The organism is Psychrobacillus sp. FSL K6-2843 (assembly GCF_038626375.1).
GTDB classification, from domain to species: domain Bacteria; phylum Bacillota; class Bacilli; order Bacillales_A; family Planococcaceae; genus Psychrobacillus; species Psychrobacillus faecigallinarum.
Window position 1 is genome coordinate 2998535 of record NZ_CP152021.1, and the last position, 57671, is coordinate 3056205.

At 37.4% G+C, this 57671-nt stretch carries 54 protein-coding genes, 1 tRNA gene, 1 other RNA gene and 4 pseudogenes (2 of these 60 running past the window's edge); 21 read left to right on the plus strand and 39 right to left on the minus strand.

Annotated features, from left to right (window positions below):
* The 3 genes in view from MKY94_RS15175 to MKY94_RS15185 are tightly spaced (each overlapping or abutting the next) and all read right to left on the minus strand, a layout consistent with a single transcriptional unit that may run on beyond the window.
* Positions 1-19, minus strand: partial view of an AAA family ATPase gene (locus MKY94_RS15175; RefSeq protein ID WP_225321646.1) — the 5' portion only. The gene continues 1112 nt to the left of window position 1, outside the view; only the first 19 of its 1131 coding nucleotides appear in the window; its start codon is at positions 17-19; its stop codon lies off the left edge, out of view.
* Positions 19-2673, minus strand: a complete 2655-nt coding sequence (locus MKY94_RS15180) for a TnsA endonuclease N-terminal domain-containing protein (protein WP_151113196.1) — start codon at positions 2671-2673, stop codon at positions 19-21. Before MKY94_RS15180 ends, MKY94_RS15175 begins: the two co-directional genes overlap by 1 nt.
* Positions 2663-3997 carry a TniQ family protein gene (locus tag MKY94_RS15185; RefSeq protein WP_151113193.1) on the minus strand — a complete coding sequence of 445 codons (1335 nt, stop codon included), beginning with the start codon at positions 3995-3997 and terminating at the stop codon, positions 2663-2665. Before MKY94_RS15185 ends, MKY94_RS15180 begins: the two co-directional genes overlap by 11 nt.
* A gap of 398 nt (positions 3998-4395) precedes the next feature.
* Between MKY94_RS15185 and MKY94_RS15190 the strand changes: the two genes are divergently transcribed.
* Entirely contained in the window at positions 4396-4842 is a 447-nt protein-coding gene (locus MKY94_RS15190; protein WP_151113191.1) for a hypothetical protein, read from the plus strand.
* A gap of 27 nt (positions 4843-4869) precedes the next feature.
* On the opposite strand, the gene MKY94_RS15195 is transcribed toward MKY94_RS15190, so the two are convergent.
* The 4 genes and pseudogenes from MKY94_RS15195 to MKY94_RS15210 form a co-directional block, all read right to left on the minus strand.
* Positions 4870-6081, minus strand: coding sequence for a hypothetical protein (locus MKY94_RS15195; protein WP_151113190.1), 1212 nt, complete (start codon positions 6079-6081; stop codon positions 4870-4872).
* 153 nt (positions 6082-6234) lie between these two features.
* The gene (locus MKY94_RS15200; RefSeq protein WP_151113188.1) at positions 6235-7335 is read right to left on the minus strand and encodes a serine/threonine-protein kinase; all 1101 of its coding nucleotides are present in this window, start codon (positions 7333-7335) and stop codon (positions 6235-6237) included.
* Positions 7336-7842: 507 nt separating this feature from the next.
* Entirely contained in the window at positions 7843-9312 is a 1470-nt protein-coding gene (locus tag MKY94_RS15205) for a tetratricopeptide repeat protein (RefSeq protein WP_342577314.1), read from the minus strand.
* Between the two features lie 41 nt (positions 9313-9353).
* Positions 9354-9491 (minus strand): annotated as a pseudogene (locus MKY94_RS15210) (recombinase family protein); the annotation flags it as partial.
* A gap of 293 nt (positions 9492-9784) precedes the next feature.
* On the opposite strand from MKY94_RS15210, the gene MKY94_RS15215 reads away from it, so the two are divergent.
* From MKY94_RS15215 to MKY94_RS15275, 13 genes and pseudogenes are all read left to right on the plus strand, one after another.
* Positions 9785-10138: a metalloregulator ArsR/SmtB family transcription factor gene (locus tag MKY94_RS15215; protein WP_142540016.1), complete on the plus strand. Its 354-nt coding sequence runs from the start codon at positions 9785-9787 to the stop codon at positions 10136-10138.
* Position 10139: 1 nt separating this feature from the next.
* A pseudogene (locus MKY94_RS15220) lies at positions 10140-10567 on the plus strand (DNA mismatch repair protein).
* Between the two features lie 136 nt (positions 10568-10703).
* Positions 10704-12467 carry a sulfate permease gene (sulP, locus tag MKY94_RS15225; RefSeq protein ID WP_142540015.1) on the plus strand — a complete coding sequence of 588 codons (1764 nt, stop codon included), beginning with the start codon at positions 10704-10706 and terminating at the stop codon, positions 12465-12467.
* A 25-nt stretch (positions 12468-12492) separates the two neighbouring features.
* Positions 12493-12607, plus strand: a pseudogene (locus tag MKY94_RS15230) (D-alanine--poly(phosphoribitol) ligase subunit 2); the annotation flags it as partial.
* Between the two features lie 141 nt (positions 12608-12748).
* Complete coding sequence (locus MKY94_RS15235; RefSeq protein WP_142540014.1) at positions 12749-13090, plus strand: zinc ribbon domain-containing protein YjdM; 342 nt, start codon at positions 12749-12751, stop codon at positions 13088-13090.
* Positions 13091-13292: 202 nt separating this feature from the next.
* Positions 13293-14837 carry an IS21 family transposase gene (gene istA / locus MKY94_RS15240; protein WP_142540013.1) on the plus strand — a complete coding sequence of 515 codons (1545 nt, stop codon included), beginning with the start codon at positions 13293-13295 and terminating at the stop codon, positions 14835-14837.
* On the plus strand, positions 14834-15592 hold the full coding sequence (gene istB / locus MKY94_RS15245; RefSeq protein WP_142540012.1) for an IS21-like element helper ATPase IstB: 759 nt from the start codon (positions 14834-14836) through the stop codon (positions 15590-15592). Before istA ends, istB begins: the two co-directional genes overlap by 4 nt.
* Before the next feature lie 382 nt (positions 15593-15974).
* Positions 15975-16289: a hypothetical protein gene (locus MKY94_RS15250; RefSeq protein WP_142540011.1), complete on the plus strand. Its 315-nt coding sequence runs from the start codon at positions 15975-15977 to the stop codon at positions 16287-16289.
* A gap of 68 nt (positions 16290-16357) precedes the next feature.
* On the plus strand, positions 16358-16513 hold the full coding sequence (locus MKY94_RS15255) for a hypothetical protein (RefSeq protein ID WP_342577316.1): 156 nt from the start codon (positions 16358-16360) through the stop codon (positions 16511-16513).
* Positions 16494-17045 carry a transposase gene (locus MKY94_RS15260; protein ID WP_229677435.1) on the plus strand — a complete coding sequence of 184 codons (552 nt, stop codon included), beginning with the start codon at positions 16494-16496 and terminating at the stop codon, positions 17043-17045. Before MKY94_RS15255 ends, MKY94_RS15260 begins: the two co-directional genes overlap by 20 nt.
* 458 nt (positions 17046-17503) lie before the next feature.
* Complete coding sequence (locus tag MKY94_RS15265) at positions 17504-18592, plus strand: endospore germination permease (protein WP_142540010.1); 1089 nt, start codon at positions 17504-17506, stop codon at positions 18590-18592.
* Entirely contained in the window at positions 18585-20042 is a 1458-nt protein-coding gene (locus tag MKY94_RS15270) for a spore germination protein (RefSeq protein WP_142540009.1), read from the plus strand. Before MKY94_RS15265 ends, MKY94_RS15270 begins: the two co-directional genes overlap by 8 nt.
* Complete coding sequence (locus tag MKY94_RS15275; protein WP_142540008.1) at positions 20039-21166, plus strand: Ger(x)C family spore germination protein; 1128 nt, start codon at positions 20039-20041, stop codon at positions 21164-21166. The genes MKY94_RS15270 and MKY94_RS15275 overlap by 4 nt, the downstream gene beginning before the upstream one ends.
* 308 nt (positions 21167-21474) lie before the next feature.
* On the opposite strand, the gene MKY94_RS15280 is transcribed toward MKY94_RS15275, so the two are convergent.
* The 3 genes from MKY94_RS15280 to ltrA form a co-directional block, all read right to left on the minus strand.
* A complete protein-coding gene (locus MKY94_RS15280) occupies positions 21475-21798 on the minus strand; it encodes an antibiotic biosynthesis monooxygenase (RefSeq protein WP_142540007.1) in 324 nt (107 codons plus the stop codon).
* Between the two features lie 180 nt (positions 21799-21978).
* Positions 21979-22128, minus strand: a complete 150-nt coding sequence (locus MKY94_RS15285) for a hypothetical protein (RefSeq protein WP_170206557.1) — start codon at positions 22126-22128, stop codon at positions 21979-21981.
* 196 nt (positions 22129-22324) lie between these two features.
* Positions 22325-23653 carry a group II intron reverse transcriptase/maturase gene (gene ltrA / locus MKY94_RS15290; protein WP_142540006.1) on the minus strand — a complete coding sequence of 443 codons (1329 nt, stop codon included), beginning with the start codon at positions 23651-23653 and terminating at the stop codon, positions 22325-22327.
* A gap of 772 nt (positions 23654-24425) precedes the next feature.
* Between ltrA and MKY94_RS15295 the strand changes: the two genes are divergently transcribed.
* Positions 24426-25649 (plus strand): IS110 family transposase, encoded by a 1224-nt coding sequence (locus MKY94_RS15295; RefSeq protein WP_340844735.1) that lies wholly within the window; start codon positions 24426-24428, stop codon positions 25647-25649.
* A 338-nt stretch (positions 25650-25987) separates the two neighbouring features.
* On the opposite strand, the pseudogene MKY94_RS15300 reads toward MKY94_RS15295, so the two are convergent.
* From MKY94_RS15300 to secG, 6 genes and pseudogenes are all read right to left on the minus strand, one after another.
* A pseudogene (locus MKY94_RS15300) lies at positions 25988-26983 on the minus strand (IS110 family transposase); the annotation flags it as partial.
* Positions 26984-27119: 136 nt separating this feature from the next.
* Positions 27120-27474: a transfer-messenger RNA gene (gene ssrA, locus MKY94_RS15305) on the minus strand.
* Positions 27475-27747: 273 nt separating this feature from the next.
* Entirely contained in the window at positions 27748-28215 is a 468-nt protein-coding gene (gene smpB / locus MKY94_RS15310) for an SsrA-binding protein SmpB (RefSeq protein WP_342577317.1), read from the minus strand.
* Between the two features lie 51 nt (positions 28216-28266).
* Positions 28267-30579, minus strand: a complete 2313-nt coding sequence (gene rnr, locus MKY94_RS15315; protein ID WP_342577318.1) for a ribonuclease R — start codon at positions 30577-30579, stop codon at positions 28267-28269.
* Positions 30580-30622: 43 nt separating this feature from the next.
* The gene (locus MKY94_RS15320; RefSeq protein WP_342577319.1) at positions 30623-31369 is read right to left on the minus strand and encodes a carboxylesterase; all 747 of its coding nucleotides are present in this window, start codon (positions 31367-31369) and stop codon (positions 30623-30625) included.
* Positions 31370-31516: 147 nt separating this feature from the next.
* Positions 31517-31744, minus strand: a complete 228-nt coding sequence (gene secG, locus MKY94_RS15325; RefSeq protein ID WP_144538782.1) for a preprotein translocase subunit SecG — start codon at positions 31742-31744, stop codon at positions 31517-31519.
* A gap of 196 nt (positions 31745-31940) precedes the next feature.
* On the opposite strand from secG, the gene MKY94_RS15330 reads away from it, so the two are divergent.
* Positions 31941-33455 (plus strand): hypothetical protein, encoded by a 1515-nt coding sequence (locus MKY94_RS15330; protein WP_342577320.1) that lies wholly within the window; start codon positions 31941-31943, stop codon positions 33453-33455.
* Positions 33456-33544: 89 nt separating this feature from the next.
* On the opposite strand, the gene MKY94_RS15335 is transcribed toward MKY94_RS15330, so the two are convergent.
* From MKY94_RS15335 to MKY94_RS15370, 8 genes are all read right to left on the minus strand, one after another.
* Positions 33545-33880, minus strand: a complete 336-nt coding sequence (locus tag MKY94_RS15335; protein WP_342577321.1) for a hypothetical protein — start codon at positions 33878-33880, stop codon at positions 33545-33547.
* A 114-nt stretch (positions 33881-33994) separates the two neighbouring features.
* A complete protein-coding gene (eno, locus tag MKY94_RS15340) occupies positions 33995-35287 on the minus strand; it encodes a phosphopyruvate hydratase (RefSeq protein ID WP_144538786.1) in 1293 nt (430 codons plus the stop codon).
* A 2-nt stretch (positions 35288-35289) separates the two neighbouring features.
* Positions 35290-36828: a 2,3-bisphosphoglycerate-independent phosphoglycerate mutase gene (gene gpmI / locus MKY94_RS15345; RefSeq protein WP_342577322.1), complete on the minus strand. Its 1539-nt coding sequence runs from the start codon at positions 36826-36828 to the stop codon at positions 35290-35292.
* Positions 36821-37582, minus strand: a complete 762-nt coding sequence (gene tpiA, locus MKY94_RS15350; protein ID WP_342577323.1) for a triose-phosphate isomerase — start codon at positions 37580-37582, stop codon at positions 36821-36823. Before tpiA ends, gpmI begins: the two co-directional genes overlap by 8 nt.
* 16 nt (positions 37583-37598) lie before the next feature.
* Positions 37599-38783: a phosphoglycerate kinase gene (locus MKY94_RS15355; protein ID WP_144538792.1), complete on the minus strand. Its 1185-nt coding sequence runs from the start codon at positions 38781-38783 to the stop codon at positions 37599-37601.
* A gap of 161 nt (positions 38784-38944) precedes the next feature.
* Complete coding sequence (gene gap, locus MKY94_RS15360) at positions 38945-39952, minus strand: type I glyceraldehyde-3-phosphate dehydrogenase (protein WP_144538794.1); 1008 nt, start codon at positions 39950-39952, stop codon at positions 38945-38947.
* 12 nt (positions 39953-39964) lie between these two features.
* Positions 39965-41002 (minus strand): sugar-binding domain-containing protein, encoded by a 1038-nt coding sequence (locus MKY94_RS15365; protein WP_144538796.1) that lies wholly within the window; start codon positions 41000-41002, stop codon positions 39965-39967.
* 137 nt (positions 41003-41139) lie between these two features.
* Positions 41140-41373: a glutaredoxin family protein gene (locus tag MKY94_RS15370; RefSeq protein WP_342577324.1), complete on the minus strand. Its 234-nt coding sequence runs from the start codon at positions 41371-41373 to the stop codon at positions 41140-41142.
* A gap of 409 nt (positions 41374-41782) precedes the next feature.
* Here MKY94_RS15370 and MKY94_RS15375 point away from each other — a divergent pair, with 409 nt between their 5' ends.
* The gene (locus MKY94_RS15375; RefSeq protein ID WP_342577325.1) at positions 41783-42304 is read left to right on the plus strand and encodes an RNA polymerase sigma factor; all 522 of its coding nucleotides are present in this window, start codon (positions 41783-41785) and stop codon (positions 42302-42304) included.
* The gene (locus MKY94_RS15380; RefSeq protein ID WP_342577326.1) at positions 42282-43052 is read left to right on the plus strand and encodes a hypothetical protein; all 771 of its coding nucleotides are present in this window, start codon (positions 42282-42284) and stop codon (positions 43050-43052) included. Before MKY94_RS15375 ends, MKY94_RS15380 begins: the two co-directional genes overlap by 23 nt.
* A 401-nt stretch (positions 43053-43453) precedes the next feature.
* Here MKY94_RS15380 and MKY94_RS15385 read toward each other — a convergent pair whose 3' ends face one another.
* Complete coding sequence (locus MKY94_RS15385; protein WP_342577327.1) at positions 43454-43900, minus strand: GNAT family N-acetyltransferase; 447 nt, start codon at positions 43898-43900, stop codon at positions 43454-43456.
* A 66-nt stretch (positions 43901-43966) separates the two neighbouring features.
* On the minus strand, positions 43967-44626 hold the full coding sequence (locus MKY94_RS15390) for a TPM domain-containing protein (RefSeq protein ID WP_342577328.1): 660 nt from the start codon (positions 44624-44626) through the stop codon (positions 43967-43969).
* A 209-nt stretch (positions 44627-44835) separates the two neighbouring features.
* Here MKY94_RS15390 and MKY94_RS15395 point away from each other — a divergent pair, with 209 nt between their 5' ends.
* Complete coding sequence (locus tag MKY94_RS15395; RefSeq protein ID WP_151113134.1) at positions 44836-45777, plus strand: catalase family peroxidase; 942 nt, start codon at positions 44836-44838, stop codon at positions 45775-45777.
* Between the two features lie 98 nt (positions 45778-45875).
* Here MKY94_RS15395 and MKY94_RS15400 read toward each other — a convergent pair.
* Positions 45876-45947 (minus strand) — tRNA-Arg (locus MKY94_RS15400).
* A 175-nt stretch (positions 45948-46122) separates the two neighbouring features.
* Here MKY94_RS15400 and clpP point away from each other — a divergent pair.
* Positions 46123-46719: an ATP-dependent Clp endopeptidase proteolytic subunit ClpP gene (gene clpP / locus MKY94_RS15405; RefSeq protein WP_144538955.1), complete on the plus strand. Its 597-nt coding sequence runs from the start codon at positions 46123-46125 to the stop codon at positions 46717-46719.
* Positions 46720-46790: 71 nt separating this feature from the next.
* Positions 46791-47075 (plus strand): hypothetical protein, encoded by a 285-nt coding sequence (locus tag MKY94_RS15410; RefSeq protein ID WP_342577329.1) that lies wholly within the window; start codon positions 46791-46793, stop codon positions 47073-47075.
* Positions 47076-47831: 756 nt separating this feature from the next.
* On the opposite strand, the gene MKY94_RS15415 is transcribed toward MKY94_RS15410, so the two are convergent.
* The 12 genes from MKY94_RS15415 to hisG form a co-directional block, all read right to left on the minus strand.
* The gene (locus tag MKY94_RS15415) at positions 47832-48089 is read right to left on the minus strand and encodes an HPr family phosphocarrier protein (RefSeq protein ID WP_144538959.1); all 258 of its coding nucleotides are present in this window, start codon (positions 48087-48089) and stop codon (positions 47832-47834) included.
* A gap of 19 nt (positions 48090-48108) precedes the next feature.
* The gene (gene whiA / locus MKY94_RS15420) at positions 48109-49050 is read right to left on the minus strand and encodes a DNA-binding protein WhiA (protein ID WP_144538961.1); all 942 of its coding nucleotides are present in this window, start codon (positions 49048-49050) and stop codon (positions 48109-48111) included.
* A gap of 43 nt (positions 49051-49093) precedes the next feature.
* A complete protein-coding gene (locus tag MKY94_RS15425) occupies positions 49094-50056 on the minus strand; it encodes a YvcK family protein (protein ID WP_144538963.1) in 963 nt (320 codons plus the stop codon).
* Between the two features lie 4 nt (positions 50057-50060).
* On the minus strand, positions 50061-50945 hold the full coding sequence (rapZ, locus tag MKY94_RS15430) for an RNase adapter RapZ (protein WP_144538965.1): 885 nt from the start codon (positions 50943-50945) through the stop codon (positions 50061-50063).
* A 3-nt stretch (positions 50946-50948) separates the two neighbouring features.
* On the minus strand, positions 50949-51419 hold the full coding sequence (locus MKY94_RS15435) for an 8-oxo-dGTP diphosphatase (protein WP_342577330.1): 471 nt from the start codon (positions 51417-51419) through the stop codon (positions 50949-50951).
* A 196-nt stretch (positions 51420-51615) separates the two neighbouring features.
* Positions 51616-52566 (minus strand): thioredoxin-disulfide reductase, encoded by a 951-nt coding sequence (gene trxB, locus MKY94_RS15440; RefSeq protein ID WP_144538969.1) that lies wholly within the window; start codon positions 52564-52566, stop codon positions 51616-51618.
* Between the two features lie 68 nt (positions 52567-52634).
* A complete protein-coding gene (locus MKY94_RS15445; protein WP_229654023.1) occupies positions 52635-54164 on the minus strand; it encodes a tetratricopeptide repeat protein in 1530 nt (509 codons plus the stop codon).
* A gap of 76 nt (positions 54165-54240) precedes the next feature.
* Positions 54241-54867, minus strand: coding sequence for a bifunctional phosphoribosyl-AMP cyclohydrolase/phosphoribosyl-ATP diphosphatase HisIE (hisIE, locus tag MKY94_RS15450; RefSeq protein ID WP_144538971.1), 627 nt, complete (start codon positions 54865-54867; stop codon positions 54241-54243).
* A gap of 29 nt (positions 54868-54896) precedes the next feature.
* Positions 54897-55634: a 1-(5-phosphoribosyl)-5-[(5-phosphoribosylamino)methylideneamino]imidazole-4-carboxamide isomerase gene (gene hisA, locus MKY94_RS15455; protein ID WP_154310102.1), complete on the minus strand. Its 738-nt coding sequence runs from the start codon at positions 55632-55634 to the stop codon at positions 54897-54899.
* A gap of 12 nt (positions 55635-55646) precedes the next feature.
* Entirely contained in the window at positions 55647-56243 is a 597-nt protein-coding gene (gene hisB, locus MKY94_RS15460) for an imidazoleglycerol-phosphate dehydratase HisB (RefSeq protein ID WP_151113122.1), read from the minus strand.
* Complete coding sequence (gene hisD, locus MKY94_RS15465; RefSeq protein WP_154310101.1) at positions 56236-57522, minus strand: histidinol dehydrogenase; 1287 nt, start codon at positions 57520-57522, stop codon at positions 56236-56238. The genes hisB and hisD overlap by 8 nt, the downstream gene beginning before the upstream one ends.
* Positions 57523-57533: 11 nt before the next feature.
* A protein-coding gene (hisG, locus tag MKY94_RS15470; protein WP_154310100.1) for an ATP phosphoribosyltransferase crosses the window boundary here: on the minus strand, positions 57534-57671 show its final stretch. The gene runs 492 nt beyond the window's last position; 138 of the gene's 630 nt are visible here — the last part of the coding sequence; the start codon falls outside the window, past its right edge — the gene reads right to left on this strand; its stop codon occupies positions 57534-57536.

Here is a 57671-nt window from a genome sequence, read left to right on the forward strand (position 1 = left end):
ATCTTTGTTTATTGATCACTACACCAACTCCCCAAAAATCTCAAGTTCATCGTCTTCATCTTTTGCATCTTCTTTTACAAGATCTACATTTTGTTTTGGAACCTGTATATTTTCTAAAACATTTAGATCCTTTTCTAAAGGTTTATACTTTTCTATAGCAAGTATTTCTTCTATTCCTTCTGATTCGAGAATATAACTAGCTATCATTCTTGCTGTTATCGTATTATTTCGAGAATATAATTTTCTCTTTTGCCTAACCTCTTCTGCAATCAATTTTATTTGTTTCTCTGTCTTTCCATTTAAATATTTATATTGTTCAGATAGGCATTTTACCCATTGATTATCTATAAATGCATAAGCTATCCCAATATTAAATGGATCATATTTAACTTCTAAGTTAGTAGCTTCAATTTTAGGATTCCTAAATTCTTCACACCAATAATATGAATAGCTTAGTTTAATACCTTGACCAGGATGGACCTTTCTTGTTTTCCCTTTGGGAGATGGTAAAGTCATTAATATAAAGTTTTCATCGTAAGGAATGTAAGTATTTGAGCGATTACCTGACACAGCTATAGATTCCACAAATGCTTCTTTTGGAGTTTGATTAAGAGATGGATTTTCCTTATTGTCATATATATTACTAAACCATGTATCAAGTCGTTCATTCAAAGTCTCAAGTCTCCACACTGCATGATTTTTTGGATTTCCACTTTTAGTTACTTGCCTTACATTTTTAGTGATTTGAGTATTTCCTCTTAAATTGTGAATAAATAACTCATTTGTAATTCCAAATAACCGCTCAATAACATGACCGTATCGTGCCTTTGCTGCAGGTCTTTGTTTTTTATGAACACTGTATAACGCTAGCAATGATTCAAAATATACACTACTGAATTCCTTTCCTCCATCGACCACTATATAATTTGGTAAACGATTAGTTCTTTTCACACATTCTCTAATCACCATCATACAAGACCGGTAAGACGGTTCTTCAAAGGTTAAATAATATGCAAGAATTCGTCTAGAGTAAGCATCAATCATTAGTGTAAGCCATGGTCGCTTAGAAACCTTTCCATTAATATTTAGCTCAATATCTAGCTCAGTGTGATCAATATGTGCTATCTCAAAAATTCGTTCCCCATGTCTTGGAGTAGTAAATTCAAGTTCAATATAAAACTCTTCATATTTATAAGATGCCCTACTACCTTTCCTAGCTTTTTCAATATCATATAATGCTCGATTATTTATTGTTTCACAAAAGGTGGCATATGATGGTACATACAAATTAGATTCCTCGCACTTTACAAGTAATTCGCGATAAACTTGTTTGGCAGATTTAGATTTTATTGTTTCATAACTTTCAGATATCATCTTATACATCAATTCTATAGTCTCAGCAGGTAACTTCGCATTTCTATTCCCTCTTTTTTTAGTTTGAGGTAGTAGACCTACATACCCATTGCCATAAAGTTCTTCTGCATCTTTATACTTTTTCACCCAGTTGCGGAGTGTTCTGTCTGTTACATCTATAAATTCTATTTTTTCCCCGTTTAAATACTTAACAACAATCTCATACTTTTTGTTTGCTTCTATTAAATCAGTTTCATTCGCCTGCAAAATCATCTTTTTTAGTTCGATACTTTCCTTATTTTCATCCTTATCAGCCCCAAGAATATACCCGTCTAATATATACGATTCAAATAAATTAATAGGTAACTCAATATTTTTATTTTCATCCCTTGAATATAAAAAGACTATTTTACTTTCGTGATCATAATTAAGAATTGTCCAAACTGTATTCCCCCAAACGATATGATTTCCGCTATTCAACTCTATTGTATTAGTATTTCTCTTCCTTCTAGTTGAATTCTCAACTAAAGAAAAAAGTTTATATTGTTCTATATTTAAATAAACTTTTACATTTTCTAAATCAGTTATTAATTCATTATATAAATCAATATATATAATTTCTTTAACTATTAGTGCATATATATCATCAGCATTAAACTGAGTTTCATCACTTAGTAATAATTCTTTTAAAGTTATTCCAGGAGCTTCTTGAATAGATTCCTTTATTCTTTTAATTTTTGTTTCATTTAACACATAATCTTTAACAAAATAGTCCTCTAGAAATTCAAGATTACGTTGAAGATTCCAATTTATTTCTGAAGATGAGTGAATAAGAAAGTCTAGATTATATTCAGCTGCGAAATCTTTTCCAGGAGTAAATATCCATTGCTCATTCTCCCTAAGGTATCTATCTGGATTACTCTGAGATTTTTTAATAAGCTCTTCTTCCGTTTTGCACTCAACCCAATATGCCCTTTCTTTTTCAATCACAAAAAAATCTGGTGTATTCAAATAAGCCATTTTTTTGTTGTTCTTATTACTTTGATAGTAGGTAAGTTTTATTTGTGGTGGCTGATCATAATATTCTAAAACATTATCGTTATATTCCAACATGTAAATAGTAGGTAATTCCACCTTATGACTTTCAAATTGAATAGTAACTCCCATTTTTTTACTACTATACCGACCACTCACGTTATGTTTACCTCCGCCAACTCTCCTTGCTGGCGGTGACTGTCTTACACGTTGTATTTCATTCTTAGCATCGTCTGTTAAGTTGAGTTTAATTGCCCAATCTTCAAACTCACTATTACTCATCATTACTACTCCTCCCCTTTCTCCTGTAAAAATTTTCTTGAGCCAATAGGTCTTTCCAATATTCTTGGAGGATTCTCTCCTTGAGCAGCCCCTTTTTATTAGATTTATTCTGAATTTTCTCACTACTAGGATATATACCCTCATTTACTAAGTAATAAAAGGCTTTTTCAATTTCTTTTTTTAATTCTTCTATTCTCTGTTTTGATTTTTGATTGATATACTCTTTATATCTTTTTGAAATTTGTTTACAATAATCCGGAAAATTGCTATATAAGATTCGTTTATCGTGTTCTATTATTCTAGCAGTAGAAGCCATTGAAATTGGAGGCTCATATATCAGTGCTTCCTTCAGCCTACTTTCAATAGAAGTAAGGTCCAGTTTTCTTCTAATAGCTTTGTCTTTATTAATATTCTTTTTTTCAATCTGATGGTTTAAATCTATATTTTCCCAACTTTTTGTGAGGAAATCGAAAATTGTAGTCTCTAATTTATAACAGATAATTAGTAATCCATCTAAGGTAGGGATATTTTCGGATTTAGCCCAGGCTCTTAAAGTACTTTTAGGAATACTTAAGAATTTAGCAAAACTATTTATATTGTCTGAAAAAAGATTGTTATTGATATCATTTAACTGGTTACTAATATTTTCTTGAGTGAATATCTCACTAGGTTTTAATCCTATTAAGCTTTCTATATTTCGATATACAAATGAATGCCATTGCCATTCCTGCTGGTTAATCTCTTTTCTAAGTTGATCCTGTATTAGCAAGTTAAAACAGTTGGGACAATGACCTGGGATCATTTTTCTACGCAGTATATCAATTTTCTTGGTGCATGATGTGCATTTTTCAATAAGATAACACTTATGCTCAATACAAATCTTTATAGGTTTTAAATACCAAATTAATGGATAGTAAATAATCTTGTGTTCAACGTTCCATTTCTTTATACATTCTGGACACCACGAGAAAGTTTCTTTTAGTAAATTTCTTAATGGAACTAAATCTTTTAATTTTAATAGAGTTAGGTTTAATAGATCTCTTCTGGTTGTTAACCTTTCCAAAACACAAACCAATTCAATTGAGTTATTCGTGTATCCATTTATTGTTTTAGCACCTTCATAAAAACTGTTACCACCGTATATAGAGCTTCTTGCCAAATAATCTTTATGCATTTCAGGAACCACTAACTTATTTACCAAGTGGCCTACTTGGATGTTATGTTCATATGAAATCCTGATTAAGTAACTACTCAGACTTTCTACTAAACCTGTTTCAATTCCAATAGGATCAATGTTATATAAGATACTTCTATGGATTTGGTTCAGTCGTTATCACCTCGAATAGTAGTTTCATCTCAAGAATTTTCTTGAAAGATTACTATTATTATTGGCAATTTTATTATTGATTTATTCATTTTCCCCTAAATTTTTTTACTAAAAGTACTGCCTTGTCGAGTTGACATCAACATTCCAATTTCACAAAATAAAAAGAAGTCAATTTGAATGTTCCAAAATGACTTCTTTTTTTTTATAATAAAGACTTCTATAATAAATAAGTTTATGAATTTAAGTGGTAGAATAATAGAAAACAAAAACCACGAGTAATAATATATAAAAATTTCGGTTACATACGAGTCAGCAGCAAAGAACAAAATAAGGAAGTCAATAAATTCCTTGAAAAATTAGGACTTGATGAGAGAGATATTTTTCTTGTGGTGCAATTCTTGAAACGGAAACAGCTTTTTCCTCAAAAGGATATTGCTGAGCATCAGTTATCGAAAAAACTTCAGAGACAGTACTACAAACAACTACAAACAACTGCAAACAACTGGCTTAAGATCGAAAGTAATCGAAATAAGCCAATAAAAAATACATTGACTTATATCGGCCTACGGAAGGAAGGTCTCTTAACAGAAATTTTTTCCACGTCCACTGAGGGTATAAAAGGAAATTTAAAAGTGTTTATTGCTAAAATTGGCGAGGACTATCAACGTCATCCTGTTATTTATATTGTTGGATACGCAAATACTTTCCTCTTCCAAGATAAAAATAAACTTGATACAAAGATTAAAGCACTCGAAGAAGAAACAGCAAGACTATTATATAATAGAAGAAAATTAGATAAATTTATATTTTTTCTTTCTTTCTTTCTTCTATTGAAGAATCTTTAACGATTCATTAGTTTTAAGAAATTTATGTTAATAGCGCTCGTAATCACTTTCCAACTCTCTTCGTGCTTCCAGTTCCATTTCTGCCAAAATTTCATTTTGATGAGAAAGCATACTATCTACAGCATCTAAGAATGTAAATAATTCATAAAAGCATAGCGAAACATTGGTTACATCAAATCTTACCTTTTTGTCAAAGTGGAATTTCAAAAATTTATTAATTGGATATCTAAATTTGTCGGAAGTAATATCTAAATTGTGTAGTTGTTTAATATAGAGCTCGACATCATTAATAGTTGAACTGTCATCGGGAACATCAGAACTTATAATTATATAATTTTTTATTACATTCCAAAGTCCTTCTATACTATGCTTTTTATTTTTCATTTTATTTGCTGCTGTTTGATTATCGAATTGACAGTCTTCGACTAAAATACGTTTTAAAGCCAATTCTATTCCATTTCTATACATATAACACATTGGTAAGAACAGGTAGACTTTTTGATCATCTTTAATTAATTCATATAAATATTTACCACTTTCCATATATCCCTGAATATAAGGGTAATAATTATTATTATTGAAACCTTTCCAAATCACAGCTTGCTCAAGATAGCTTCCACTAGACATTAAAAATTCGGGTTTGAACTTGATTAAGTCCTTATGATCGATTTCATCCGCCTTATTTGAAATCATAGTTAACAATTTATAAGCAGTATTCATATTAGTACCTAAAACCCTCAAGTTGATATGGGTTTGCTTTTGAAAAAATGCTTTCATTTTTATACTGAATGGGTATCTAAACATATCAGACTGCTCATCACATTCAGATATATTAGTCAAAAAAGTTTTCAACCATTCCCTTTCCCTTTCCTTCAAGCTAAGATCATCTGCTGGTACCAATAAACTTATTTCATCATATGCATATTTTAGATTGTGTCTAACCCTTCCTATAAACTCCACTCTATCATTCTTTATAGTTATATATTTAAAGGCTATAGATTTTAAGATAAGCTCCAAGCTTTGTCTGTATAAATAAGTTAGGCCGAAGAGCCAAAAATCTTTTTTAGTATTTTCATTTGTTTCTAAGACATGGTTCACTAATAAATTTGCCGCTGATATAAAATTTTCAGAGTAAACGTAAAACTCTCGTTCAATATCACCCGTATTTTTTATTTCTAATAAAGGAATGCTCTCTTTATCCACAAATTTAAAGTTCCCCTTTTTTCTTGGCCAATACATCCTACTCCTCCTCCTTTCTTAATTGTTCATTTTAATCTCACCGATTGCAATTTCATATAAAAAGTAATCGGTATATCTAAATTTAAATACGATTTAATTTCTGTATACTTTTCATTTAATTTTAAAAAAATTCGTTAAAAGTACTCTAACTAATTAATCTAGAATGTTCTTCCTATAATTCTGAATGTCATTTAATAGCTCATTTATATTCTGATATCTATCTTCTAGATCATCAAGACATTTTAATATCATATCAGAATATTCCCCCTTCAATCTTGGGATTGATAATAGCTGATCTTTAATTCTACTTCCTGCTGGCGGTCTTCCAGTTAACACAGTAAACCATACAGCTCCTAAAGAATAAATATCCGATCGTGGGTCTAAAAGACTTGGATTCTCTAATAGTTCTGGCGCTGTGTAATGCCCACCTACAATATTTTCTCCAGACCTAGTTATTCTAGAAACTAATTCTTTTTCTAAAAAAACGCCTAAACCAAAGTCAATAAGTCTAAATTGATTAGGGCGTGCGACCATAATGTTACTTGGTCTTATATCTCTGTGAACAATTCCTACTTCGTTATGTGCATAGTTTAAAGCCTCACTTACTTCTTCAATTAATACAAGAGCTTTTTCTGGGGTCAGATTACTATGGTCTTTCAACACTTTGTTCAAGTCTTTACCTTCAAAATGTTCCATTTTAATAAATGGAATTTTCCCTGTTAATCCTACATCATAAACTTTAATAATATTTGGATGATGTAATTTAAATAAGATTCGTGCCTCTCTAAAAAATCTCTCTAGATTTCCTTCACCTCCATTCGCAAACGCAGGATTTAGCACTTTTATAGCAAAACTCATTTTTATTAACTCGTTTTCTACCTTATAAACTTGTCCGAATCCACCTTCACCTATTAATTGATTACGTTCATACTGTGGAATCAAAAGAAAGTTTGACTCTTCTAATCTATCTACCATTGCATTAAATACTTTTGCTAAATACGTACGTCTTTCAGCATAAGAACTATATTCTTCTTTTATAAATCCCCAAAATTCTAATTTACTCCGATATTTCTTTACAAACTCAGGAACTAAATCGTTTATATTTGGGATACCTATTAAAATTTTTCGAATTCGTGCATACTCAGAATCTGAAATATTTGATGAACCACCAGTAGCATAAATAATTAACTCACTCTTAAAATATTCTATTAGCTCAAGCACATCATCTTCTTTTGGAATTTCTATACTCTCCATTTTTTTCCTCCTAGACAATCTGGCTCTTAGCTCTCTTCAAATTATTATCTACCTAATTTTTTTGAAATGTCACTAAAGTAAGCATCATTTCCTCCTTAAAATATTATCTCTATTATACTTGATTTTTATATTACACTTTTCGATAGTTTGACTAGAATTTCAAAATGAAATCGAAGTAAAAAAAGAGAAGCTAGGGGTGCCTTCTTCTCTTTTAATTAAAATCTCATTTCTGAGTCAAAATATTCATTCATTTATTACTGTTTACTATAGTAAACTTCCTGGGAGAGTCAATTCTTAGAAAGGGGACAACTACCATGCTTAATAAAAAGAGAGTATCAGCTCTATAAAAATGGGATTGAGAGGTGCTAGGGTCTATGCTTCCACTTTCTTTGGGAATTTCCTTAAGATATTCTCAAAGAAAAGAACCCCTGTATCCAACCATATGATAGGATGCAGGGGGTTCTTCTGGAGATTTTTGTAGACCAAATTAAACAGTCCACAAGTTTTTTATACTAGTGTAACTTTTTTTGCACAGAGACCTTTTTCAGAACTACCTATTGTAAACTGAACCTTATCCCCTATTGCAAGTTTAGAAAAGTCTCCTTCAAAATCATTCCAATAGAAAAATAAATTGTTAGGTGAAAAGTTTTTAATAAAGCCATATGTAGGCATTAAACTTATAATGAATCCTTGTTCTTTAATTGTATGGTTCACAACATTGGAAGAAAATATTTTAGTAATATCTTCTCTTTGATTTAAGTCTATTTTAGCCAAAAGTGATTCGAAAGGTCGTCTAAAGTTTTTATCTTCAATAACTCTTACTTTTGAATAATATTTTTCTAAGAGTTCAATTAAATATGAGACGTCATTTTTATTCATTTCAATATATATATATGTTAAGGTTTTAATTATCTTAGAAATTGTAATAACAATCTTGGTGTCAAAATGAGCCTCGTCTATTCTTTCAAGTATATTTATTGATTTTTTTATTAGAGATTCAGCTAACTCCCCGTTTTCGTTTCTTGTCATATCAGCCCATCTTTTTAAATTATCAGACGCTTGATCAACTAATTCCTTTTTGGTTCTAATATCTAAGTTTTCTAGATTTTCAAGTACTTCGTTAAATACTTTTTCAGCTTCTGAGTACTCACCCAACTGTTTTAATATTCTACCTTTGTGCATTTTTATTCTATTATTTTTAGGATCTAACTTTTCTGCAAAAGTGATAGCATCATAAGCCTCATCAAAATTCTCAATTGTCATTAATTTAAAACCTGCGTAAAAGAAATATATCGGTGGATAATCTGGTTTACATTCTATAGCGGTCTGATAAGCAAGTTCGGCAGCATAATAATCGTTCTGTAAAACACTGATAAATGCTGATATTTTATATACTTCAAAGAAATCAGGGGTTGCATTTCTAGCTTTCTCGATATATTCTTCAGCACTTTCAAACTCACTTTTATTAGCAAAAGTTAATGCCTTCTTTAAATAAGAAGCGGATATCTCTTCATCAGAATGATTTATAAAGATTGACTCAATTCTATAAGGGTCATTTTCTTCATTTTGCAAATTTTCAGAAAGTCCTTTTAAAGTTCTCATCTTCTTTTGAATCGAAATAAATGATTTATTACTGGGTTTGCAGTGCTTTTTTAGATATTCTCTTGCAAAATCTGTAATAAAGAATAAAGTTCGATTTTCAACTTTTTTATTATCATTTTTCATATTAACCATATTTGTGGCAAACAGATCATTCATTGCTTTACCGTAACGTAAAGAATCTATATTAAACAAATATGTCAATTCAGCATTACTACATTCTTTATTTGAGATAAGCATTATCTCTAATATCTTCTTAGCATCTTCTGAGAGCTTATTATAAACATTAGACATACAATATTCAGTTAAATCATCTTTATGTTTTAGGATAGATTCTATGGATTCCCCTTTTAGCATATTAGCTACAAACCATTTCATAGCTAATGGATTAAAGTATAAATTTGAAGCAATTTCTGAATATCTAACTGTGGTCGTTTTTTTTTCTTACCTGATTCTTTTTCTTCAAAAGTCTGGTCCACTCCGTAGTGAGCCAATGCATCAAGTTGTAACGATAATGACTGATCTTGTGTACTGACACGTGGATATCCAAATTTCAACAAGAATCCCCCCTTATTAATGCCTTAACTATACCAAAAAGGGGGTAGAGATAGATATATTGGTATTTAGATTTTGGTTATATTTTTGGTTATGTATTTAAATAGTTTTTGAGGTTTTTAGAGAAGTTCACTTACCATATCAAAAACGGTCGTTTATGGTTTTTTTTTACGTTTCAAAATTTGTATTGAAAATTGTAAGTTCTATATGTATTATATATATATTCAAAAATTTGAAGATGTATATGATACATATAGATTTCTTAAAATCAAGGATAAGTAATGGAGGCGTTAAAATGGGAGACGAAATGCAAAAATTTAAGGCTGATTTTTTTAAAGCCTTATCACATCCCTTGCGAATACATATTCTCGAATTATTGTCAGAGGGTGAAAAAAGTGTAAATGAAATCCAGAGCATTCTTAATAAGGAAGGCTCTGCTGTTTCTCAACAGTTAAGTGTACTACGTGCTAAAAATATTGTTGTCGGCACCAAAGATGGAAAACGAGTTTTATATTCTCTTCGGGATCCTATGATTATGAATTTACTGGTAATTGCACGGAAAATTTTTAACAACCATTTAATCGACACGATTTCAATGTTAGAAGAACTAAATGAAACAGAAGGTGAATCGATAGTTAAGGAGGGTTAGGTTGAAAATTGAGGTTAAGAAAGAAGATATCATCCAACATGGAATGGAAATATTTCGCTCAATAGGAGCCCATTATGTTTGTAAGGTTTGTATTAAAAGTGGAAATTCCTGTTGTTTTTCATGTCAACATTTACAAGATGGAGTTGGATGTCAAAAAAGAAATACAGCTTGTACAGCTTGGTTATGTGGGATTCAAGGTTTTTTATTTGATCAAGTAGGAGTATTAGATGAATGGAATCGTTTATGGAATGAAATCCCAGGACAAATGTTCCGCAGAGATATTACTCCAGATAAGGTATGGATTACATCGTTTATAGATACGAAGAAGTTAGATAGTCGAGCCGGAGAGCTTCTAGCGGAGGTTAACAAGAAGGTGGAGATATAGGTAAATTAGAGCGGCATTTAAGCAAAACGTATAACCAATATTAGGCTGATACTCTCTTGTAATGAGATAGAGAGCTTTTGTATAAAAGTATGAAAACTGCATTTGTAATTCAAAATTATCAAAAGAAAATATTCTTCAGAAGAAGTAAGATTCAATAAAAATAGAAAAGAAGGGTTTGGAATGAAAGAGTTATTTACGGGAAGATTTGAAGGATATTCATTTGGACATTTTCAAAAGGATCTTCTTTCTGGAATGATTGTTGGAGTTGTCGCGATTCCACTTGCTATGTCTTTTGCTATAGCCTCTGGTGTTAAACCGGAGTATGGGATTTATACAGCCTGTATTGCCGGGATACTTATTTCGCTATTTGGTGGTTCGAAGTATCAAATTGGAGGGCCTACAGGTGCTTTCGTTCCAATTCTTTTAGGAATTGTAATTACCTATGGGTATGAAAATTTACTACTTGCTGGTTTAATGGCTGGAATTATCTTATGCCTTATGGGGATTTTTAAACTAGGGTCTTTAATTAAGTTTATTCCACGTCCTGTAACAATTGGCTTTACGTCAGGTATTGCTGTCATTATCTTTACGGGACAAATTGCTAGTCTTTTAGGTCTAACAGGTATAAAAAAGCATGAGGAATTTATAGCAAACCTAAAGGAAATCTTCACTCATATCGGTACTGTCAATTTTTACAGTGTTATAACTGCTTTGATTTGCTTTTTTGTTATACTTATAACACCAAAAATTTTACCGAAAGTACCAGGTTCATTAGTAGGTGTTGTTATCTCAACTGTAATTGCAACTGTATTCTTCTCAGGGCATGTACCTACTATCGGTACAGCATATGGTACGATTCCAAATACACTTCCTCAGTTTGACATACCGGTAATCACATTAGAGCGCATAAAACAGTTAATTGGTCCTGCATTTGTTATTGCAATGTTGGGTGGTATCGAATCTCTTTTGTCCGCTGTCGTGGCAGATGGTATGACTAATAGTAAACATAACAGTAACAAAGAGCTTATTGGTCAGGGAATTGCTAATATTATTACACCGTTATTTGGAGGGATTCCTGCAACTGGAGCGATTGCTCGAACAGCAACTAATATCAAAAATGGAGCTGTATCTCCGATGTCGGGTGTTATACATGGGGGATTTGTATTATTCACGCTTCTTCTGTTAGCTCCATATGCTTCACATATTCCACTTGCTAGTATGGCTCCCATTTTAATGGTGGTAGCTTGGAATATGAGCGAACAAAAACACTTTGTTCACATACTAAAAATGAAGACAGGGGATTCTCTTGTATTACTTGTAACATTTTTACTCACTGTATTTACAAGCTTGACAACAGCTGTGGAAATCGGTCTTATTTTAGCTATTATTTTGTTTACAAAACGTATGAGTAATATGCTTGTCATATCTAAAGTGCTCCCTGATCATACAAAAAAGAATGAAAAATTGTTACCACATGTGGTAAATAAAGCTCATGATTGCCCACAAATTAGTATTTACACAATAGAAGGTCCATTATTCTTTGGGGCTGCTCAAACATTTGAACAAAATATTTTAGCGACCATTCATTATAAACCCAAAGTTTTAATTTTACGTATGGGAAAAGTTCCTTTTATTGATACGACAGGAGAGTCTTACTTTAGGAATATTGTTCAGTATTACAAAAAACAAGGTGGCATACTTCTCATTTCAGGAATTCAACCTGAGTTAAAAACAACTCTAGACAAGAATGGATTGTACGTTGAAATTGGGGAAGAAAACTTTTTTTCTCATACAGGAGATGCAATTAATTGTGCTTTAGAGCATTTGAATCCGAAAAAATGTATAGGATGTAAGCATTTCGCTTTTCATGAATGTACTCAACTTTCTCAGCAATCCCAGGAAGTAAATACAATAAAGAATAAGGCAAATGCATTAGATTTTTAAAATTTCACTTCACATACAAAGTTTTATATTAGTAGAATTTCAAGAACGGTTTAGACATCGACGTGTCTATTTCTGACTTTGACCGTGATGAATGGGCGACACCAAATATGATTATTAAGAAATTAAAAGATATGAGATAAAAATAGGTGCTTGGGAAACAGATAAGAAACGCTTCCCAAAATTAAAGTTTGTAACTACTAGTCTTATAAATTTGCAAAAAAGTAATTGAAAAATACTGCTATCTATTCAAACGAATGATAACGGGTGGAGGGAATAAAAATATGTCTAATTTACCAAATTGTCCAAAATGTAATTCAGAGTACACATACGAAGACGGAAATCTTTTTGTTTGTCCAGAATGTGCCCATGAGTGGACTTTAGACCCGGAAGCAGAAAATAGTGAAGATACTAAGGTTATCAAAGATGCAAATGGAAATGTCTTAAACGATGGTGATTCTGTAACAGTCATCAAAGATCTTAAAGTAAAAGGAACGTCATCAGTTGTAAAAATCGGTACAAAAGTGAAAGATATCCGTTTAGTTGATGGAGACCATGATATTGATTGTAAAATTGATGGTTTTGGAGCGATGAAATTAAAATCTGAATTTGTTAAAAAGGTTTAAATGTGAGTTTAATGTAACAGAACTAAGTTGATTATTGCGGATGAATAGAGCCACTTATGTGGAGTTTTGAGCCAGTAAGTGCGGATAAAAGAGCCATCAATTGCGGTGCAGGGAGCCACTATGAATAGAATAAAGAATAGCCTCTTGTATACTTAATTTGCATGCGAACTCGCATGACATTAATGTACAGGAGGTTTTTTTTATGATTAACTGTCGCAAGATTTTGGAACTTTATTTTGAAGGAGTCAGTCAAAGAACCATTAGTTCTAGTACTGGCCACTCAAGAAATACAGTTTCGGATGTCGTTCAATGCACCAAGAAGCTTGGTCTAGAGAGTTTGAACGATGAGATGACTAGTCCCTGGTTAGAATCGTTTCTCTTTCCAGAGAAGCAAGCTGTTGAGAAAGGGTACTTCCCGGTTGATTGGGAAAAAGTGCATAAGGAGTTACAAAAAAAGAACGTCACTTTGACTTTATTGCATCATGAGTATGCGACTGAAGCACGTGAAAGTGGAAAGATCCCCTATGCTTATCGGACTTTTTGTGAAAGCTATGGGAAATACGCGAAGAAGTATAAGTTAACGATGCCTATTCGAAGAAAACCAGGTCAAATCATGGAGGTGGACTGGGCTGGATCGACACTGCAGATTATAGATCGTTCAACAGGAGAATCAATTCCGGCTTATGTCTTTATCGCTACCTTGCCCTATAGTCAATACAGCTACGTTGAAGCGTTTTTAGATATGAAATCAGCTAATTGGCTTATCGCTCATATCCATGCATTTGAGTACTTTGAAGGTGTTCCAGAAACCTTGGTTCCGGACAATTTGAAAACAGGTGTTACAAAGGCGCTTCGGGGAGAACCGGTTCTGAATGAGGCTTATCGTGAACTCGCAGATTATTATCATACAGTCATTGTCCCAAGCCGTGTCCGTAAACCCAAAGACAAACCAAGTGTTGAAGGGACTGTTGGGTACATTTCCCGGCAGATTATAGCTGCACTAAGAAACTATCAATGTTTCTATATTGATGATCTGAATAAGCAAATCTTTAAAAGTCTAGAAGAAATCAATACAATCAATTTTCAAAAGCGACCGGGCTCGCGTAAAAAGGTGTATGAGGAAGAAGAGAAATCCCACTTTCAACAGCTTCCTCAAACACGTTATAAACTTGCGGAATGGAAAACAGCAAAAGTTCAACTGAACTACCACATCCAGGTTGAAAGAATGTATTATTCCGTTCCATATGATTACGTCCGGGAGAATGTCGATATAAGACAAACCACGGATTTAATTGAAGTTTACTTCAAAGAAGTCCGAATTGCATCCCACAAACGGTTATATGGTGAAATTGGACAGTTTTCTACAAACACAGACCATATGCCTGATAATCACCGATCATATTTAGAACATAATCCTGAAAACAATCGAAAGTGGGCGGAAACGATTGGACCATCTACACTCCAATTTGTCTCTTCTATCTTGGAAATGAATGTGGAGAAAAAGTCATTAAGTATCCTCAGCACGCTAAGGAATTTAGCTACAAGATATACAAACAGTGAAATGGAAAAAGCAGCAGAAACACTACTTGAAATCTCTACAAACCCAACGGTTTCTGTTTTGAAAAGCATACTAGAAAGAAATAAAAAGCGAAAACAAAATCAGAAAACCGATAGTAAAAATCACACCAACGCTGATGACTATGGATTTGTGCGCGGAGCTAGTTACTTTGGGAGGGATGATAAATGATGAACGAAGAAACTTTACGTAAATTAAATGAAATGAAAATGGGTGCAATGGCAGAATTATATCAGCAACAATGCCAGAATAAAGATTACAAAAGCATGGATTTTGATGATAGATTCAACCTTTTAGTAGACTTTGAGTATGACAGACGTAAATCAAATAGGCTTGAACGATTAATTAAACAAGCAACATTCAACGAACCAACGGCAGCCATTGAAGATATAGAATATCATCCTGATCGTAAGTTAGACAAGAACCTGATATTAGAATTAGCAACGGGAAATTACATCCAAAATCACCATAATATCATTTTAATGGGGGCGTCAGGAAACGGAAAGACGTGGATAGCAAATGCCTTTGGTGTCCATGCATGTCGTCAATCTTATAAAGTGAAATATATTAGACTACCAGAATTACTAGATGAATTAGCTGTGGCAAAGTTTGAAGCAGATGGCAGCTTCCGAAAGATAATTCAAAAATACAAAAAGATTGATTTACTAATCCTAGATGAGTGGTTATTAACCGAGCTTTCAGAGGAAAATATACTTCATGTGCTGGAAATCGTGGAGTCACGGTTAAAGAGGGCGTCGACTATCTTCTGTTCTCAATTTTCGCCAGAAGGATGGCACTCGAAACTAGGACAAGCACAAATAGCTGATGCCATTCTTGATCGAATCGTTCACGATTCATATAAGATTCTAGTTGATGGGGAAGTTTCTATGAGAGAACGTCATGGATTGGTGGGGACATCTGAATAATTCCAACAGAAGTTGAAATTCGTATAGCTAGTTACGTATTTCATAGGTATTTATCTGATGAAATGATGAAAGAGATAGAAGATAGGCTATTACCCGCCTGCATATGGAACGATGAGGAGCATTTAGATCACGATGAATGTAGATTTGTAAAAAAGATTGATTATTTATAATAAAGATCGATTATTTGAAATAAAGTTTGATTAAAATCATTTTTCCTAAATTAGATTTCTTAGAGGTTAGATGAATTTTTATCGGGCATTTCTGTTAATATCACTATAAAAATTGTGAAGAAATGCTCAAATTAACGGGAGGTTAGTTTAAAAAGGAATAATTCTAACTGAACAGGATAAACTAAACTTAAATATAATTTAGGATGATGAAATTGGATAAAAGTAAACTTCTTCTATTGGTTTTATTTAGTATACTAATTTGTGGGGTGGATTATAGAACAGTAAATGCACAACTGAACGATTCTCCTCCCTTTTTTGAGGAAAAATCTACTAAAGTAAGACAATACACCCCTTTAGAACTCCAGTTAGAGTCTTTTATAGGTGGTCTGCGCGTAGGTGAACCGAAACAAGCAGTTGAATTTTGGATATTAGGCGTGAATAATCGAAGTGGGCCATTCAATATACGATGTTGTCCCCTTCGCTTCAAGAAAAAACAAGGAGTAAATTTGAGGAAACTCGCTGGATAACAGGGCAGTCAAGCCCTTCGGTTAATAACTTTCGTTTTACCAACGAAGAAAAGCTTAGCGAATCCAAAATGCGGTATACCGTTAAATACGATGTAGAGACATCTACGCAGAATTTGGTAAGTGGGGAGAAGATTATTATTGTGGAAAAGAATCTAGAACCATTTAGAGAAAATTGGTTTATTTCATCAATAACAACGAAATATAATGAATGGGAAGCAGATTGAACTGTTAAACGAAGAGGTGGCTACTAGATTATCCCCCCACCAAGAAGATATTGAGCGATTGGATTCCATTCCCGGCATCGCCACTCGAATGGCCGAACAAATCTTAGCCGAAGTCGGTACGGATGTCGAGAAGCAATTCCCCAGTTCGGCGCACTTGTGTTCCTGGGCAGGATTAGTACCTGGACATAATGAGAGTGCGGGCAAGAGAAAATCAAGCAACATGAAAAAAGGAAACAAGTACTTGAAATCGGCATTAATTGAAGCAGCTCACTCTGTCAGAGGATCCAAAACCTATTTGGGAGCCCTGTATAGGCGTACTGCATCAAGAAAGGGTAAAAAAAGGGCAGGAATATCTGTCGCTCATGCCATTTTAAGAATCTCCTATTATCTCTTAACTCGCAAAGAGATGTACGTAGATTTAGGAGAGGATTACTTTGACAAGCAAAAAGAACAATCCATTGTACGATATTCTGTTCGAAGACTTGAGAACTTAGGATACAACGTTACAATAACTGAACCAAGTGCCTCCTAATCCAACCCATAATTTGATCCCCATTTAGGCGCTGCATTTTTTAAAAAATAAATGAGCTGCGTCTGATTTAGTATTGCCTTTTTCTCTAAATCGAAGATTTTAATTTTCATGGGAGTTGAGTATGAAGTTTTAGAAAGTATGTTAATCCTGATTCTCCCCTCCAATAAACTAAACATCGTCTGTGAATTCATTCCATTCTAATCTAATGTAATCTCATTCGCTTTAAGTTTAATACTACAAAATTGTTAGATTCACCAATCCGTACCATTCATCTCATATATAAGGTGGTTATCAAATGGCTTTCGATTTATTTTTAATAATTCCATCACAGCAAATGCACTAAATTGATCTTCTCAGCCAACTTTGCTTCAAAATAACCTCGTAGAGTTTACTTTTAGAATAAAGAAAGTTTGGCGATAGTAGTAGCATGATAATATTACCCTACTGGAGGATATCAAATGACAAAGATCACCATTTCACAGCTCTTCACTATCATCCTGTTAGGTACTGGTTTAAGCAATCATGTAATCGTTACTCCTATATTAATTAACGCTTCAGGTCGTGATGCATGGATCAGCGTTATTATTGGTTATGCATTTATCCTTGTCTTTTCACTGTTATTGCTCTACGTAACAAGGCACTTCCAATCGATATCTCTATTTGAATGGTTATCATCCAAGTATTCTCCATTGCTAAGTCGGATTATAGCTATTTTTATAGTAGTTTACCTCCTAATAACAGGTTGGATTACCTTAAAAGAAACAGTTATGTGGACTGAAGAAACATTTTTGTTCAATACACCTACTATTTTTATAGCTCTGTTTTTGTTAGCTTGCTCCCTCTACATTTCATATGAAAAACTAAATGTCATTGCCATTTGTGCAGGTGTCTTACTTCCATTTGTTTTAATATTCGGCATATTTGTAGCAATTGGCACTATTCCTGATAAAAATTACCATCTTGTTACCCCGGTACTTGTGGAGAATGGATGGCAAGAGGTATTTCATGGTGCATTCATTGTCTTTAGTTCAATAATCGAAATTTTTTTAATAATAATTCTTCAGCACCAAGTTACACAAAAATTAAAATTCAAACATTTTATTGTTCTTACTACATTTTTGGCCATATTGACGGTTGGACCACTGCTTGGCACAATTGCAATATTTGGTGTAGAAGAAGCATCAAAACTTAGATATCCCTCTTTCTTTCAATGGAGAATCTTGGGGATTGGAACATATTTTAATCATCTAGATTTTTTATCGATTTATCAATGGACATCTGGTAATTTTATTCATTTAGCAATTATTTTGTATTTAATTACAGAAGTCTTTGACATTAAAAAGAAAAAGCAGCGCGTTAATATACAAGTATTTATTTGTATCATTTACCTACTGGTCATTATAGCTCCTATATCAAATGAGGTTTTTTTAATCTTTTTAAGTCGTTATTATTATATTATCTCCAGTGTAATTGGGGTGTTTATTACTCTCTTTATTGCATTATTAATTAAATTTTCCAAGAACAGGAGGAGTACCCAGGTTGAATAATGAACAAACAAATGAAGAATATTTAACTAGTCTCTTCAATAATTCGTCGGATATAACCATCGAGAAGCAATATCTATTTAGTCCTAAAGAGAAGCAAGCTATGCTAGTTATATACTGCAATGGTTTAATTGATAATAATGTTTTACTAGATAATATCCTCCCAGATATTCAAAATAAGTACTATAACAATGGTCTTAAAGGGATTGCATACTTAAATTCTTCAAAGCAAATGCATTGGTCTAAAAAGGAAGAGAAGGTTGGTGTAACTCTGCTAGAAAAAGTATTTAATGGATTTACAGCAATTGTTATAGAGGAAACCATCTATTTCTTTAATACATCCAATCCACCAAAGCGTTCCCCAGAAGAATCCAATTCAGAAGTATCCGTACGAGGACCAAGGGATGCATTTGTCGAAGACATAGGTACAAACATTGCATTAGTTCGGAAACGAATTAAATCGAAATCCCTTGTTACCACTACCTTTGTTATAGGTGAAAGAAGTCAAACGCAAGTAAAACTAGTCTATCTAACGGATATACAAAATAAAAAAATGATTAAAGAAGTTACTGATCGATTGAATAATATTGATATCGATTTCTTAAATGGCGACAATCAATTATTAGGGATTCTTGGTGACAACAATTATTCACTTTTTCCTTTATTAAAAGCAACATCTCGTCCTGATGGTGTTGTCAGTAGTTTAGCTGTAGGCAGATTTGCTATTTTTATGGATAATTCTCCGAATGTGCTTTTAGGTCCAGCTAATCTCGGATTATTACTTAAAACTGCTGAGGATGAACATACTCCTTATTACTATGGAACCTTTGAATTGATTCTTAGATTGTTTGGACTTATAATAGCTCTTTTTCTTCCATCTTTCTGGGTGGCTTTATCATCTTTTAATGCAGATCAAATTCCATTTCCATTACTAGCTTCAGTAGCTTCATCTAGACTAGGTATCCCGTTTAATGCAACCTTTGAAATGCTATTAATGCTCATATTATTTGAACTGTTTCGTGAAGCGGGTGTTCGACTGCCTAAAGCAGTTGGACAAACTGTTGCGGTTGTTGGTGGGCTGATCGTGGGTAATGCTGCAATTCAAGCTGGAATCACTTCTCCAACCATGTTGGTAATCTCTTCGCTTACGACAGTTGCAACTTTCACCCTTGGGAACCAGGCGATATATGGAACTGTTTCCATTTTGAGATTTTCTTCTATACTTCTTTCATCAGTCTTTGGAATGTTTGGGTTTTTCATAAGCCTTTATGCAGTTCTTGGTTATCTCGCTAAACTCGAATCATTTGGATTGCCTTATTTAAGTCCAGTATCTCCGTTTGTGAAAAGAGATTTCTTTAAATCAGTTCTTAAGCGACCTGTAGTTAAACAGAATGAACGTGCATCAATACTTAACCCTATTGATAAGGACAGACAGGGGGATGGAAAAAAATGAAACAATCAAAAATTTTAATAATATGCTTCATCTTATTATTCCTAACAGGATGTTGGGATGAGAAAGAAATTGGTGAAGTAGATTATATTACTACATTAGGAATTGACTATAAAGATGAAAACTATATTATTTATGTACAAATGCTTGATTTTTCTAATGTAGCTAAGCAAGAAGTCAGTAAAGTCTCACAACCCGCTACTTTGTACATCGGTAAATCATCAGGTAAAAATATAAATGATGCTGTCTATAATTTATATCGAACAACACAACAACAGGTGAACTGGTCACATGTAGGAGCAATTATCTATTCAGAGTCCGTTTTAAAAAAAGGAATAGAGAACGTGGAGCAATCCTTAATAAAACACGGTGATTTTCGTTATACTCCATGGATGTTTGGAACAACGGAATCCATCGAAGAAATACTTAGTACTACAGGTTTCTTTCAATTGCCTCCATTATATACGATTTTGTATAAACCAAACGATATGTATAAAATTTATTCATATATTGAACCGATGCGTATGCATAGGTTTATCTCTGAGTATAAAGAACCAGGGGGAACTGCCTTGCTACCTTCTCTAACTATTAATGAAACAGACTGGAAGCAATCGGTTGAAGAACCAAAATCAAAAAAAGTATTACAAATAAATGGTGCGTTTCCAGTTAGCAATGGAACATATAAGGAGTGGTTATCTTATGAGGAGATTGCTGGCCTCAGATGGACACAAACTCAAACTCAAAGCACACCAGTTGATATTGTCATAGGGGATGAAATAAAAGGTACAGTAAGAATAATGAAACCATCTGCAAAAGTTGATTTGATTAGAAAAGGAAATGATTTTCACTTTAATATAAATGTTGAAGCTGAAGGTACTTTAATAGATTTGGAAGACCAATTGTCTCTAAAAAAAATTCAAGAGTTAGTATCAAAACAGATAGAAAAAGAAATTAGAACAACCTATCTAAAAGGTATTGATAAAGATGCAGATGTCTATAATCTGAAAAATGTACTTTTTCATGATAGGATAAAACCCGAACAATTAAATGACTATCCATTAACTGCAGATTCCTTAAACAAAATTACTGTCAACTTCATTTTGAAGAGCAAGGGGGCATATGAATAAAAATGGATGCTAAGAAACACCCAATCCAATTCAAGAATTAAAATTAATTCTTATGGCACGTTGTCTCTTTTTATTTTTTTACCATAAGACTGTAAAATCTAGCAGCAGAAAAATAAGAAAGATTTAGCAAAGTTTAAAAAGTGAATGTATTTAAAATATATAAGAAAGTTAAAAAAACCACTTCTAAATACAGTCATATATTCTAAAACGTTTCATTATTAATTACAAATAACGATTTGACTCTTTACCATTATAGACAAATCATACCTACAAAAAAAGCTTCATGTTTATACATGAAGCAAATCCTTTTAAATGTTTGAATATTCTCTTTCAACTTTACAAATCCTAGTTGAGTAAGAAGAGTACCAATCTTGTTTACCTTTTTCTTTAACCTTTCTGTGAGAATCATTTTCTTTCCATTGCTTAATGGCTTCTAAAGAGACCCAGTAGGATACGGTTATTTCTAATCCCTCTAAATCGCAGGTCCTATCTACTCCTAGAAACCCCTCTTGTTTTGAGGCAAATTCAATCATCAATTCAGCTGCTTTCATATAATTTTTTTTATCCTCTTCGGTTCTTTGAGAGGTAAAAATAACTGCATAATATGGGGTAGCCGTATTTGCTATAAACATAAAGTAATTCCTCCTTACATTTAGTCTGATAATATCGCTGAGTAGGTTTTGATATTTGAACATAACTAGAGCTAAGATATTCAGATTTTCCCCAAAAAGAAATCTATTCTAGCTTATATATTATAGACATGTTAAGTGGTATTTAAACCCTACCTGAAACAACATAGAGAGGATTTAATTTTAAAAGAAAGTTAACTTTAATACTTTAGCTTTTAAAAATAATGAAGTAATAACAATAAGAGCCTTTTCAATCTGACTCAATTTAGAGGAAGGAACTGCTACAGAAATAATCCATTCAAAAACAGTACAAATGTTACATTTTTTTGTCAATCAACATTAAAACTCCCCCTTATCTTATTCAACTAACCTTCCCCGATAGTCTTTCATGAAGCTAAAAACACCTGCTCTTCCTTCTTCAACTAGTCGAGTAGAAGAGAACCTCTCTACCTTGCGGTAGATTGTGTTCTTCCCCCCTCACAGAACCGTGCTTGCGCTATTTACGCACACGGCTCCTCCAAATCATCATTCACAAGATATAGCTAATCTCTTTTCTTAATTCGTATATATTCACCTTAATTCTTGGTGACGGTAACGGATATTTATGAAGAAAGAGATTGAATTTATCCCAAGTAAAGGATTTTCTTTGACTTCTTCTGTTGAGCCATTTAAACAGTAGATATTGGATTTTGTCTTTAAATTGGTGAACACTTGGAGTGTTATCCGTGATGCAATAGTAGTTGTAATAACCTACAAGCGAGCGTTTAAATCTATCCATTATCATATGAATATCATTATTTCGGTTCTTCTTTATCCATTCCTTCGATTCCTTTAGTTTACCTTGTAGCTTTTTCCTGCTTGATTTCCGTTTCACACGAAAGTATCCAGATTTACTCTTTCCACAGTAGTGTGTAAAACCTAGGAAATCAAAAGTTTCAGGTTTTCGATTTCCCTTTAGTTTTGCGTCTTTCTCCGCAAATCTCCCGAAGGGAATAATTTTGGTTTTATCCTCCGCTATTTCTAAGTTAAACTTCTGTAATCTCAACTTTAATGATTGAAAGAATTCCTGAGCTTCGCTCTTATATTGGAAGCAACACACAAAATCATCGGCATATCTAACTATGTATGCATGTCCTTCACACTGTTTTCTGACTTCCTTCTCAAACCACAGGTCCAGGACATAATGAAGGTATAGATTGGCGAGTACCGGAGATATGACCCCACCTTGCGGTGTGCCTTTATCAGTCTTGTATTTCTTTCCTTCCTCCATGTATCCACCTTTAAGAAACCTACCAATTATTCTTAGTAAGTTAGGGTCAGTAATTCGCAGTTTTAAGAACTCCATCATCCATATGTGGTCAACGTTGTCAAAGAACCCTTTAATATCTACATCTACTATATAATTTACTGATTTCTTTTCAATATAATGATTTAATATTTTCAAAGCATCGTGGCAGTTACGATTTGGGCGGAACCCAAAAGAGCAGTCTAGAAAATCATTTTCATAGATGGCATTTAGTATTTTGGTAATGCCTTTCTGTACAATCTTATCTTCATGTTCCGGTAACCCCAATGGTCTTTTCTTGTTGGAGTTAAGCTTAGGAATATACATTCTCCTTACGGGAACAGGATGATAGCTTTTACTTTTAAGCCTACTTACTAAGTCCTCTATATTTTCCTCTAGTGTTTCACTGTATTGCTCTTTAGTTGTGCCATTAATCCCAGTTGCCTTCTTATTAGGTAATTCAAGATGACATTGAACTAGAGATTGCTTATTTAGTAAATGTACAATAGATGTAAATTTCATTTTGGGATCAGATTTTGCTAATTCAGCTATCCTTAATAGTTTTGTTTCCATTTAGTATTCCTACCTCCGAGTGTAGTAAATGTGTCCCTAGTAAGGGTGATAACTTGGTAGCAGCCTTTCCTCCATCGGCATTACCCAACTTCATTGGTACTACGCTGCTATCCGACTCCCTACAACGGCATTTGGTTTCCTTGCTTATTATCACTTGTACACCATACTCTTCTATAAGAAGAGACCGGTAGGGTCTCCCGAGTTGCCGTATCATATCAATGTGTGACGTGCCAAGGTCTCTGACCCCAGAGAGGTTTTATCCTTCTTGCCTATATCGAAGAATAAAATGTAGCTTTCTACCGCAGTTAAGGCATCAGCCCTCTCGATTTACTAACATTATGGAGCTCAATCCCTTCAACCATTTGGCTTTCGGCCCGCCACCTAACTGTCTACGCTTAAAGGCTAATGTTACCATTAGCCCTCCAAGACTCGCTACGAGTGAATGGCTAGTTCTTTCTCGACGGGAATCCCACCCGCTATATGATACGACCTAGGCTCGGCCGCACAACTGCCCCGTTAGCCACCCATGTAGCGCAAAATCAGCGCTACACCACAGAGAATGAAAATGTGAAAAACGGGTATAGGATACTACGGCTGGGAGAGGAAGGTCGATGAACTATGGTGCCATAGAGCCCATCCGTTAGTCTGACTCCAACGACCACGGTGTATCACAGACTGTCGCTCCCTTACGGGAAGCACTCATGGGAGATTAATCCTACTCTGGTTATTGCACCAGCCTCCAATACTAGTTGCCGTAGAAAGGATGATTACAATGGAAGTAATCATTGAGCGTGCATGCGGTATGGATGTTCATAAAGACTCCATTACTGCCTGTATTATTACACCAAAAGGAAAGGAGATTCAAACGTTTTCCACTAAGACTGTATTTCTATTACAGTTAATTGACTGGATTAAGGAGCATGGTTGTACCCACGTAGCAATGGAAAGTACCGGCGTATTTTGGAAGCCAATAGTTAACTTACTTGAAGCGGAGAATATTGAATTTTTAGTAGTGAATGCTCAACATATGAAAGCAGTACCAGGTCGCAAGACCGATGTGAAAGATGCAGAATGGATTGCCAAACTTCTTCGGCACGGTTTACTTAAAGCAAGTTTTATTCCGGATCGTAACCAACGAGAACTACGAGAATTAGTTCGGTATCGACGGAGTATTATTGAAGAACGTGCAAGGCAACATAATCGAATTCAAAAGGTGTTGGAAGGTGCTAATATCAAACTTGGCTCCGTTGTCTCCGACATCATGGGTGTTTCGTCTCTCGATATGCTTCGTGCTATCGCCGATGGCGAAAATGATCCTAAGAAGCTAGCTAGCTTGGCCCGTCGATCAATGAAGAAGAAAAAGAGTGAACTGGAGCTTGCTCTTCGGGGGTATATCAATCCACATCAACGTCTCATGTTGAAAACCATTCTGGTCCATATAGAATTTCTTTCTGAGCAGATTGAACTGTTAAACGAAGAGGTGGCTACTAGATTATCCCCCCACCAAGAAGATATTGAGCGATTGGATTCCATTCCCGGCATCGCCACTCGAATGGCCGAACAAATCTTAGCCGAAGTCGGTACGGATGTCGAGAAGCAATTCCCCAGTTCGGCGCACTTGTGTTCCTGGGCAGGATTAGTACCTGGACATAATGAGAGTGCGGGCAAGAGAAAATCAAGCAACATGAAAAAAGGAAACAAGTACTTGAAATCGGCATTAATTGAAGCAGCTCACTCTGTCAGAGGATCCAAAACCTATTTGGGAGCCCTGTATAGGCGTACTGCATCAAGAAAGGGTAAAAAAAGGGCAGGAATATCTGTCGCTCATGCCATTTTAAGAATCTCCTATTATCTCTTAACTCGCAAAGAGATGTACGTAGATTTAGGAGAGGATTACTTTGACAAGCAAAAAGAACAATCCATTGTACGATATTCTGTTCGAAGACTTGAGAACTTAGGATACAACGTTACAATAACTGAACCAAGTGCCTCCTAATCCAACCCATAATTTGATCCCCATTTAGGCGCTGCATTTTTTAAAAAATAAATGAGCTGCGTCTGATTTAGTATTGCCTTTTTCTCTAAATCGAAGATTTTAATTTTCATGGGAGTTTAAGTGCAACATTTCACAATGGACTTCTGAGAATTACTTGATATTTTGGACATAAAAATAGACCATCGAAAGGATGGTCTTAATTAACTAAACCAGCTAATAGGATGTCAATATTTTTCTTTAAAATTACTATTAATCTTATGATATACTATTTTGTGCATGACAAATAGACCTCCAAAAACCTTCTGGAAGGTTTTCTCTTAATTACTTGTAACCAGTAATTACGCTATATCTTGGAAAGATTCTTCTCTATTTAATAAAGCATAAACCCAATGAAGCAGTTTGTTTATGCAGGCTACTATTGCCACTTTGGAAGGCTTTCCTTCTGATTTCTTCTTGTCATAGAATTCTTTCAACTTTTTGTTTCTTGAGCTTCTGATACCGCACAATACGGCAAGATACAAAGCATGGCGTAATCTACTTGAACCTCGTTTAGTAATCCGATTGGTTGTGGCAATGAACTTTCCTGATGAGTGAACACTGGGGTCTACTCCTGCAAAGGCAACCAATTTTTTAGGATGGCTAAACCGATCGATTTCACCAATCTCAGAGATGATCGTGGCAGCGATTTTTTCCCCGATTCCTGGAATCGATTGGACAACCTTGTAATCTTCTAATTCATTTGCCATCGTCACAATACGATTTTCTAGCTCAGAAAGGTGTGACTGGTACTGAAAAAGTAACTCAATATACATTTGAAGATTGATTAAGTGACTGTCATACACCACTTTTTGAAATGGATTTCGAGATGCGGAATCCATTAATTTTTTGGCCTTATCCAATGCCCATTGACTAGATCGTCTTGGACAAAACTCCATCACACACTCCGCTAGCTTACTTTCTCCAACAGCTAGTACAGCTTCTGAAGTAGGGTATTTCTTTAGCATAAGTAAAGAAACCTTCGAATAAAGATCACCAAAAACCTTGCGGTATTCAGGAAACACTTGATCTAAAATAGTGTGAAACTGTAGCTTAGCCTCCACATACATATTCGTTACAATCTCCTGTTGTCTGGAAAGATTTCCAAGATTTAATAGTTGAATTCCTCTGTTTTTATGAGGCTCAAAATCTTCTTTGTAATAAAGCACACACAACTGGTACGCATCAATTGCGTCTGTTTTTACCTTCCTTAAACTAGATCTCTTCGCCTGATAAGAAATAATCGGATTAAGCAAAATATATAAAATTTCATGGTCCTCCAAGTATTGATTAACAGGAATAACTTTAAAGCAATTCAAATAAACAATTTATTCAAGCACAAAATTTCCTAAAATAAAATAAAGCATAAACTTTCCAAAAGGAAAATTCATGCTTTATGTCACATGACACTGTATGAAATCATATGATTTCAATATATGGAGACGGCGGGATTTGAACCCGCGTCCAGAAACTCTAACACTTAAGCTTCTACGCGTGTATCTTACCTATTTGAAGTTTCGCGTAGCATTATGCCGATAAGCGGGCGTCCTGTACGCTAACTTGGAAATCTCCTGCTGACAGCTCAAGTGGCACTGCCAACCGTATCCCACTAAGAGTGAGCTCTACCTAGCCACATGGGCGATGGATAGATAAAGCAGATCCGAGCTTACGCTGCGAATGCTAAGTTGTTGTTTGTTTTGCCTGTTATTATAAGTTCCGTTTTTACAGAGCCGAGCCTCTGACGCGCAACTCAAGCTTAGACTATCCCTGTCGAATCCATAACGTCCCCGTTTATGGAATAATGTAAGCTTTTCAGACTGTTGACAAACGCTTTCATTCTTCGTTGCTTGCACTTCGTTGTCAGCTCATGAACCTAAGTTCAATTCGCTTCCGCCTCGTGCTGCGCTCCTCGACTGACAAGCGTTTTCAAGTCAGTCTGAAAGTGTCACTTAGATAAAAGGTTTGCATCTCAGTAAGAAGTTACAGTTATAACTATACATCAAATTAGGTCAAAATTCAAGTGATACATCCTTCCACTATCAGGATAACTAGGAAGCTGCTATTATCGTTGGGCATCCTTGAATGCTCGCTCGATGTCGCGTTTTGCTTCTTTTTTCTTTAGTGTGTCGCGCTTGTCGTAATCCTTTTTCCCTTTACCGATGCCGATTAGGACCTTTGCGTAGCCGTTCTTTAAATACATTTTGAGCGGTACGATTGTATAGCCCTCACGCTTTGTTTCTCCAATTAGTGAACTGATTTGCTTCTTGTGTAGCAATAGCTTACGAGAACGCAGCGGATCGTGGTTGAAGCGGTTCCCTTGCTCGTACGGACTGATGTGCATATTGGAGATCCATGCCTCGTTGTTGCGAATGCGCACGAATGCATCCTTTAGCTGTACCTTCCCGTTACGAATGGATTTGATTTCGGTTCCTTGTAGGGCGATACCTGCCTCGATTGTTTCCTCGATAAAATAGTCATGATTGGCCTTCTTGTTTTGTGCTAGCGGCTTGTCGTCATGCTTTTTTGCCATTCTATTCACCCCTGTCTAAAGCTAGGTGGAGCGACCTAGGCCGCTCCCTCTTTATTTTTTCTTTGGTCGCTTGCGTTTTTGGGATTTCTTCGCAACGGACTCATAGAATTTCTTTTTCTGATTCGTTCCTTTTTTCGGTCCTGGCTGCGATTTGTCTTTTCTATCCTTGCCAGTACCTTTTTTAGATGCATGGATAACCTTTGGACTTTCCTTACGTGTGCTGCGGCCAAAGGATTTCTTCATACCAACAACCTCGAAGTCTACAGCGGCTTCCTCTGGTTTTACAGCTGAAACGCGAACCGTTACCTCGTCCCCGATACGGAACTGCTTGCCAGAGCGCTCACCGATCATCATCATTTGACGGTCGTCAAAGCGATAGTAGTCGTCTGTCATGTTCGTTACATGTACAAGACCCTCGATTGTGTTTGGAAGCTCGATGAACATACCGAAGTTTGTAACCGAGCTCACGATACCCTCGAATTCCTCACCGATTTTATCGGCCATGTATTGCGCTTTTTTCAGTGCATCCGTGTCACGCTCTGCATCTACTGCACGACGCTCACGTTTCGACGTATGCTCTGCGATATCGTCGATGATTGCACCCCAATGGTTGATGGTTGCGGATGAAACATCCCCATTCACTAAATACGTACGGATTAGACGATGTACGATTAAGTCAGGGTAACGACGAATCGGAGAAGTGAAATGCGTATAGAACTCGGTTGATAAACCAAAGTGTCCTAGACATTCTCCGTAATATTTTGCCTGCTGTAGGGAGCGAAGAAGCATTGTTGAGATAACGGGTTCCTCTGGCATTCCCTCGATGCTTTCAATGATTTCTTGAAGTGCTTTCGGATGAATGTCATTGCCCGTACCTTTTACGACTAAACCGAAGTTCGTTAGGAAGCCGAAGAAGCGTTGAAGCTTTTCAGGCTTAGGATCCTCATGGATACGGTAAATGAATGGTACATCCATCCATTTAAAGTGCTCTGCAACCGTTTCATTGGCAGCTAGCATGAATTCCTCGATCAGCCTCTCTGCCACCGTACGCTCGCGAATAGCAACGTCTGTTGGCCAGCCGTCCTCATCTACTAGAATTTTAGCTTCCGGGAAATCGAAGTCGATAGCACCGCGTTCCTCACGTTTCTTTCTAAGCACAGCTGCAAGCTCAGCCATGTTCTCGAACATCGGCACTAGGTCTTTATAGCGCTCGATTAATGCTTCATCTTTTTCTTCTAGAATTTTATACACATCCGAGTAAGTCATTCGCTCTGTTGTGCGAATCACACTTTGGAAAATCTCATGGGAAGTCACCATACCAGAGCCGTTGATGATCATTTCACAGGAAAGCGTTAAACGATCCACCTGTGGGTTAAGTGAACAAATACCATTCGATAAACGGTGTGGAATCATTGGAATAACACGATCAGTTAAGTACACGCTTGTTCCACGGTCGTATGCCTCGCGGTCAAGTGCTGATCCTTCTGTTACATAGTGGCTTACGTCTGCAATATGTACGCCAAGCTTATATGTACCGTCAGGCAATTTTGTTACTGTTACTGCATCATCCAGGTCCTTCGCGTCTGCTCCGTCAATTGTGACGATAACCTCATCACGAAGATCTCTGCGTCCTTCTAAATCACCTTCTGCGATTTGATCTGGAACAGCCTCTGCTTGGTCGATTACCTCTTTTGGGAAGTCAATCGTAATTCCATGCTTGTAGATGATTGATAGAATATCAACACCTGGATCATTTTTATGTCCAAGGATTTTCGTGACAATCCCAGTTGCAGACTTTCTTTCATTCGGCCAATCAGTAATCTCGACAACTACCTTATGACCATCTACTGCTCCTAGCGTGTCGCCTTTAGCGACAAATACGTCCATCGGTACTTTTTTGTCATCTGGTATAACGAATCCAAAGCCTTTATTATCCTGGAACGTACCAACAACCTGAGAGATCCCGCGCTGAGTGATTTTAATAATCGTACCTTCTCTACGGTCTCCTGATGATTCCTTCGATACGCGAACAAGCACCTTGTCACCGTTTACTGCCCCGTTAATTTCCGTAGGGGGAATAAAGATATCATCCATCCCAGATTCTTCTGGTGTGACGAAACCAAAGCCCTTTGCATGACCGATGAAGCTCCCGACGATTAAATTCATGCGAGATGGGACACCATAACGATTAGATCTTGAGCGTACAACCGCTCCGCTGTCCTCCATAGAAACTAGTGTTTTTACTAGCTCCTTGAAGTCGTCAGCCTCGGTTAGTCCGAAATGGTCCTCTAATTCCTTGGTGGTCATCGGTTTATATTCTTCTGAGTTCATTAACTCCAGTAATTGTTCTTTCATATTCTCCATCTAAACATCCCTCCCTTTTCAGATTGTGCGGAATTGGTCTGTTTTACACATTCCAATCCAGCGATTCTAAAAAGTTTAATATATCTTCATGTAACGTTTCCTTTTCTGATCCAAGCGTAATGACATGACCAGATTCCTCGTACCAGTTTATCTTTTTTTCAATCGATTCAGCCTGCTCATAAATATAGTTAGCAGAATTTATGTCAATGACTGTATCAAGCTTCCCCTGTGTGACGAAAAGTGGCGCATAGATATGATCCACGTGATCGCGGACCTCGTAGACGAATTCTCGCAGCTCACCTAAGGTTTGCATCGGATTTTTGCGAATCTCCTCTACTTCTTCTTCTATTTGTTCCTCGCTTTTACCTTCATATTTCTTATATTCCTTCGCGTATTTTACGACGCCCTCAAACATGACGTCGGTCGTTTTCATCGTCATTGGAGAGCACATAGTTACTATTCCCTTTACAGGTACTGTATACCCCAATTTCAACGAAAATACGCCTCCGAGAGACAATCCAGCAACGGCAATTTCGTCATAGCCAGCTGCCTTTAAGCGGTCGTATGCCATGATAACATCTTTCCACCAGTCCTTTGGTCCAGTTTCTAGCAGCTCCTCCGGCGGTACGCCATGTCCCTTATAATGTGGCGCCAAGGAAGTGTAACCATTTTTTTCTAAAAATCGACCAAGCATCCGCACGTCGGACGAATTGCCGGTAAAACCATGTAATAATAATACTGCTCGTTTTCCTGCCTCGAAGAAAAACGGCTTTGGTGTAGTGATACGCATTCCAATAAAACCTCCTATATCCAAAAACAGCATTTCTTTTCTACTATATATATATCTTACCATTATTAATTTTATCTTATGTATGCCCAAATATAAAAGAAAACGCCTAACCAATTGAAAGTATGGTTAGGCGTATACATTCGTTTTTTAAAATTTAGTAACAGCTATCGTCAAAATGAAGAATAATACTGCAAGTACGACAGTCGCTCTATGTAAGATTAAATCCATACCACGAGCTTTCTGTTTTCCAAAGAGTTGTTCAGCTCCTCCGGAGATGGCTCCTGAAAGTCCAGCACTTTTACCTGACTGCAATAATACTACTACAATCAAAGCAAGTGAGACGATGATTAATAATGTCATTAATAATGTATTCATTGTTACACCTCCTGATTAGAACTTCACAACACTTATAATTTTACCAAATTTAAATAGAACTGACAACAGTCTATAAACTTTAAAGTAGTTATCTAAATAATATCATATATTTTCTCATAATCTAGCGGTAAAATGAAATAGGAAAGATTTAATGGTTTATTTTGTAAAAATACATAATGAATAGGAAAGATTAATTGTGAACAAAAAATTATTTGCAATGACCACCATCATCCTTTTAGCGTTAATCGCTACCGTCTATTGGTTTACATTAAAGGAAGAAACGAAACTACCATCAGAGAATTGGAGCAGAACTTTTTCGGTCGATATCCCTACATCTAATTATTCGAATTTTCAAGTATTAGATAAGGAGAATAGCTACATACTTGCTCTTAGAAATTTCAAGCAGCAAACCATCGTCTCCTGTGATTTGGACTTAAGCTGTAAGGAAGCTCGCAGTCTGGCCTTAACTAGTACAAGCACTAATGCCTGGAGTGATGAAACGGACTCTTATTATATTAAAAATTATTCCTTACTTCATTTCAGCACAAAGAACGGCAACAAGGAAATTGCCCAAAATGTCGAGGATTTCGTAAAATCGGACGATACGTTAGTCTACTGGACCAAGGACCGTCAGTTAACAGTTTTGAAGGATAGTCAAGAGCAAGCTTATGGGATGGATGAGCCAATTTATGATGTTAAAATTTTTGGTAATAATATCTTTGCTATAACAAAGGATACTCAGGGAGACCGCTTTAGCGTATATACTCTAACGAACGAGCCTAACCAATTGTTCAAGTTCACTAGTACAGCAAGCTTAGTATCCTCCTTAAATATTATTGAGCAGTCAAAAGAGGAGTACTTGCTGCTAATGGATGCCACCATTGTTTCTGGCGGTGCAAAATCGAAGGTGATCCAACAGGCATCTTTTAATCTTTCGCCAAATCAAACCATTCAGCTGACGAAGCTCAAATTTGAGTATGAAGAGGACGGTCGCACATTAGATGACATTACCCTGCCAACTGTACTTCAGCAGGACGGACAAACGTTAATAGCCTTTACCGCAACCTATGCCGGCAATAAAAACCAAGTGTTCATGGGGTCGCTAACTAAAGACACGATTCGGGCTACATCGTTGTCCAAATCAGGTATCAGATACGAGCGCCCTGTCATATTAGATAAGCAGACCGTTGCCTTTTTAGAGATGAATGGTTCTCAAAGGGAATTAGTTTACACCTCCTCTGAACCAATCAAAATAGAAGAGAGCAAAAAGATTTCCAAGGAGGACTACAAGCAAGCAGCCTACACCCAGTTTAGTAAATCCTTTAACGGCTTAATGCTAGTACTGTTTGCCTTTGCATGGATCATCCTTGCATTTGGGATATCCTATTTGAGCACAGTCATTCTAAACCGATTTAAATATGAAAGAACCTATTTTTTAGGATTTGTTATCCATGTCGTCTCGCTTTTAGCGTTGCAAATCTTTTTCTTATATCGCTTTACGAAGGTGGAAACGATCATTGCAAATGTTCCATTCATTACGGAAAGCTGGCATTTTGTTGGTTTATTAGTCGTAGGAGCTGTTCTATCGGTCGTTCCATTATTCCTTGCCCGCTATAACCCAGAAGAGGAAGATTACACGTATATGATTTTATACGCGACCTTTATGAATCTTGCCATTATGTTTTTCTTGGTCGGCCCGTATATATTTTAAATAGAAAAGAGAGCAGGCGATGTACCTGCTCTTTTTTTGTGAAACTCGTTAGCAAATTATGATGGGCCTGCAAGAGTTTCGTGATTTCTTCAATGTTTATGCTCGTCTCCGCAAGGTTTCACTCCATCTGTGCAAGGTTTTATTCTATCTCCGCAATGTTGCTCGCAATCTGTGCAAGGTTCCGCTCCGTCTCTGCAACGTTCCGCATTTCCCTGATGTGCAACACCTTGCCTCATCTCTGCAACACTTCTATCCTTTTGCGCAACACTTCTCCCTATCTCTGCAACACTTTTATTTCCCGCAATGCTCCCTCTCTTTCGCGCAACACTTTGCTCCTTCTCTGCAACACTTCGACTCATCTCTGCAACACTCTCCCTATTTCCCGCAACTCTTTTATTTCCCGCAATGCTTCCTCTCTTTCGCACAACACTTTCCTCCTTCTCTGCAACACTTCCCAAGCTCCATGCAGCACTCCACACAAATCTCCACACAAAAAAAACTACTTAACACAAAAGTGTTAAGTAGTTATCTACCATTATTTATTTCAGGTTATAGAATGTTTTTTTGCCTAGGTATTGAGCTGTGTTGTACAGTTGGTCCTCGATACGTAGTAGTTGGTTGTATTTTGCTACGCGGTCGGAGCGGGATGGTGCTCCTGTTTTGATTTGGCCAGCGTTTGTTGCTACTGCTAGGTCAGCGATTGTTACGTCCTCGGATTCACCAGAGCGGTGGGAGATGACTGCTGTGTAGCCAGCGCGTTTTGCCATTTCGATTGCGTCAAATGTTTCTGTAAGTGTACCGATTTGGTTAACTTTTACTAGGATTGAGTTGCCTACGCCTTGCTCGATTCCTTGTGCTAGTTTTTTCGTGTTAGTTACGAATAGATCGTCTCCAACTAGCTGAACTTTTTTGCCAAGTCTTTCTGTTAGAAGCTTGTGGCCAGCCCAGTCGTTTTCGTCTAATCCGTCTTCGATTGAGATGATTGGGTATTTATTGCAAAGCTCTTCGTACCAATCAACCATTTCCTCTGAAGTTTTGACTACGCCTTCACCAGTTAGGTGGTATTTGCCGTCTTCTTTGTTAAATAGCTCAGAAGATGCTACGTCCATTGCTAGAAGGATTTCTTCACCTGGTTTGTAGCCAGCTTTTTCGATTGCGGTCATGATTGTAGAAAGTGCTTCTTCGTTTGATTTTAAGTTTGGTGCGAATCCACCTTCATCACCAACAGCTGTGTTTAAGCCAGCATCTTTTAATACTGATTTTAGGCTGTGGAAGATTTCTGCGCCCATGCGTAAAGCATGACGGAATGATTCTGCTCCTACTGGCATGATCATGAATTCTTGGATGTCTACGTTGTTGTCAGCATGCTCGCCGCCGTTTACGATATTCATCATCGGAACTGGAAGTTGTTTTGCATTAAACCCGCCTAGGTATTGATATAAAGGTACATCTAAATAGTCAGCTGCAGCGTGTGCTACTGCGATAGAAACTCCTAGAATAGCGTTAGCTCCTAGGTTACCTTTGTTTTCAGTACCGTCTAGCTCGATCATTGCATGGTCGATTTCAACTTGGTCTAACACTGAGAAATTTTCTTCTAATTCTGCCGCGATTACGTTGTTCACGTTTTCTACCGCTTTTAATACACCTTTTCCAAGGTATCTTGACTTGTCGCCATCGCGAAGTTCTACTGCTTCGTATTCACCAGTAGATGCACCAGATGGTACGATTGCGCGGCCATATGCTCCGCTTTCTGTGAATACTTCTACTTCAACTGTTGGGTTTCCGCGTGAATCTAATACCTCACGAGCTTGAATTTGTGTAATAATTGGCATTTTCAACTCTCCGTTTCGATTAATGTTTTACCTGTCATTTCAGGCGGTGCTTCTATACCTAATAAGTGTAACATGGTTGGAGCCAAATCGGCTAAAATTCCGTCTGTTCTAAGTGTTGCTCCCTTTTCAGTCACAATAACTGGAACAGGATTGGTCGTGTGAGCTGTCATCGGGTTACCCTCGATTGTGACTACCTCATCGGAATTTCCGTGGTCAGCGGTAATAATTGCCTGGCCACCTTTTGCTAAAATTGCATCTACCACCTTGCCAAGGCAAGTATCCACTGCCTCGATTGCCTTCACGGTTGGCTCTAGCATTCCGCTATGACCTACCATATCGGGATTTGCAAAGTTTAAGATGATCGCATCAAATTTGTCTAATGCAATTTCTCCTACTAAAGCGTCGGTTACTTCATAAGCGCTCATTTCTGGCTTTAGGTCATACGTTGCCACCTTAGGAGAATTAATGAGAATTCGTTGTTCTCCAGGGAATGGCTCCTCTCGACCACCACTCATAAAAAATGTCACATGCGGATATTTTTCAGTTTCGGCTATACGAAGCTGTCTTTTATCACGAGCTGCAAGAACCTCACCGATCGTGTTAGATAAATTTACTTTTTCAAATACTACATCCGCTACTACCTCATCACTATAATGAGTGAATGTCACGAATTTAAGGTTCTTCGGATGCTTTTCGCTTAATGGGAAGCTATCGAACGATGGAGTATTTAAAGCCATCGATAACTGAATTGCACGGTCAGGACGGAAATTAAAGAAGATGACTGCATCACCAGTATCTATAGTAGTAGCCGGCTGTCCATTTTTCTCAATGACAAATGGCACGACGAATTCATCTGCAATATCCTCCTCATAAGAGTTAAGTACTCCCTGAGTTGCCGTTTCAGCCGTTTTACCGATTCCATCTACCATCGCCTTATAGGCAAGGATAACACGATCCCAACGACGATCACGGTCCATTGCATAGTAGCGGCCACTAATAGATGCGAACTGGCCTATACCAATATCCTTCATTTGTTTTTCTGTTTCCTCTACGTATGCTACCGCTGTGCGTGGACCAACATCACGTCCATCTAAGAAGCCATGTACGAAAACATCGTTCAGCCCCTGTGCTTTAGCAAGCTTCAATAAAGCAAATAAATGAGAATAATGACTATGAACTCCACCATCAGATAGAAGGCCCATAAGATGTAGCTTTCCACCCGTTTGCTTCACATGCTCAATCGCAGCTAAAAGCTTTTGCTCTTTAAAGAATTCCTCATCACGAATAGATTTATGAATTCGTGTAAGGTTTTGATAAACAATTCTTCCGGCACCGATATTTAAATGGCCAACCTCTGAGTTACCCATCTGTCCATCTGGCAAGCCAACCGCCTCTCCAGAAGCGATCAAGGTCGCGTTCGGGAATTCGTTCCAATATCGATCGAAGTTTGGTTTTTTTGCATGAAAAACTGCATTACCATAAGTTTCAGGTCTTAGTCCGAAACCGTCTAAAATAATTAATGCAACTGGACTTTTAGACATTTGCACCAGCCTCCAGTAGTTTCACAAACGAATCTACCTGTAAGCTCGCCCCGCCTACTAATGCACCATCAATATCTTCCTTAGAAAGCAATTCCTCAATATTTTCAGGCTTCACGCTGCCGCCGTATTGGATACGGACTGCACTTGCAACTTCTTCTCCAAAACCATCTAAAATCGTTTCACGGATGGAACGACATACATCGTTTGCATCATCAGCCGTAGCTGTTTTGCCAGTTCCGATTGCCCAGATTGGCTCGTAGGCGATAATTGTGTTTTTCACTTGTTCTTCTGTAAGACCTTCTAGAGCTGCTGTTGTTTGAGCAGAAACAATGCTTTCTGTTTCGTTGCTTTCACGTTGCTCCAACGATTCTCCAACACAGATGATTGGCGTTAGGTTATTTTCAAATGCAGCCTTTGCTTTTTTATTGACTGATTCGTCGGTTTCGTTGAAATATTGGCGTCTTTCGGAGTGACCAATTACGACATAGCTTACGCCTAAATCTTGTAATTGTTGACCGCTCACTTCACCAGTGAACGCTCCTTCCTTTTCTTCATGCATGTTTTGAGCACCGATCGAAATAAAAGATCCCTTAGTCTCGTTTACTAATGACTCTAAAAATAGAGCAGGTGCACAGATGACTGCCTCTACATTTGTCGTATCTAGCTGCTTCGCTTTTAATTCGCTAGCAAATTGCTTTGCCTCAGAAAGCGTTTTGTACATTTTCCAGTTTCCTGCGATTACTTGTTTACGCATATAAAATCTCCTCCATTTACTTATCGTTTAGTGCCGATACGCCTGGTAAGTCCTTACCTTCCATAAACTCTAAGGAAGCTCCTCCACCAGTTGATATATGGTCCATTTTATCTGCTACATCAAATTTCTCTACAGCTGCAGCTGAGTCTCCTCCGCCAATGATTGTATATCCAGAGGTTTCCGCCATTGCATTGGCAACCCCCTTCGTTCCGTTGGCAAAAGCATCCATTTCAAACACACCCATCGGTCCGTTCCAAATAATTAGCTTGCTGTCTTTAATGACTTGATCGTAAAGTTTTACGGTTTCAGGACCAATGTCTAAGCCCATCCAGTCTGAAGGGATTTGGTCGATTGGCACGACCTTCGTATTTGCATCCTTGGAGAACTCGTCTGCAACAACCACATCGATTGGCAAATAGAAGTTCACACCTTTTTCCTTCGCTTTTTCAAGGAAAGACTTAGCTAAATCGATTTTGTCCTCCTCTAAAAGAGAAGTTCCAATCTCATGGCCTTGTGCCTTCGTAAATGTATAAGACAGTCCACCACCGATTAGGATGTTGTCTACCTTGTCCAATAAATGATCGATGACACCGATTTTATCCTTTACCTTCGCTCCACCGATGATAGCTGTGAAAGGTCGTTCAGGTGTAGATAAAGCTTTTCCTAATACATCTAATTCTTTTTGCATCAACAATCCAGAAACTGCTGGAAGTAGCTTAGCAATACCTTCTGTTGTGGCATGTGCGCGGTGAGCAGCACCAAATGCGTCATTTACATATACATCCGCTAACGAAGCAAACGCTTTTGCTAACTCTGGATCGTTTTTCTCTTCTCCAGCGTGGAAGCGGACGTTTTCTAAAAGAACAACGTCTCCCTCGTTCATTTCAGAGATAGTATGTTCCACTTTTTCTCCAATTGATTCATCTAATTTAGTGACAGGCTTATTCAATAGCTTTGCTAAATGCTCGCCAACCTTTGTCAAACGTAGCTCTTCCTTTACTTCCCCTTTTGGGCGACCCATATGGCTTGCAAGAATCACTTTAGCTCCTTGCTCGATTAAGTGCTGGATCGTAGGTAGTGCTGCACGAATACGAGTATCATCTGTAATTGCACCGTCTTCCATTGGTACATTGAAGTCTACTCGACAAAAGACGCGTTTTCCCTTTAACGTTACATCGCTCATTGTTTGTTTTTCCTTCATAAAATAAGCCTCCTTATGTAATTGAATTGCCTACTTAAAAAAAGAAGGAGCAAAAGGGGTAACCTTTGCTCCTTTACCCTCTTTTATTATAGAGGTTATTATACTTTAACGCTATTCAAAAACTAATGTTCCTCGGCTTTTGAAAGGCTTAGTGCCTTAAATTATAACCCTTTTTTTGCCATTAATAGTGCAAGGTCGATACAACGTGCAGAGTAGCCTGATTCGTTGTCATACCATGCTAATACTTTTACAAGGTTGTCTCCTAATACCATAGTTGATTGTCCGTCTACAGTTGAAGAAGCAGTGTTACCATTGTAATCGATTGATACTAATGGAAGCTCGTTGTATTCAAGAATTCCTTTTAGTTCATTTTCAGAAGCTTCACGAAGCACTTTGTTTAACTCTTCTACAGTTACTTCTTTGTCTAGCTCTGCTACAAAGTCAACTAGTGATACGTTTGGTGTTGGTACACGAACAGCCATACCATCTAATTTTCCTTTTAGCTCTGGAAGAACCTTCGCTACTGCAGCTGCTGCTCCAGTTGTTGTTGGAATCATAGACTCAGATGCTGCACGAGCACGACGGTAGTCGCTATGTGGTAAATCTAAGATACGTTGGTCATTTGTGAATGAGTGAATTGTTGTCATCATCCCACGTTTGATACCAAAGTTATCTTGTAATACTTTTGCTACTGGTGACAAGCAGTTTGTTGTACAAGAAGCGTTTGAAACTACATGATCTGTTTCTGGGTTATATTTTTCTTCATTTACACCCATAACGAATGTCGGCATATTGTCTTTCGCTGGAGCAGAAAGAATAACTTTTTTAGCTCCTGCTTCTAAATGCTTGCCTGCTTTTTCTACTGTGCTGAATACGCCAGTAGATTCGATTACGATGTCTACTCCTAGGTCTTTCCAAGGAAGTACTGAAGGATCCTTTTCTGCGAATACTTGAATGTTTTTCCCGTTAACTACTAGGTATTCACCCTCTGAAGTGATGTCCGCATTAGAGATACCGTGTACAGAATCATATTTCAATAAATGAGCAAGCATCGCTGCATCTGTTAAGTCATTGATTGCTACTACTTCTAAATCCTTTTGCTCTAAAGCTTCTCTGAAAACCTTACGTCCGATACGTCCAAATCCGTTAATAGCTAATTTTACTGTCATTATAAATTCCTCCTAAATGTTTTTTGGAATTACTTTCATCATTTCGTTTGCCGCACCTTCATCTGTTACCAAGACAGTTTGCAATGGTGCCTGCTTGAAATAAGAAATAAGTGCATTTGCTTTTTTTGCCCCGCCTGCAACCGCAAGTAGATGCTCTATATGTTGAAGCTGGTTTAACTGAACGCCAATTGTTCGAATATGGTGAACTGCTTCACCCTGGTTGTTGAAATAATAGCCAAACGACTCACTGACCGCTCCTCTACTTCTCAGAAGCTCAATCTCCTCGTCACTAGAATTTCTTCTTTTGGCCATTTCTAAAGCATCGCCTATTCCATGAATAATGATGTTCGTCCTTTCATAAAGGTCCATCATTTCTTGAATAAAAGGCTCTTTCTTCATCGTCATATATGCTTCCTCACTTAAGCGGTCAGGTATATATAACGTGCGGTAGGATCCATTCATCTTACTAGCAAACAAAGACGCTATTGTATTTGCTTGTAGCCGGACATCCTTCCCTACCCCTCCTCTAGCTGCAATAAACAACAAGTCCTTCCATCTGGACGACTCCGTCATTGCATGGGAGATGGATGCAATCGTTGACCCACCGGTAACTGCGATAATGTGTTCATTCAGTAAAATACTTTCTAAATACTTTGCAGCCTCCTGCGATAAAAGCATAGATGTATTTGTATCATTATCTACATTTCCCGGAACTATAATCACATCTTTTATATTTAAATATTTTTTTAACATTAGCTCCATCTGCGATCGACCCGACCACAAACGAACTACTTCTTTTAACTCTGTTAATACTTCATTGCCCTCAGCTGTAATCGAAGCTCCCTCACGAGAAACCTCTATCAAGCCTTGAGTCCTTAAAGCGTCCAATTCCTTACGAGTTTCACGCTCGGTTAAGCTTAGCTGTTCACCTAGAACTCTTCGGCCAATACCTTTGGTCAGCTGGATTGTTTGGAGAATACGATACCTCTTCTGAAGCAGGTCACTCATCTCTGGCATAAGCTTTAGTTGCGCACCTAGAAAAGAATCCATTTGTCACATCCCAACCTTATTGGTGACGTTTTTGTCCCACTTACGCCAAAAATGTCCCATCTACTCAAAAAAAATTTAATTTCTATAATCATAATACTTTAATATATTCAAAATAGCAATATTTGTGTTTGGAAGCATCAATTTTCTAATGCTTCCATCAGCGTCACATAGTCTACATTCCCATACTGTATGATTTCCCCTTGATATTCCACAACGGGAATAATGAGCATATACTTTTCATGCAGCTGATCATCCTCTTCTATATTATGCTCTTCTATTTGAAATGGCACGTCCTCTTGGACTAGCTTCAGCATCATTCTCGCATCATCACACAAATGACACCCCGGTCTTGTATAGAAATGGACTAACATTTTCTATACCTCCTTCCAATAACATTTACCTTCACTCATTATAATCCTTTTAGATATCAAAAGCGTGTGTAAAGTTATGCGTACAAATTATTCCTTAATAGGTAAAATAGTAATATAGAAAACAACACAAAATATGCTTGCTTTTTGCTTTAGGTGAGCTATAAGCCATCACCATCGCTAACGCGTCGTACGTGATGTCTTATCTGCCTCCAACTCTCACTGGAGTTGGAGGCTGTCGCTTCAATAAATAAATAAATAAATAAATAAATAACTAGATTGCATGTATTGACTTCAAATTAATTCGTCCCTTCGCAAAAGTCTACTTGGAAGAATCATTTACCTTTATCTTTATTTAAAAACGATACTTTTTAAAGGTTCCTTCGTCTATTGCTTTAAGGGAGGTCAGAAGATGGAAATGGAACAGCTATATAGAGACCACAGCGACCGGGTTTACGGCTACATTTACTTGCTTGTCCGCCATAAAGAATGTGCGGAGGATCTAACACAAGAAACCTTTTATAAAGCATTTAAAGGAGTTGATTCCTTTAATAAGCAGGCTTCTACCGCTACATGGATACTAAGAATAGCTCGCAATGTTACCTATGATTATTTTAGAAGAAAAAGAGTGATTCAATTTTTTTCATTTGAAAAAGAGCATGATTTAGAAACTAAGGCACTTTCACCCGAAGGTAGCTTCGAACAAAAAGAACAGCTTACGAGGATGTACGACTCCTTACGATTGCTAAAAAAAGACTATCAAGAGGTTATCATCCTGCGAAAGGTTCAGGAGTGCTCGATCCAGGAAACCGCCTTCATACTTGGATGGACCGAGGCAAAGGTAAAGATGAAAATGATGCGTGCACTTGAGGCACTAAAAAAGGAATTTCACCAAAAAGGAGGCTATGCAGATGGAACCGTTAAAGGAATTTGATGAGCTTTTCGCGGATATGAAGAATGTCGAGCGTTCTAATGAAGCAAGACGCAACACATGGCTAGCAGTGAAGGGACGAATGGAAAAGAAAAAACGAAGAGTATTTCCAGCCATCATTTCATTAGCAATAGTTGCGATAGCCTCCATTCTAATCATTACGTATCTCATGCCCTCCGAAACAGAGCAAACAGAGCAAGCCGAGCAAATCACGCAGCCTTTTAATAATGATGAAGTTATGATTGCAGTACTAGAAAAAGAATATAATGGACCCGATGAGGAGTTTGAACGTTTAAGGCAAGAGTGGTTTGATCTGCAAAGCAAAACAAGCGTGGAGAGCCAAGAAGAATACGATATGCTATTAGTATCAAAAGAATACAAGGAAATGATGAATTATTACTATTCGAGCTTTGATAAATACTTTACAGAAAATTTGCTGGAAAATGCACTTAGCACAAACATGGTGTTCAAATATAATCCCTATTTAGTTGAAAAAAATATAGTCATCCACATAGAGAGGGTTCAATTAAATCAAGATAAGGATCACCCAAATATTTATCGTCCTATCGTTGAAATTTCCTTAACAAACAGCAAAGGCGAAAAAATCTTTCATACATTAAAAGAAGAATTTATCTTTTCGAAAACAGAACCCGGAAAAATAGGAAGATACAACGGCACAGGCGATGTAGATGGCATACCTTTACGTGATAAAATAGAGAATTTCGATGCCTATGTAAACACTGACAAGTAGTCCAATGAAATTGCACAAAAAGACCAACTCTTTGTTGGTTTTTTTGTTGTCGGGAGCTGTTTTACGACAATGCTGCTCTAGATTACTACAATCGCCTGATGTTTTACGACAATCACAGCCTAGTTTACTACAATGTCTTCGTGTTTTACGACAATCCATTCTCTCGATCAGTCTTCTCTTGGTTTTACTACAATCCATTCACTTTTTACTACAATCACGGCCTAGTTTACTACAATCTCCTGGTGTTTTACTACAATCCATTTTCTCAATCAGTCTTCTCTCCGTTTTTAGTACAATCTCTTCACTTTTTACGACAATCACGGCCTAGTTTACTACAATGCCCCCGTGGTTTTCGACAATCCACTCAACAAAAAAAGAAGAGCCCTCGCTCTCCCCTTGTCCTAGACTTTTAGCATAAACTCCGCTTCGCCCTCATTAAGCTTGCCTGTTTTTTGGAAGCCGAAGCTTTCGTATAGCTTGATGGCTGCTTCGTTATCTGGCTCGGTTGATAAATAGATGCTTTCACAACCATCAAGCTGCTTTATTTCGTTCAAGATTAGCTCAATTGCTTTTCTGCCATAGCCTTTACCTTGACTCTGATGATCGATCATAAATCGGCATAGCCAGTAGTTTGAAGTTTCTTCATCTAACCCGTACATCGTAAAGCCAATAAGCTTGTCCTCCACCTCTATCCCTCTTGTAATCCAACCAGTTTCATAGACTGATTGAACGATGGATAATGCATTGGATGCTACAAATTTTTCTACTATAGTTGCTTTGCCGTCCTCGTTAGTTGATAGAAAGACAATTTTACGCCAGTTATCCTCGTTTATCTCTACTAGTTTCATTTCTACATCCCCTCTCTTTTTATATTTTATCAGAATAATAAAAACTTGAATATGCAGTATAGATTACTATTTGCGCTCGAGACCCCTGTTCCTATTTATCATCCTATAAAGGAGAAAGATTACTAGTGCAATTACGACAACAGTAGGAATAGACAACCGATTAGTATTGCTAGTTGTATAAACTTGTGGTTGTATAGTTTCCTCTTTCAAACCATATTCTCCTATTACTTCATTGTATAAAGCCTGGTATGTGTAGAGAACTGCCTCGTCGATAAAGCCTTGATTCAAATAAGGCATAGTATATCGATCAATTATACGGTCTACTTTTTCGTACGATATCGCTTCCTCTAAATCGCGATCTACTGTTATTTCAACTGTCGGCCCTCCTTGATTGATAGGATTTGCCTCAATCAAAATAACAATGCCATTTTTCTTTCTAACACTTCCTATTTTATTTTCACGTATGACCTCCATGTTGAATTGTTCTGCTGACTGATCACCTATATTATCGATAATCATGACAACCATTTGAGCAGTGGTTCCTTGTTTCAATCTGTTTCCTAATCGCTCTATTTCAAGATTAGTTTCATCAGCTAGATAACCTTCTAAATCTACTAAATAGGAATCTCTAGGAACATTAGGAATGTTAGATGCAGCTCCTGTCGTTAACGGAAATAATAGAGAAACTAATATTATACTAACTAGCAACTGTATAGTTCTTTTCAATAGCACCTATCTCCCTTCAAATTTAACTCTCACCCTTTTATCTATTTAAAGCCTCTATTTTACTTTATTCCAAATATTCAAGACTCATTCATTATATGCGAAAACTATCTTATTAATTTTCAAAGGGAGATGTCTTCCCGTTTTGTGGGTTTAATATAGGAAAAGAGTGGTAATGATGAATAGACTGCAATAAAAAAGGAGGTAAAAACATGGAACAAATACATAAAGAGGATTTAACTCCAAAGGAAGCGGTAGATGCACTCGAACAAATTCAAGGGAAATTCCCTGGAGCAAGAAGAGCCCATGCAAAGGGAGATATGTATGAAGCGGTATTTCATCCGAATGGCAATGCGGTACCTTACACTGTAGCGCCTCACCTTCATAGAGAAGCTGTCTCCGCTACCGTCCGTTTTTCCAATAGCCCGCCTAATCCTGCTTCGATAGATTATCTTACCCCGGCAAAAGGACTGGCTGTTCAATTTCAGCTAGCAGATGGCAGTATCACCAATTTAGTGAGTGCTACTGTGCCAATGTTTGTCACTAGCAGCCCTAGAGAATTTATAGATATGATCGAAATATTCACGGATGAAAAAACAGGTATCAAAACTATTGATAGAGGCCTTGCCATGGTAGAGCTGCTCTCTAAAAAATATCCACATAGCAAAAACGTTATTCAAATCATTAAAGAGCAGGCAAAACAGCCGCCAATAAGCTACGCAGAGCTCCATTATTATCCTATACATGCCTTCTATTTCGTCAATAAAGACGGTGTTCGCCAGGCGATTAAATATGAATGGGTTCCTGTTAATGAAACAAAGGACCCTGCTTTGACAAGTAAATCTCTTTCAGCTAATTATTTGACCGAGGAGCTAGATAACAGATTAAACCAGGCACCGGTCGAGTTTGACCTCGTTATCCGCTTAGCGGAGGATGGCGATAATCCAAACGATGCTACAGATATGTGGCCAGAGGAAAGAAGAAAAGTGAATATTGGTCGTTTGGAAATCAAAAATAAAATACATCATAAGGAAGACATTGTTTTTGATCCAACGATTGTACCGGAGGGCATAGAGCTAACAGATGATCCTATACTACACTTTCGTAGTGGCGCATATGCTGAATCATATGAAAGGAGAAGTAAAAATGAGTAAGGAAAATGCAGGGCATTAAAGCTCGACAAAGCATATACTTTCATATCTTGTAAATAAAAAAACACTCGAAGAATTCGAGTGTTTCTAAATGTTATGGACGCCCCTGGAGGGAATCGAACCCCCATCTCAAGAACCGGAATCTTACGTCATATCCATTAAACTACAGGGGCAAGCGACCTTTCTATTATACAAATGGAATAGGAATAATTCAAGTCAACATTTCTAAGCTTAATATTTGACCTTCCTTGACCATTCCATGTATGATAAAGTTACAACTGAGGTAGAATTTCTCAGTACACAAATAAAAATAAAAAATATAACCACCTTTGAAGGAGGCAATCCAGGATGAATTTAATTCCTACAGTTATTGAACAAACAAATCGCGGTGAGCGTGCCTATGACATCTATTCAAGATTGTTAAAAGACCGCATCATCATGCTTGGTAGTGCGATTGATGACAACGTGTCAAACTCTATCGTTGCTCAGCTTTTATTCCTAGAAGCGGAAGATCCAGAAAAGGATATCTCCATCTACATCAATAGCCCAGGCGGAAGTATTACTGCTGGTATGGCTATCTACGATACAATGCAATTCATCAAACCAGACGTACAAACTATTTGTATCGGTATGGCAGCATCAATGGGTGCTTTCTTACTTACTGCTGGAACAAAAGGAAAACGCTATGCACTTCCAAACGCAGAGGTAATGATTCACCAACCACTTGGTGGAGCTCAAGGGCAAGCAACAGAAATCGAGATCGCTGCAAAACGCATCTTGTTCTTACGCGATAAATTAAACCACATTATGTCTGAGCGCACTGGACAGCCACTTGAAGTCGTTTCAAGAGACACAGACCGCGATAACTTCATGACAGCAGAACGTGCAAAAGAATACGGTCTAATCGATCATATCATCGCACGCAGCGAAATGAAAAAAGACTAATAACACAAAAAAATCCAAGCGAGCTCCTGCTCCCTTGGATTTTTTAATAAAGCTTTTCTGTCAATTTAGTAATGAAAGGTTGTGTAACTATTCTATTTCAAATAACTTCTTTATTAATCATTCTATTTTTAGTAATCTATACCTTCAGCCTACAAAGCAAAATTAGAAAATTAGAAGAACAGCAGGACCTTCATTTTATCGGTGACGAGGATTTAGAAAAACAAATTTTAGAAATGAATAATAACGGCAGTAGCCTAGTGGAAATTGTCAAATTCGTTCGAAATGAAACAAATTTAGGGCTAGTCCCCGCAAAAAAATACGTAGATAAGATCATTAACAACGACTTTTCTTCCTAGCATAAAAGAGTTTACTTTGTATTCTCTTAAAATTGAATAATGAAGCATGACGGAAATTAGATAACTTATTTTTCCCATACGACTTTCTATTCCTACACCACCTATGATTGCAGCGTCAGGCGGCGACTCCAGTGGGATCAGTGAGGCAGATAAGACATCACAACCGCGCGCGTAAGCGACGGGTGATGGCTTATCGCTCACCCCACGGAACGCGTCCGCCTAAAGCGGAAATCTCTCCTCTCTCCTTCATTCTTTTCAAGTAACTATAAATAGTCGAGTAAGTTTTTCCACATGACTTTCTATTCCTACACCACCTGTGATTGCAGCGGCAGGCGGCGACTCCAGTGGGATCAGTGAGGCAGATAAGACATCACAACCGCGCGCGTAAGCGACGGGTGATGGTTTATCGCCCACCCCATGGAAAGCGACCGCCTAAAGCGGAAATCTCTTCTCTCTCCTTCATTCTTTTCAAGTATCTGTATAAATAGTTGAATAAGTTTTTCCACATGACTTTCTATTCCTACACAACATGTGATTGAAGCGGCAGGCGGCGACTCCAGTGGGATCCGTGAGGCAGATAAGACATCACAACCGCGCGCGTAAGCGACGGATGATGGCTTATCGCTCACCCCACGGAACGCGTCCGCCTATAGCGGAAATCTACCAACTATTAGTCATGCTTTTCAAGGAGATACATACGAATAAAAAAAGCTGCCATACAATCCTTACCGGATCATACAACAGCCTTACGATTAATTATTCTGCTTTAGAAATGAATTTAGCTAGTGATTCTACTGCTTCTGCTTCGTCAGAGCCCTCAGCACTTAAAGTGATGGTAGCACCCTTGCTTATCGCTAAGCTCATGATACCCATGATACTTTTAGCGTTTACTTTTTTATCGTCTTTTTCTAAAAACACATCTGCAATATAACGATTAGCTTCTTGTACAAATAATGCTGCTTGTCTTGCTTGAAGTCCTGATTGTAATTTTACCTCGACCTGTTGTTCCGCCATAATCCTTAGCCCCATTTCTTTAAATTGATTCGCCTCTTCTTAATGCATCTGCTATTTCATCCAATTTGCGCAAACGATGGTTTACACCAGATTTACTTACATTTCCAGTGGACACCATGTCTCCTAGTTCCTTTAATGTAACATCCTGATACTCCACTCGCAGACGAGCTATTTCTCGTAGCTTCTCTGGCAATTGGTCTAAGCCGATTGCGTTATCGATAAAGCGGATGTTCTCCACTTGTCGGATGGCTGCGCTGATGGTTTTGTTTAAATTGGCAGTTTCACAATTGACTAAACGATTGACACTGTTGCGCATATCTCGGATGATTCGCACATCCTCAAATTTCAAGAGGGCACGATGAGCTCCAGCAATGCTTAAAAAGTCAGATATTTTTTCTGCTTCCTTTAAATATGCCACAAAACCTTTTTTACGTTCAATTGTTTTTGCATTTAATTCATAATAATTCATTAAATCGACTAATGCGTCGCTATGTGTTTTATATAATGAGTATACTTCTAAGTGGTAAGATGAAGTTTCGGGATTATTTACAGAGCCACCTGCTAAGAAAGCACCTCGTAAGTATGCTCGTTTACAGCAATTCTTTTTGACAAGCTCTGGGGAGATGGAGTATTCGAATTGAAAACCTTCCTTCAAAATCATTAAATCCTCTAGTAAGCTTTTTGCCCCTTCTCTGACACGACAAATATACACATTATTCTTTTTTAATCTCATTTTTTTGCGGACGAGCAATTCCACATCTAACTTATACATTGATTTGATAAGAGTATACAGTCTTCTGGCAATTGCCGCATTCTCTGTTTGAACATCCAGACTTAGCATTTTATTGCTAAATGACAGAGATCCGTTCATTCGGATGAGCGCAGATAGCTCTGCTTTTGAACAGCAGGGCTTTGATTCCTCCTGCGTCATTTCTTTTTTAGTTTCAGAAGCAAACGACATATAACGTTTCCCCCTTTCTTGCAGAACCTATCTTCTTAGATTCTCATTGTCCTGCATATTCGAAAAGCCATTTCGCTACTTCGATTGCATCATGTCGTACTGCGCCATTGTATACGACGGAAATGTCTTTCTTCACGATATCTATGTCTAGTGTCTCTAGCTTATCTAAATCTATTTTAACTGGTGATGCCATCTCTTGCTTATATAAATATTGAACGTTTTCAGGAATCTCTTCCTTACTTATAAGAAGAGTATCTAGGAAGTCTTCTCCTACATGGTCAATAAGCGCCTTTACATGATCATAGGCAGTATAGTTATTTGTTTCTCCAGCCTGCGTCATGAGATTACAAATATACACCTTCTTGGCCTTAGAACGAATGACAGCCTTTCGAATATCTTCTACTAATAGATTAGGCAATATACTAGTATAAAGGCTACCTGGTCCAATAGCTATAATATCCGCTTGGCGAATAAGGTTTATAGCCTCTGGTAAAGGCTTTACATCAGCGGGAGTAATAAATACCTTTTCTATCTTTTTCCCATAGTCCGGTATTTTAGATTCCCCTGTAATAATGGTTTTATCCTCAAATTCAGCATGTAATGTCACTAGCTGATTGGCAGCCGGCAATACTTTGCCATGTATATTAAGCACTCTGCTCATTTCAGTAATTGCATGAGCAAAATCCCCTGTAATAGAGGTTAATGCTGTTATCATGAGATTTCCTAAGGAGTGTCCCTCTAGCTCACTGGAATGTGCAAATCGAAACTGGAACATTTCCTCTACTAGCGGTTCTACCTCTGATAATGCTGCTAAAACGTTACGAATATCACCTGGTGGTGGAATATCATAATCATCTCTCAATCTACCAGAGCTTCCTCCATCATCAGCTACTGTAACGATAGCTGTAATATCTAGCGGAAGCTTTTTTAGACCTCGGAGTAAGGTTGATAAGCCAGTACCTCCACCTAAAATGACTATTTTTTTTCGGTGTTTTGTACGACCCATTTAGTCATTCCTTCCTAATTGTAACGTCTCGATGCGTAATTATAGTTTCGTCATCCGCCTTCAAAAGGTTACCAAAATATTCTGCCAGTGTAACAGAACGATGTTGACCGCCCGTACAACCAAAGGCAATTACAAGCTGCGTTTTTCCTTCTCTTTTGTACTGCGGTATCATAAAGTTGAATAGATCAGTCAGCTTCTCTATTAAAGTCTTCGTGTCTGCCCATTTTAGAACGTAGCTAGAAACTTCTTCATTTAACCCTGATTTCAAACGAAGCTCCTCTATGTAATAAGGATTTGGGAGGAAACGCACATCAAAAACCAAATCAGCATCAATGGGAATTCCGTGCTTAAATCCGAAGGACATGACATTCACCGTAAAGACCTTGCTTCCATTCGAAGAAAATTCCTCTTGAATTTTTTCACGTAGCTCTCGAGGTTTCATCTTTGAAGTATTATAAATGAATTGAGCTCTTCCTTTTAAATCAGAGAGAAGCTCTCTTTCTTTTTTGATGCCCTCTAAAGGCAATCCAGCATTAGCCAATGGGTGGGAACGTCTAGTTTCCTTATATCTTCTGACAAGTACCTCATCCTGTGCATCTAAAAACAGGACCTTCGGAGTTACAGAAGTTGCTTCCTGAAGATGATTAACTGAATCCACCAATGAGTGAAACATTTCTCCGCCTCGCATATCCATTACAGCGGCAATGTTTCGAGGTTGCTGGTTTGACTCAATCATTAGCTTTATAAATGTACTTAATAGTTCGGGTGGAAGATTATCGATGCAATAATATCCTAGATCCTCAAAGCTTTGTATAGCTACTGTTTTTCCTGCTCCGGACATACCCGTTATTATAACGACTTCTGTTTCTTGCTTTGGTTGTGCTTCCACTGTTTATATTTCCTCCCCTGATTGCTGAATAGTTTCACTTATCAATGAAAATTCTGGAGTATAAACGAAGGTACCATACTGCATACCTTTTTCTTTTACAGCGAACAACAGATTAGTACGGTCTCCTTCAGCCATCGGAAGATGTTGTAAGGATTCAACTGGGTGCCATTCAAGCACACCTTCTTTAGTTTCTTTATATGGTGTTCCTTCTATATCTGTTCCGATAAAGGTAAATAACATCCATTCATCTATACGCTTACCGTCTTCTTCAATCACCATAGTATAAATACCTTTTAAACGAGGATTGATAGGCACTGTGTTTGTTTCTTCCGTAAATTCACGTACCGCAGAAACTAGAATGGATTCTCCTTCCTCCATCTTGCCACCTGGCGCTACGTACCAATTTCTACGTGGTTTCTTTAATAAAAGAACTTTGTTGTCTTTACATATAAGTAAGTTAGCGATTCTTTGCACGTATGGTCACTCCATCTTTCACTTTAGTTACATTCTATTATACATGAACTTACACAAAAAGAGACTGCTTCACGACTTAAATCGCAAAACAGCCTGTTCAAAATCTTGCATATATAAAAAGGGGGTCAATTTATATACTTTAATATACACCTTTAATATTTCAGTACAGTTACAGTTAAATTAAGATAAAATTAAATTACACATTTGTTGTATTTTTATCTTTTAAGTGCTCGATATAGTGCTGAGCTGATAATGCAGCAACACTTCCGTCACCTGTTGCTGTAACGATTTGGCGAAGCATTTTGTCTCGAACATCACCAGCGCCAAAGATTCCAGGTACAGTTGTTTCCATTTTTTCGTTTGTCACGATATAACCATTTTCGTTTAAAATACCAAGATTAGTAAATGGTTTAGTTAATGGAAGCATTCCTACATATACGAAGACGCCGTCTGTATCAAATGATTTTTCTGAACCATCCGTTGTAGAGACTAGAGTAACACTAGAAACCTTACCATCTGTTCCATGAATCTCTTTTAATGTTGTATTCCAGATGAAATCAATTTTTTCATTTGCAAAGGCACGATCTTGCAGGATTTTTTGAGCACGAAGCTTATCTCTGCGGTGAACAATCGTTACTTTGTTAGCAAATTTAGTTAGGAAGGCTCCTTCTTCTACAGCAGAATCTCCTCCTCCAACCACTACAAGGTTTTTACCTTTAAAGAATGCACCATCACATACTGCACAATAGCTGACGCCACGACCACCAAGCTCTGTCTCACCGGGAATACCCATTTTTTTGTATTCGGCACCTGAAGAGATGATGACTGCTAACGCGTTATATTCTTTTCCGCTTACTTTAACTGTTTTATAGTCTCCATTATCGATTACCTCGGACACGTCACCGTAAGCATATTCTGCACCGAATTTTTTTGCATGGTCGAACATTTTAGTGGAAAGCTCAGGTCCTAAAATTGTTTCAAACCCTGGGTAGTTCTCTACCTCTTCTGTGTTGGCCATTTGGCCGCCAGGAATTCCACGCTCAATCATTAAAGTGGAAAGGTTTGCTCGTGAAGTGTAAACAGCAGCTGTCATGCCTGCTGGACCGGCACCTATAATTATTACGTCATATATTTTTTCAGTTGTCATCTAAATTCCTCCTACTTACTACATACCAACAATCTAACTAATTTTATATCCTTCATCAACTAATATGCTTAGGAGTCAGAAAAAGGTAAAAATTGGATGAGTTCGTTGACGTATTTCGTGAGTGTTGCAGTTGTAATCCCATATTGCTCGGCAAATTGTTTTTTCGTCACGTTTTTCATACGAGACGAAGCAAACATATACTCCGTAGCGGCTGCTAAAGCACGTGGATTTTTAAATGCGTAAGCACGTTCTAATGCTCTTTCTACTAAAACAAACCACATTTGGAACAGGAAGGTATCTGACTGTTCTAATGGTTTATGAGCGTCATAAAGTAAGTCAGAGGCAGAAATTGCTCTTAAAAAAGCTTTCTCTGCTGGAGACTTTTCATCAAATTTATGGCCTAATGAATTGGCCAAAAACAGTTTTTCCATAGTAGTTAGCTCATCCACTACAATCCATTTAGGATGGGCAATAATTTCCTGGCGATGTCTGGATTTCCCTAAAAGATAGAATCCAAATATACGTTCACTAATATGTTTATCCTGTAGCTTTTCCAATATCAAATTCTTTTGTTCATCACTATCTGGCTCCACTAAATCCTTCATTTGCGGTAGCCAAGGCTCGAAGCCTGCTTTTTCAGGGTCAAGTTTTAAAAGTGCCTTCCAAGCATTGCGGGCAACTTCCTCATGCCCTGCAAAGTATGCAGAGTGCGAGAGCCAAAAGTAAAATCCAGGATCTGCTTCAAAACCTTTTCTCTGTAAGCTTCTCAGCCATTTGAAGGCTTGTTCATATTTACCAATCAACGCAAAGGTAGCACCTAATTTGTATCGGTGCTCGATAAAATATGGATTAATCTTGGACAGGAATTCGATGATTTCATCTAGTTCCTCGGTATTTTTTTCATAATAATGAATTACCGCAAGATTACATAGCGCATGGATGTTCCCTGGGTTTTCTCTTAGAACTTGATGCAGTAAAGCCTTCGATTGCTCCTCTTCCCCTATATAAAAATAGGCAAGGGCCAGATTATTAAAGGCAGCCCAGAAATCAGGATGATCAGCAATTATAGATTCAAGTAGCTCCACGGCTTCCTCAAACTTTCCTTGCTCCATTAAACGTCTCGCCTTTTCCTGTAAAAACAAGGCTTCACTTGATGGAGTATCCAGCTGTAGAGATACGATATCCTCCTGCTCGGTAAAGTCGACGATTTCCATCGCTTCCTCCATATATTCTCCGCTTATTTCTTTTTCTAAATACATTTTGGCAAAGCGATTTGCCTCTATGAAGTTTCCTAAATGAGCATTTACCTCAGCTAAGAAGAATATAATATCCCCTTCGTTTGGGTCAAGCGCATGGGCACTTCTTAATAATTCATGAGCATAATCATATTTATCAAATTCCATTTGCAAAATGGCGTATTGGAGTAAAATCATTGGGTCATCCGGGCTTAAATCAGATGCTCTTTTTAAATACTTATGAGCTTTTTGATACTCATCCTTTTGAAGTTCATCTAATGCTTTTTTATAGTAATATTCGCCAGTCGGCAAGAATGAAATTATATTTTCTTTGTCTATTTTCTTTTTTCTTTTATTATTCAAGATAATCCTCCGAAAAATAATAAGGAACGTTATCACAACGTCCCTTATCAGTATAATCTCAGTATATCATAAAGTATTATTTTTTATGTGATTTCGTTTCATGTCTTTTTTGCAATACTTGTAATAAATCATAATAGCTTACATTTTGGTTTTGCAATAAAACAAGCAAGTGATAGATGAGGTCTGCGGCCTCCCATTTCAGCTCCTCTGCATCGTTATTTTTAGAGGCTATAATTACTTCTGATGCTTCCTCTCCGACCTTCTTGCATATTTTGTCTACACCTTTTTCAAACAGGTAAGTTGTATAGGCTCCCTCTGGCATCGTTTGTTGACGTTCTTCAATAGTTTTTATCAAGTTAGTAAGTACATTATAGCCAGATGCTTCTTCGAATTTTTCTAAGCTCTTATGAAAGCATGTCTCTTCTCCCGTATGGCAAGCCGGTCCACTAGGCAGCACTTCTAGTACGAGTGCATCTGAGTCACAGTCTGTTTGAATCGATACGACATGTTGGGTATTTCCAGACGTTTCTCCCTTGTGCCAAAGCTCTTGTCTGCTTCGGCTAAAGAACCATGCTTCCTTCGTCTCAACCGTTTTTTCATAAGCCTCCTCATTCATATACGCAAGCGTTAAAACCTCTCTTGTAACGGCGTGCTGTACAATTACTGGGATTAGTCCTTTATCGTCAAATGTTAATGTAGCCATGTTAAAAACTCCCCTTCAAGGATTGCTTGTTAATTTATTTTTTGTAACGCATCTGATAGTGTAAAACGGTTATTGTATAACGCTTTTCCTGTTATTACTCCACTTACGCTAGAAATTTTAGCCAACTCGGCAACTGCTCCAATGTCCTCTAAGGAGCTGATGCCACCTGAAACAATAATGGACAAACCTGTAGCCTCGGCAAGTTCTTTATTGGCTTTTAAATTTGGGCCCTGTAGTGTTCCATCTGTCGCAATATCCGTGAAAATGACATGTTTTGCTCCCTTGGAGGCAAAGTATTGGCCTACTTCAACTGCAGATTTACCAGAGGTTTCTAGCCAACCATGAGTTGCTACCATACCATCTTTTGCATCTAAGCCAATGACAATTCTGTCTCCACCATACTCCTCGATCAGTTCGGCAACAAGCTCAGGCTGTGAAATAGCAAGACTTCCAATAATGACACGGCTTACACCGTTATCCAAATAGTAGCTAACATCCTCCTTCGAGCGTATCCCACCACCTATTTGAACTTTAACTGGAAGCTCATTGGCAATTCGAATGACCTCATTTGCATGAATCTTTTCTCCATCCTTTGCTCCGTCTAAATCAACCAGATGAATCCATGTAGCTCCTTCATTTGCGAACTTTTTTGCCATCTCAAATGGAGATTCTCCATAAATCGTTTCTTGGTCATAATCCCCTTGATAAAGGCGTACACATTTACCACCCTTCATATCTATTGCAGGATACACTTGTATCGAACTCATGATATACCTCCTTTATGTGAGTAGACCTTTTGTGGAAGGTACACCCTTCACTCGATCATCTATTGTAATAGCTTCGTCAATGGCACGAGCCAGCGCCTTAAAGATTGCTTCAATCATGTGGTGAGTATTTGCCCCGTAATGAACAATTACATGGACATTCATACGTGCTTCTAGTGCAAACTTCCATAAAAACTCATGGACTAACTCTGTATCAAACGTACCAACCTTTTGTGTCGGAAATTGTGCTCTGAATTCTAAATGAGGTCTGTTCGAAATATCGATAACAACCTGAGCTAAAGCATCATCCATTGGAACAAATGCATTACCGTAGCGTTTGATGCTCTTTTTATCTCCTAATGCCTCTTTTACTGCTTGGCCGAGAACAATGCCTATGTCCTCTGTCGTATGGTGATCGTCAATATGCGTGTCACCATTTGCTTTTATCTTAGCGTTAAACAATCCATGTTTAGTGAACAGGTCTAGCATATGGTCCATAAAAGGAACACCTGTCTCGATTTCAGCCTTCCCCTCACCATCTAGGTTAATATCTACATACACCTTTGTCTCATTTGTCATTCTTTCTATTTGAGCGTTTCTTTGTTTAATCATTTAATAACCCCTTTTCCCAGCTTCTTGATTCAACAGAGCGTGCATGGCCCTCTAATTGCTCTAGTCTAGCCAAGCGAGCGATTTTAGGATATTGCTCCTGCCACATTTCCTTCGAATAATAAACTACGCTTGTTTTTTTAACAAAGTCATCTATATTCAACCCGCTTGAAAAACGGGCAGTACTATTAGTCGGCAGTACGTGGTTCGTTCCTGCAAAATAATCACCTACTGGCTCACTGCTATATCGACCAATGAAAATAGCCCCAGCATGCCTGATTTGCTCGCTTAGCTCTTTTGCATTTTCTGTGATAATCTCTAAATGCTCAGGAGCTAATTCATTTGTTGCTTTAACCGCCTGTTGTAGCGATTCAGCCAAATAGATGCGTCCATAGTTTTCAATAGATGCTCGAGCAATTTCTTCACGTGGCAGCAGTTGTAGCTGTCTTTCCACTTCATCTGACACTTTTTGTGCTAATCGCTCACTAGTGGTTATTAAAACAGAGCTTGCAAATGGATCATGCTCCGCCTGTGCTAGTAAATCGGCAGCTACCTCATCGGCAAAGGCTGTATCATCAGCGATAATAGCAATCTCACTAGGTCCTGCAATCATATCAATAGCTACCTTGCCAAACACTTCTCTTTTCGCAAGTGCCACATAGCTGTTACCAGGTCCTGTGATTTTATCGACAGGCTTAATGGATTCCGTTCCATATGCAAGTGCTGCAATCGCCTGGGCTCCTCCTACCTTGTAGATTTCGGTAATACCTGCGATTTTAGCTGCAACTAAAACCGAAGCAGGTAGCTTCCCGTCCTTAGAGGGTGGAGATACGATGACTACTCGATTTACTCCTGCGACTAGTGCTGGAATGGCGTTCATGAGAACAGAGGATGGATACGCTGCTGTTCCTCCAGGAACGTATAACCCAACAGCATCTAGTGGGGAAATTCTATATTGAATATACGAGTTTTTTTCTAAAGCAAGGTCAATATTTTGTCTGATTTGCTTCTCGTGAAACAGCCGAATGTTATCTGCCGCTTCCTTTAAATCTTCTACTAACTGAGGTTCAAAGCTGAGGAATGCCTCTTCCATCTCCTCATCGGACACTTTCAAATTTGAAAGCCTTACCCCATCCCATTTTTCTGTATAAGCGAATAACGCTTGATCTCCGTTTTCTTTCACATCGGAAATCACCTCACGTACAGTTGTCACATGATCGATATTTGCCTGTTCCATAGACCGCTGTAAAGAAATGGTGTCTGTAAGCTTTTCTATTTTCATCGTGGCATTCCCTACCTTTTTAGAAGTTCTTTATTTAGCTTCGCAACGAACGCTCGAATTCGCTCGCTTTTTACTCGATAGCTTACCGGGTTAACGATTATCCTAGATGATATATCGACAATTTTTTCATATTCTACTAATCCATTTTC

Coding starts and splice junctions, on each gene's coding strand:
- smpB (WP_342577317.1), bottom strand. CDS start 28,215: ATGGCAAAAAAGCATGACGACAAGCCGCTAGCACAAAACAAGAAGGCC.
- MKY94_RS15295 (WP_340844735.1), top strand. CDS start 24,426: ATGGAAGTAATCATTGAGCGTGCATGCGGTATGGATGTTCATAAAGAC.
- MKY94_RS15205 (WP_342577314.1), bottom strand. CDS start 9,312: ATGAAATGGTTTGTAGCTAATATGCTAAAAGGGGAATCCATAGAATCT.
- MKY94_RS15385 (WP_342577327.1), bottom strand. CDS start 43,900: ATGAAACTAGTAGAGATAAACGAGGATAACTGGCGTAAAATTGTCTTT.
- MKY94_RS15320 (WP_342577319.1), bottom strand. CDS start 31,369: ATGCGTATCACTACACCAAAGCCGTTTTTCTTCGAGGCAGGAAAACGA.
- MKY94_RS15365 (WP_144538796.1), bottom strand. CDS start 41,002: ATGGATTCTTTTCTAGGTGCGCAACTAAAGCTTATGCCAGAGATGAGT.
- gap (WP_144538794.1), bottom strand. CDS start 39,952: ATGACAGTAAAATTAGCTATTAACGGATTTGGACGTATCGGACGTAAG.
- MKY94_RS15180 (WP_151113196.1), bottom strand. CDS start 2,673: ATGATGAGTAATAGTGAGTTTGAAGATTGGGCAATTAAACTCAACTTA.
- MKY94_RS15260 (WP_229677435.1), top strand. CDS start 16,494: ATGAATGGGAAGCAGATTGAACTGTTAAACGAAGAGGTGGCTACTAGA.
- eno (WP_144538786.1), bottom strand. CDS start 35,287: ATGCCAATTATTACACAAATTCAAGCTCGTGAGGTATTAGATTCACGC.
- MKY94_RS15195 (WP_151113190.1), bottom strand. CDS start 6,081: ATGTATTGGCCAAGAAAAAAGGGGAACTTTAAATTTGTGGATAAAGAG.
- sulP (WP_142540015.1), top strand. CDS start 10,704: ATGAAAGAGTTATTTACGGGAAGATTTGAAGGATATTCATTTGGACAT.
- MKY94_RS15380 (WP_342577326.1), top strand. CDS start 42,282: ATGGAACCGTTAAAGGAATTTGATGAGCTTTTCGCGGATATGAAGAAT.
- hisB (WP_151113122.1), bottom strand. CDS start 56,243: ATGATTAAACAAAGAAACGCTCAAATAGAAAGAATGACAAATGAGACA.
- MKY94_RS15375 (WP_342577325.1), top strand. CDS start 41,783: ATGGAAATGGAACAGCTATATAGAGACCACAGCGACCGGGTTTACGGC.
- istA (WP_142540013.1), top strand. CDS start 13,293: ATGATTAACTGTCGCAAGATTTTGGAACTTTATTTTGAAGGAGTCAGT.
- MKY94_RS15425 (WP_144538963.1), bottom strand. CDS start 50,056: ATGGGTCGTACAAAACACCGAAAAAAAATAGTCATTTTAGGTGGAGGT.
- MKY94_RS15395 (WP_151113134.1), top strand. CDS start 44,836: ATGGAACAAATACATAAAGAGGATTTAACTCCAAAGGAAGCGGTAGAT.
- istB (WP_142540012.1), top strand. CDS start 14,834: ATGATGAACGAAGAAACTTTACGTAAATTAAATGAAATGAAAATGGGT.
- MKY94_RS15280 (WP_142540007.1), bottom strand. CDS start 21,798: ATGTTTATAGCAAATACGGCTACCCCATATTATGCAGTTATTTTTACC.
- clpP (WP_144538955.1), top strand. CDS start 46,123: ATGAATTTAATTCCTACAGTTATTGAACAAACAAATCGCGGTGAGCGT.
- gpmI (WP_342577322.1), bottom strand. CDS start 36,828: ATGTCTAAAAGTCCAGTTGCATTAATTATTTTAGACGGTTTCGGACTA.
- MKY94_RS15370 (WP_342577324.1), bottom strand. CDS start 41,373: ATGTTAGTCCATTTCTATACAAGACCGGGGTGTCATTTGTGTGATGAT.
- MKY94_RS15255 (WP_342577316.1), top strand. CDS start 16,358: ATGCGGTATACCGTTAAATACGATGTAGAGACATCTACGCAGAATTTG.
- tpiA (WP_342577323.1), bottom strand. CDS start 37,582: ATGCGTAAACAAGTAATCGCAGGAAACTGGAAAATGTACAAAACGCTT.
- hisA (WP_154310102.1), bottom strand. CDS start 55,634: ATGAGTTCGATACAAGTGTATCCTGCAATAGATATGAAGGGTGGTAAA.
- hisIE (WP_144538971.1), bottom strand. CDS start 54,867: ATGGCTACATTAACATTTGACGATAAAGGACTAATCCCAGTAATTGTA.
- MKY94_RS15265 (WP_142540010.1), top strand. CDS start 17,504: ATGACAAAGATCACCATTTCACAGCTCTTCACTATCATCCTGTTAGGT.
- MKY94_RS15200 (WP_151113188.1), bottom strand. CDS start 7,335: ATGGAGAGTATAGAAATTCCAAAAGAAGATGATGTGCTTGAGCTAATA.
- MKY94_RS15235 (WP_142540014.1), top strand. CDS start 12,749: ATGTCTAATTTACCAAATTGTCCAAAATGTAATTCAGAGTACACATAC.
- MKY94_RS15415 (WP_144538959.1), bottom strand. CDS start 48,089: ATGGCGGAACAACAGGTCGAGGTAAAATTACAATCAGGACTTCAAGCA.
- hisD (WP_154310101.1), bottom strand. CDS start 57,522: ATGAAAATAGAAAAGCTTACAGACACCATTTCTTTACAGCGGTCTATG.
- whiA (WP_144538961.1), bottom strand. CDS start 49,050: ATGTCGTTTGCTTCTGAAACTAAAAAAGAAATGACGCAGGAGGAATCA.
- MKY94_RS15275 (WP_142540008.1), top strand. CDS start 20,039: ATGAAACAATCAAAAATTTTAATAATATGCTTCATCTTATTATTCCTA.
- MKY94_RS15215 (WP_142540016.1), top strand. CDS start 9,785: ATGGGAGACGAAATGCAAAAATTTAAGGCTGATTTTTTTAAAGCCTTA.
- MKY94_RS15410 (WP_342577329.1), top strand. CDS start 46,791: ATGAAAGGTTGTGTAACTATTCTATTTCAAATAACTTCTTTATTAATC.
- MKY94_RS15355 (WP_144538792.1), bottom strand. CDS start 38,783: ATGAAGGAAAAACAAACAATGAGCGATGTAACGTTAAAGGGAAAACGC.
- secG (WP_144538782.1), bottom strand. CDS start 31,744: ATGAATACATTATTAATGACATTATTAATCATCGTCTCACTTGCTTTG.
- ltrA (WP_142540006.1), bottom strand. CDS start 23,653: ATGGAAACAAAACTATTAAGGATAGCTGAATTAGCAAAATCTGATCCC.
- rnr (WP_342577318.1), bottom strand. CDS start 30,579: ATGGAGAATATGAAAGAACAATTACTGGAGTTAATGAACTCAGAAGAA.
- trxB (WP_144538969.1), bottom strand. CDS start 52,566: ATGACAACTGAAAAAATATATGACGTAATAATTATAGGTGCCGGTCCA.